The organism is Brevibacillus dissolubilis (assembly GCF_006170445.1).
Taxonomy (GTDB): Bacteria; Bacillota; Bacilli; order Brevibacillales; family Brevibacillaceae; genus Brevibacillus_B; species Brevibacillus_B dissolubilis.
Map to the genome: position 1 here is coordinate 402,300 of NZ_VCNA01000003.1, position 57,671 is coordinate 459,970.

Annotated in this window: 57 protein-coding genes, 1 riboswitch and 1 other annotated feature (1 of these 59 only partly in view); of the genes, 19 read left to right on the forward strand and 38 right to left on the reverse strand. The window is 51.8% G+C overall.

Going from position 1 to position 57,671, the window contains the following annotated elements; translation table 11 throughout:
• Positions 1–114: 114 nt before the first annotated feature.
• On the reverse strand, positions 115–1,284 hold the full coding sequence (locus FGI41_RS08010; protein WP_255298369.1) for an MDR family MFS transporter: 1,170 nt from the start codon (positions 1,282–1,284) through the stop codon (positions 115–117).
• A gap of 166 nt (positions 1,285–1,450) precedes the next feature.
• Here FGI41_RS08010 and FGI41_RS08015 point away from each other — a divergent pair, with 166 nt between their 5' ends.
• Positions 1,451–2,332 carry a LysR family transcriptional regulator gene (locus FGI41_RS08015; protein WP_139489434.1) on the forward strand — a complete coding sequence of 294 codons (882 nt, stop codon included), beginning with the start codon at positions 1,451–1,453 and terminating at the stop codon, positions 2,330–2,332.
• Here the strand turns inward: FGI41_RS08015 and FGI41_RS08020 are convergent.
• Positions 2,329–3,024: a phosphatase PAP2 family protein gene (locus FGI41_RS08020; RefSeq protein WP_139489435.1), complete on the reverse strand. Its 696-nt coding sequence runs from the start codon at positions 3,022–3,024 to the stop codon at positions 2,329–2,331. The genes FGI41_RS08015 and FGI41_RS08020 overlap by 4 nt on opposite strands.
• The gene (locus FGI41_RS08025; protein WP_139489436.1) at positions 3,021–3,479 is read right to left on the reverse strand and encodes a YaiI/YqxD family protein; all 459 of its coding nucleotides are present in this window, start codon (positions 3,477–3,479) and stop codon (positions 3,021–3,023) included. The genes FGI41_RS08020 and FGI41_RS08025 overlap by 4 nt, the downstream gene beginning before the upstream one ends.
• Positions 3,480–3,645: 166 nt before the next feature.
• On the opposite strand from FGI41_RS08025, the gene FGI41_RS08030 reads away from it, so the two are divergent.
• Positions 3,646–3,990 (forward strand): hypothetical protein, encoded by a 345-nt coding sequence (locus tag FGI41_RS08030; protein ID WP_139489437.1) that lies wholly within the window; start codon positions 3,646–3,648, stop codon positions 3,988–3,990.
• 81 nt (positions 3,991–4,071) lie between these two features.
• Here FGI41_RS08030 and FGI41_RS08035 read toward each other — a convergent pair whose 3' ends face one another.
• From FGI41_RS08035 to FGI41_RS08095, 13 genes are all read right to left on the reverse strand, one after another.
• On the reverse strand, positions 4,072–4,959 hold the full coding sequence (locus FGI41_RS08035; protein ID WP_139489438.1) for a nicotianamine synthase family protein: 888 nt from the start codon (positions 4,957–4,959) through the stop codon (positions 4,072–4,074).
• Positions 4,960–4,999: 40 nt separating this feature from the next.
• Complete coding sequence (locus FGI41_RS08040; protein WP_255298371.1) at positions 5,000–6,340, reverse strand: MATE family efflux transporter; 1,341 nt, start codon at positions 6,338–6,340, stop codon at positions 5,000–5,002.
• Between the two features lie 65 nt (positions 6,341–6,405).
• On the reverse strand, positions 6,406–7,191 hold the full coding sequence (locus FGI41_RS08045) for an ABC transporter ATP-binding protein (protein WP_438358011.1): 786 nt from the start codon (positions 7,189–7,191) through the stop codon (positions 6,406–6,408).
• Between the two features lie 132 nt (positions 7,192–7,323).
• Positions 7,324–8,385 (reverse strand): ABC transporter ATP-binding protein, encoded by a 1,062-nt coding sequence (locus FGI41_RS08050; protein ID WP_139489440.1) that lies wholly within the window; start codon positions 8,383–8,385, stop codon positions 7,324–7,326.
• A gap of 45 nt (positions 8,386–8,430) precedes the next feature.
• Entirely contained in the window at positions 8,431–9,183 is a 753-nt protein-coding gene (gene nikC / locus FGI41_RS08055) for a nickel transporter permease (protein ID WP_139489700.1), read from the reverse strand.
• 85 nt (positions 9,184–9,268) lie between these two features.
• The gene (gene nikB / locus FGI41_RS08060) at positions 9,269–10,198 is read right to left on the reverse strand and encodes a nickel ABC transporter permease (protein WP_438358012.1); all 930 of its coding nucleotides are present in this window, start codon (positions 10,196–10,198) and stop codon (positions 9,269–9,271) included.
• A 4-nt stretch (positions 10,199–10,202) separates the two neighbouring features.
• Positions 10,203–11,816, reverse strand: coding sequence for a nickel ABC transporter substrate-binding protein (gene nikA / locus FGI41_RS08065; RefSeq protein WP_139489442.1), 1,614 nt, complete (start codon positions 11,814–11,816; stop codon positions 10,203–10,205).
• Between the two features lie 192 nt (positions 11,817–12,008).
• Positions 12,009–13,397, reverse strand: a complete 1,389-nt coding sequence (locus FGI41_RS08070; RefSeq protein ID WP_139489443.1) for an MFS transporter — start codon at positions 13,395–13,397, stop codon at positions 12,009–12,011.
• An 83-nt stretch (positions 13,398–13,480) separates the two neighbouring features.
• Positions 13,481–13,873 (reverse strand): MarR family winged helix-turn-helix transcriptional regulator, encoded by a 393-nt coding sequence (locus FGI41_RS08075; protein ID WP_255298373.1) that lies wholly within the window; start codon positions 13,871–13,873, stop codon positions 13,481–13,483.
• A 212-nt stretch (positions 13,874–14,085) separates the two neighbouring features.
• A complete protein-coding gene (locus FGI41_RS08080; protein ID WP_176560180.1) occupies positions 14,086–15,057 on the reverse strand; it encodes a DMT family transporter in 972 nt (323 codons plus the stop codon).
• Entirely contained in the window at positions 15,050–15,721 is a 672-nt protein-coding gene (locus FGI41_RS08085; RefSeq protein WP_176560181.1) for a YczE/YyaS/YitT family protein, read from the reverse strand. The genes FGI41_RS08080 and FGI41_RS08085 overlap by 8 nt, the downstream gene beginning before the upstream one ends.
• Positions 15,718–15,948 carry a hypothetical protein gene (locus tag FGI41_RS08090; protein WP_139489446.1) on the reverse strand — a complete coding sequence of 77 codons (231 nt, stop codon included), beginning with the start codon at positions 15,946–15,948 and terminating at the stop codon, positions 15,718–15,720. The genes FGI41_RS08085 and FGI41_RS08090 overlap by 4 nt, the downstream gene beginning before the upstream one ends.
• Before the next feature lie 104 nt (positions 15,949–16,052).
• Positions 16,053–16,736 carry a YidC/Oxa1 family membrane protein insertase gene (locus FGI41_RS08095; RefSeq protein WP_139489447.1) on the reverse strand — a complete coding sequence of 228 codons (684 nt, stop codon included), beginning with the start codon at positions 16,734–16,736 and terminating at the stop codon, positions 16,053–16,055.
• 35 nt (positions 16,737–16,771) lie between these two features.
• Between FGI41_RS08095 and FGI41_RS08100 the strand changes: the two genes are divergently transcribed.
• A complete protein-coding gene (locus FGI41_RS08100) occupies positions 16,772–17,011 on the forward strand; it encodes a hypothetical protein (protein WP_139489448.1) in 240 nt (79 codons plus the stop codon).
• 110 nt (positions 17,012–17,121) lie between these two features.
• Here FGI41_RS08100 and rnz read toward each other — a convergent pair whose 3' ends face one another.
• The 3 genes from rnz to FGI41_RS08115 all read right to left on the reverse strand — a co-directional run bounded on the left by rnz (position 17,122) and on the right by FGI41_RS08115 (position 19,661).
• Positions 17,122–18,072 carry a ribonuclease Z gene (gene rnz, locus FGI41_RS08105; RefSeq protein ID WP_139489449.1) on the reverse strand — a complete coding sequence of 317 codons (951 nt, stop codon included), beginning with the start codon at positions 18,070–18,072 and terminating at the stop codon, positions 17,122–17,124.
• Between the two features lie 233 nt (positions 18,073–18,305).
• Positions 18,306–18,821, reverse strand: a complete 516-nt coding sequence (locus FGI41_RS08110) for a GNAT family N-acetyltransferase (RefSeq protein ID WP_139489450.1) — start codon at positions 18,819–18,821, stop codon at positions 18,306–18,308.
• 162 nt (positions 18,822–18,983) lie between these two features.
• Entirely contained in the window at positions 18,984–19,661 is a 678-nt protein-coding gene (locus FGI41_RS08115; RefSeq protein WP_139489451.1) for a hypothetical protein, read from the reverse strand.
• Between the two features lie 150 nt (positions 19,662–19,811).
• On the opposite strand from FGI41_RS08115, the gene FGI41_RS08120 reads away from it, so the two are divergent.
• From FGI41_RS08120 to FGI41_RS08130, 3 genes are read left to right on the forward strand one after another with little or no spacing between them, the layout of a single operon-like run.
• Complete coding sequence (locus FGI41_RS08120) at positions 19,812–20,807, forward strand: ABC transporter substrate-binding protein (RefSeq protein ID WP_139489452.1); 996 nt, start codon at positions 19,812–19,814, stop codon at positions 20,805–20,807.
• Positions 20,808–20,813: 6 nt separating this feature from the next.
• Positions 20,814–21,611 carry an ABC transporter ATP-binding protein gene (locus tag FGI41_RS08125; RefSeq protein ID WP_139489453.1) on the forward strand — a complete coding sequence of 266 codons (798 nt, stop codon included), beginning with the start codon at positions 20,814–20,816 and terminating at the stop codon, positions 21,609–21,611.
• Complete coding sequence (locus tag FGI41_RS08130) at positions 21,598–22,404, forward strand: ABC transporter permease (RefSeq protein WP_139489454.1); 807 nt, start codon at positions 21,598–21,600, stop codon at positions 22,402–22,404. Before FGI41_RS08125 ends, FGI41_RS08130 begins: the two co-directional genes overlap by 14 nt.
• Positions 22,405–22,490: 86 nt before the next feature.
• On the opposite strand, the gene FGI41_RS24830 is transcribed toward FGI41_RS08130, so the two are convergent.
• On the reverse strand, positions 22,491–23,399 hold the full coding sequence (locus tag FGI41_RS24830) for a CHAP domain-containing protein (RefSeq protein ID WP_176560182.1): 909 nt from the start codon (positions 23,397–23,399) through the stop codon (positions 22,491–22,493).
• Between the two features lie 19 nt (positions 23,400–23,418).
• Positions 23,419–24,309, reverse strand: a complete 891-nt coding sequence (locus FGI41_RS08140) for a CHAP domain-containing protein (protein WP_176560183.1) — start codon at positions 24,307–24,309, stop codon at positions 23,419–23,421.
• A 461-nt stretch (positions 24,310–24,770) separates the two neighbouring features.
• On the opposite strand from FGI41_RS08140, the gene FGI41_RS24835 reads away from it, so the two are divergent.
• Positions 24,771–25,016, forward strand: a complete 246-nt coding sequence (locus FGI41_RS24835; RefSeq protein ID WP_176560184.1) for a hypothetical protein — start codon at positions 24,771–24,773, stop codon at positions 25,014–25,016.
• A gap of 5 nt (positions 25,017–25,021) precedes the next feature.
• On the opposite strand, the gene FGI41_RS08150 is transcribed toward FGI41_RS24835, so the two are convergent.
• From FGI41_RS08150 to FGI41_RS08160, 3 genes are all read right to left on the reverse strand, one after another.
• On the reverse strand, positions 25,022–25,666 hold the full coding sequence (locus tag FGI41_RS08150; RefSeq protein ID WP_139489456.1) for a YHYH domain-containing protein: 645 nt from the start codon (positions 25,664–25,666) through the stop codon (positions 25,022–25,024).
• Positions 25,667–25,817: 151 nt separating this feature from the next.
• Positions 25,818–26,774 (reverse strand): tetratricopeptide repeat protein, encoded by a 957-nt coding sequence (locus tag FGI41_RS08155; RefSeq protein WP_139489457.1) that lies wholly within the window; start codon positions 26,772–26,774, stop codon positions 25,818–25,820.
• 111 nt (positions 26,775–26,885) lie between these two features.
• The gene (locus FGI41_RS08160) at positions 26,886–27,266 is read right to left on the reverse strand and encodes an ATPase (RefSeq protein WP_139489458.1); all 381 of its coding nucleotides are present in this window, start codon (positions 27,264–27,266) and stop codon (positions 26,886–26,888) included.
• A 118-nt stretch (positions 27,267–27,384) separates the two neighbouring features.
• Between FGI41_RS08160 and FGI41_RS08165 the strand changes: the two genes are divergently transcribed.
• Together FGI41_RS08165 and FGI41_RS08170 are read left to right on the forward strand one after the other, a co-directional pair.
• A complete protein-coding gene (locus FGI41_RS08165) occupies positions 27,385–27,816 on the forward strand; it encodes a DUF2621 domain-containing protein (RefSeq protein WP_139489459.1) in 432 nt (143 codons plus the stop codon).
• A gap of 62 nt (positions 27,817–27,878) precedes the next feature.
• Positions 27,879–28,196 (forward strand): hypothetical protein, encoded by a 318-nt coding sequence (locus tag FGI41_RS08170; protein WP_255298374.1) that lies wholly within the window; start codon positions 27,879–27,881, stop codon positions 28,194–28,196.
• A gap of 772 nt (positions 28,197–28,968) precedes the next feature.
• Here FGI41_RS08170 and FGI41_RS08175 read toward each other — a convergent pair.
• Positions 28,969–29,988 (reverse strand): phosphotransferase enzyme family protein, encoded by a 1,020-nt coding sequence (locus FGI41_RS08175; RefSeq protein WP_139489460.1) that lies wholly within the window; start codon positions 29,986–29,988, stop codon positions 28,969–28,971.
• Positions 29,989–30,217: 229 nt separating this feature from the next.
• Here FGI41_RS08175 and FGI41_RS08180 point away from each other — a divergent pair, with 229 nt between their 5' ends.
• Positions 30,218–32,893 (forward strand): glycogen debranching protein, encoded by a 2,676-nt coding sequence (locus tag FGI41_RS08180; RefSeq protein WP_139489461.1) that lies wholly within the window; start codon positions 30,218–30,220, stop codon positions 32,891–32,893.
• 735 nt (positions 32,894–33,628) lie between these two features.
• Here the strand turns inward: FGI41_RS08180 and FGI41_RS08185 are convergent.
• A complete protein-coding gene (locus tag FGI41_RS08185; protein WP_139489462.1) occupies positions 33,629–34,171 on the reverse strand; it encodes a DUF502 domain-containing protein in 543 nt (180 codons plus the stop codon).
• Positions 34,172–34,340: 169 nt separating this feature from the next.
• On the opposite strand from FGI41_RS08185, the gene FGI41_RS08190 reads away from it, so the two are divergent.
• Both FGI41_RS08190 and FGI41_RS08195 read left to right on the forward strand, forming a co-directional pair.
• Positions 34,341–35,189, forward strand: a complete 849-nt coding sequence (locus FGI41_RS08190) for a sulfurtransferase (RefSeq protein ID WP_139489707.1) — start codon at positions 34,341–34,343, stop codon at positions 35,187–35,189.
• Positions 35,190–35,240: 51 nt separating this feature from the next.
• A complete protein-coding gene (locus tag FGI41_RS08195) occupies positions 35,241–36,023 on the forward strand; it encodes a DUF817 domain-containing protein (protein ID WP_255298389.1) in 783 nt (260 codons plus the stop codon).
• A 6-nt stretch (positions 36,024–36,029) separates the two neighbouring features.
• On the opposite strand, the gene FGI41_RS08200 is transcribed toward FGI41_RS08195, so the two are convergent.
• From FGI41_RS08200 to FGI41_RS08210, 3 genes are all read right to left on the reverse strand, one after another.
• The gene (locus FGI41_RS08200; protein ID WP_139489464.1) at positions 36,030–37,226 is read right to left on the reverse strand and encodes an MFS transporter; all 1,197 of its coding nucleotides are present in this window, start codon (positions 37,224–37,226) and stop codon (positions 36,030–36,032) included.
• 100 nt (positions 37,227–37,326) lie between these two features.
• A complete protein-coding gene (locus tag FGI41_RS08205; RefSeq protein WP_139489465.1) occupies positions 37,327–38,334 on the reverse strand; it encodes an Rpn family recombination-promoting nuclease/putative transposase in 1,008 nt (335 codons plus the stop codon).
• Between the two features lie 284 nt (positions 38,335–38,618).
• Positions 38,619–40,226 (reverse strand): peptide chain release factor 3, encoded by a 1,608-nt coding sequence (locus FGI41_RS08210; RefSeq protein ID WP_139489466.1) that lies wholly within the window; start codon positions 40,224–40,226, stop codon positions 38,619–38,621.
• Positions 40,227–40,380: 154 nt separating this feature from the next.
• Here FGI41_RS08210 and FGI41_RS08215 point away from each other — a divergent pair, with 154 nt between their 5' ends.
• Both FGI41_RS08215 and FGI41_RS08220 read left to right on the forward strand, forming a co-directional pair.
• Positions 40,381–41,898, forward strand: coding sequence for a carboxypeptidase M32 (locus tag FGI41_RS08215; RefSeq protein ID WP_139489467.1), 1,518 nt, complete (start codon positions 40,381–40,383; stop codon positions 41,896–41,898).
• 100 nt (positions 41,899–41,998) lie between these two features.
• Complete coding sequence (locus FGI41_RS08220; protein WP_139489468.1) at positions 41,999–42,565, forward strand: mismatch-specific DNA-glycosylase; 567 nt, start codon at positions 41,999–42,001, stop codon at positions 42,563–42,565.
• A gap of 32 nt (positions 42,566–42,597) precedes the next feature.
• Here FGI41_RS08220 and FGI41_RS08225 read toward each other — a convergent pair whose 3' ends face one another.
• The 5 genes from FGI41_RS08225 to metH all read right to left on the reverse strand — a co-directional run bounded on the left by FGI41_RS08225 (position 42,598) and on the right by metH (position 50,226).
• Entirely contained in the window at positions 42,598–42,828 is a 231-nt protein-coding gene (locus FGI41_RS08225; RefSeq protein WP_139489469.1) for a hypothetical protein, read from the reverse strand.
• A 135-nt stretch (positions 42,829–42,963) separates the two neighbouring features.
• The gene (locus FGI41_RS08230; protein ID WP_139489470.1) at positions 42,964–44,139 is read right to left on the reverse strand and encodes a YpdA family putative bacillithiol disulfide reductase; all 1,176 of its coding nucleotides are present in this window, start codon (positions 44,137–44,139) and stop codon (positions 42,964–42,966) included.
• Positions 44,140–44,227: 88 nt separating this feature from the next.
• Complete coding sequence (locus tag FGI41_RS08235; RefSeq protein ID WP_139489471.1) at positions 44,228–44,755, reverse strand: hypothetical protein; 528 nt, start codon at positions 44,753–44,755, stop codon at positions 44,228–44,230.
• A gap of 108 nt (positions 44,756–44,863) precedes the next feature.
• Positions 44,864–46,738, reverse strand: coding sequence for a bifunctional homocysteine S-methyltransferase/methylenetetrahydrofolate reductase (locus tag FGI41_RS08240; RefSeq protein WP_139489472.1), 1,875 nt, complete (start codon positions 46,736–46,738; stop codon positions 44,864–44,866).
• Positions 46,739–46,764: 26 nt separating this feature from the next.
• The gene (gene metH / locus FGI41_RS08245; protein WP_139489473.1) at positions 46,765–50,226 is read right to left on the reverse strand and encodes a methionine synthase; all 3,462 of its coding nucleotides are present in this window, start codon (positions 50,224–50,226) and stop codon (positions 46,765–46,767) included.
• A 98-nt stretch (positions 50,227–50,324) separates the two neighbouring features.
• Positions 50,325–50,422, reverse strand: a riboswitch (SAM riboswitch).
• 187 nt (positions 50,423–50,609) lie between these two features.
• On the opposite strand from metH, the gene FGI41_RS08250 reads away from it, so the two are divergent.
• The 5 genes from FGI41_RS08250 (at position 50,610) to FGI41_RS08270 (ending at position 55,097) form a co-directional block, all read left to right on the forward strand.
• Positions 50,610–50,708, forward strand: coding sequence for a YjcZ family sporulation protein (locus tag FGI41_RS08250; RefSeq protein WP_139489474.1), 99 nt, complete (start codon positions 50,610–50,612; stop codon positions 50,706–50,708).
• Between the two features lie 193 nt (positions 50,709–50,901).
• On the forward strand, positions 50,902–51,378 hold the full coding sequence (locus FGI41_RS08255; RefSeq protein WP_139489475.1) for a hypothetical protein: 477 nt from the start codon (positions 50,902–50,904) through the stop codon (positions 51,376–51,378).
• 91 nt (positions 51,379–51,469) lie between these two features.
• Positions 51,470–51,797, forward strand: a binding site (T-box leader).
• Positions 51,798–51,894: 97 nt separating this feature from the next.
• A complete protein-coding gene (gene argS / locus FGI41_RS08260; RefSeq protein ID WP_139489476.1) occupies positions 51,895–53,610 on the forward strand; it encodes an arginine--tRNA ligase in 1,716 nt (571 codons plus the stop codon).
• A gap of 299 nt (positions 53,611–53,909) precedes the next feature.
• On the forward strand, positions 53,910–54,476 hold the full coding sequence (locus FGI41_RS08265) for a hypothetical protein (RefSeq protein WP_139489477.1): 567 nt from the start codon (positions 53,910–53,912) through the stop codon (positions 54,474–54,476).
• 3 nt (positions 54,477–54,479) lie between these two features.
• On the forward strand, positions 54,480–55,097 hold the full coding sequence (locus FGI41_RS08270) for a hypothetical protein (protein WP_139489478.1): 618 nt from the start codon (positions 54,480–54,482) through the stop codon (positions 55,095–55,097).
• A gap of 61 nt (positions 55,098–55,158) precedes the next feature.
• Here FGI41_RS08270 and FGI41_RS08275 read toward each other — a convergent pair whose 3' ends face one another.
• The 4 genes from FGI41_RS08275 to FGI41_RS08290 all read right to left on the reverse strand — a co-directional run.
• Positions 55,159–55,575, reverse strand: coding sequence for a hypothetical protein (locus FGI41_RS08275; RefSeq protein ID WP_139489479.1), 417 nt, complete (start codon positions 55,573–55,575; stop codon positions 55,159–55,161).
• A gap of 143 nt (positions 55,576–55,718) precedes the next feature.
• Complete coding sequence (locus FGI41_RS08280; protein WP_139489480.1) at positions 55,719–56,576, reverse strand: deoxyribonuclease IV; 858 nt, start codon at positions 56,574–56,576, stop codon at positions 55,719–55,721.
• Positions 56,577–56,581: 5 nt separating this feature from the next.
• Complete coding sequence (locus tag FGI41_RS25390; RefSeq protein WP_255298375.1) at positions 56,582–57,136, reverse strand: hypothetical protein; 555 nt, start codon at positions 57,134–57,136, stop codon at positions 56,582–56,584.
• A gap of 161 nt (positions 57,137–57,297) precedes the next feature.
• Positions 57,298–57,671 carry the 3' end of an aliphatic sulfonate ABC transporter substrate-binding protein gene (locus FGI41_RS08290; protein WP_139489481.1) on the reverse strand. Its footprint extends 631 nt past the window's final position, so the window shows 374 of its 1,005 coding nt (coding positions 632–1,005); the start codon falls outside the window, past its right edge — the gene reads right to left on this strand; the stop codon is at positions 57,298–57,300.

A 57,671-nucleotide genomic window follows, 5' to 3' on the forward strand; every position in this document is an offset into this window, starting at 1 on the left:
TAACCATCCCTCCCTTCTCCTCTTGACAACCTAAAAAGACCTCCCCAACTTCCTCGATCGGGAAGCCAGAGAGGCCATTGCATCATTTCTATATCAGAATCTGTATCCGAAACCCTACATCACCTTCGCCACAGCCGACACCTTCGCACTCCGCTCCATCCGGTACATCGCCCACGCGACGATCATCCCGATCAAGAGACAGAAGCCCCATGGAAGCCAAGACATGTGCAGTACCTGACCTTGGTCATACATCCAGCCGCCCAGCACCGTACCAATCGATCCGCCGATGGCTATCGAATAGCCGCTGAAGCCGAAGTATGCACCAATATGCTCCCTAGGCGCAAAACGCGGCACCATGTCTACCAGATACGGGTTGGAAATCATCGTCCCAAGCGAGAAGATGCACACATCGATCATAATCATCCAGAGCGTATTGGAGAATGAGAACAGAAACATGCCGATGCTCATCAGCAGTGTCCCGAAGCCGATCAGGGTAAAATGCTGGGTCTGACCCGCGAGCAGCTTGGTGATCTTCATCTGGAACAGGATGACCATCACGGATACAGTGGCAAGCACAATCCCGACTGCTGTTTTGCTGTCCAGCACATCTTCGACATACTTGGGAATGGCGAGGAAGATTTGCATATAGATATAGTAATAGCCGATCATAATTGCACAGAACATCAAGAAAGCACGATCCCGAAAGACGAGGTGAATGCCCTCGGTTACTTTTCCCGAGCGGTTGCCTGCTTCAATCGGCGGGATCCCGATCATTACGAAAAGGATACACACATAATACGCTGCACCTGCAAACAGCGACAGCCAATAGAAGTCAAACATCGCCAGTGCCGTGCCGATCAGCTGTGAGCCGACCATGCTGATATTGTTGAGCACACTGCGCATGGCAAAGACTTCTTTGCGTATGTCTTGGGGGGCCAGAATCGAATAGCAGGCAGCCATCGCCGGTTCAAACAACGAACCACCCAGACCCGAAAGGATTGCTGCGGCGAAGAACTGCCACGTCTCCGTACAAAAGGCAAAGGCACTAAAACCCGTCGCCCGTGCAAAAATACCGAGGATCATCGTCAGCTTGTAGCCGAAACGGTCAGCCACCATCCCGCCGATAAAAGCGATCCCCTGCTGGGAAAATTGCCGCACTCCAAGCATCAGCCCCGCCATCGCCAGCGTCCAGCCGTAGCTTCCGGTTACATGCAAGGTCAGATACGGGATCAGTGCGTAGAAGCCCATGTTCATCAACACGGAGAGCACTAACAGCCATTTCACCCCGGAAGGCATCCTTCGCAACAACTCCGTATTTTTCATTGTGATCACACTCTTTTCTGCAAACGTGATTTTTATTACACTCAGCTTACAGAAAGATATATAATTTGAGAAACGATGTTTTTTGCTAAGAGTAATCGAAAAAACAAATAAGAGGTAGAGACAAGCTATGGAGCTCGATCAGTTAAAAGCATTTCAGACGCTGGCCCAGACCAAGAACTTCACCAAAGCCGCTGAATCCCTGCATCTGGTGCAATCCACCGTCACGATGCGGATCAAGCAGCTGGAGGAAAAGGTCGGCAAACCCCTGTTCATCCGCAATAAACGCTCCGTCGAGATTACACAGGCGGGTCTCGCCCTTTTGCCGTATGCTGAGCGGATTTTGCAGCTGGTTCAGGAAGGCTTGCATGAGGTATCGTCGATGCAGCCGTATGAAGACAGACTGGCGATCGGGAGTGCCGGATCGCTCTGGACCTTTATCCTGGAGCCGGTGCTAAAAGAATTTTACCTGCGCTACCCCGATGTGGCGGTACGTACCTTTTCTGGACACTCGTGGGATGTGGTGCAGTATTTGCACGATCATCTTATTCAGATCGGCATTGTCTATATTCCCCCCACCCAGCCGAACTACGAGGTGATCCCCTTTTTCGAGGATGAGATTGTATTAGTCGGTGCGCCGGATCATCCGAGTACCCTGGCAGGATCAATCGATGTGCAACACCTTGCCAGTCTGCCGCTGATCTTCGTCAACTGGGGCAGGCCGTTCACTGACTGGATCTGGAATACACTGCCGCCTGGCTATGTGCCTCGCCTGCAGGTGGACGGAGTACAGGTGGCCATCGATCTGGTCAAGGAAGGCTTAGGGGTCACTCTGCTCACCCGCTCGATGGCCAAAGCGGAGTTGGCCGCAGGGACGCTTCGTGAAATCACCGTGAGCGGTACCGAAATCCCGAAGCGCTCTGCCTACATCGTCCTGCACCGGGACAAAAAAAACAGACCCAGCGTAGAAAAATGGCTGAGTCTGATGCGTGAATTCGGATATCAGTTTTAGTTAGGAAGCGGCGGGGTATCGACCTGCTGCTTTTTTGCTGGTTGAGCGGCGGACAGGCTCTGGTACGTATAAATCGTGATGAGCATCCACGCTGTCCCGACCAGATAGCCCGCAAGTACGTCACTCGGGTAATGCACACCCAGATAGACACGGCTAAAGCCCATCGAGAAGATGAACGGCAGGCTGATGATGAGTAGCGCTGCACGTCCGCCTGCCTGTTTGACCATAAGGCGCCACAGCAGATAGGTGATGAATCCATAAAATACAACGGCAAACATCGCATGTCCGCTTGGGAACGACATCGAGTCCGGAAGTTCAATCAGGTTGACTCCGCTTGGACGATGGCGGGCAAACCACTCCTTCAAAGCCTCATTCAACAACTCCCCAAGCCCCATTGTACCGAGCAATGTCCAGGTCTCCAACCGATAGCCCTTGATAAACAGCACAATCAGTAAGAGAATACCGCCCGGCAACAAAAATCCGCTGCCCCCAAGAAACGTGATCCCTGAAAGCAGGTCCGTCAGCCACGGAGCTTCAATAGACCGGGCGTAACCAAACAGTTCTGTGTCTAATGGTTTCGACTGCCCTGCCATCACCAGTTGAGCCATATAGGCAAAACCTCCTACACAGATCAAGGCCAGCCAAATCATCGGTGACATATACCATGTTGTTTTATTTGTGTTGGTAGTCATATGGTCTGCTCATCTCCCTTCTCCAATAACGAGCGAAGCGACCGCTCGAATTTTTCTTCATCCTCTGCTGTCCGTGCCGCCGGGCCTTTGGTTCGTCCCCCGCCGCGCCGGAAGCGGGCTTTTTCGTTGCGGACCTCCAGATCGAAGGTGATCCGCTCTTTGTCAAAAATTTTGCCGTGCGGTGTCAATGCACGTGCTCCTCTGCCCAGCACCAGTGCTCCCAACCCGATGTCCTGGGTCACCACGATATCGCCCGCCTTGGTGTCATTGGCGAGCCGGATGTCTACTGCCTGCGGAGAAGCATCGACGATGATGTGGTTGTCCCCGCGCAGCTGATGATTAAAGCTGGCATAGGTAATGTATTGCGTGTTAAACTCTTTTGCCAGTCTGGCAACGGTCTGTAAGGCTTGTCTGGGACAAGCATCGGCATCGACCAAAATCCATCGTCTACTCAAGTAATCACCCTGCATTCTTTTATGTACGAGGTATATCTATTCAGTTATATCACAGTTATGCCTGCTTTCACCACTGGATAGCCTAGGGATTTTATTTGATCGGTAAACGTTTCCATAATGTGCTGGTATCATCTGCTGTCTCTTCCTGTCAAGGCGCATACCTGATATGATAAAAAGGAGAGAGGAGTGGGTCTATTTGCGTTACGAATTTACTCTGGATGAACGGTTAGGCATACGGATTCCCCTGCTCCATCATGAGTGGGAAGAATATACAGGCGAAGAACGTTCCGCTATTCTTTTGGAGTGGGAAGAGATCCGCGCCAGAATTCCAGACCGGATCATTGCATTGGAAAAAGTGATTAATCATAGGCAGGCGGCTCTGTATGAAGAGGAAGACTTCATCCGCTCCTGTGAGTTGAATCAGGAGATTGCCGAGCTGGCCAGTACGATTAATGATCTGAATATTTGGTTCCGTGTCGAGCAGGATTACGATACGCGGGCACATCACTAGTTTTTAGGTTTATGGGGAAAATGGCAAGCGGCTGTATCTGACACAGGATCAGAGACAGCCGCTTGTTTTTATTGGGCGTGATTACAGGAGGTAGTATAGTGTCGAATTGATGATCCTGGTATCTGCCCAGGTACGCCCAATCAGGCGTGCCCCCAAGCTGTCCATCTCCCGTTCATCGACTGGCTCGTAGAGGAGCGTATGTACTCCGTCTGCGGAACGGACGGCAAGGATGGTCGGACGGGATGCATCGGCCCGCTTCCCTCGGGTACGCTGAATCTGCTCCACCACCTGCTGTTTGTCCGGGATCAGACTGGCGCAAAAGATCAGTGGATACGGCGCGTAATCCACCTGTTCACCCGATCGGTGCAGGTAGGTAATCTGCTCCTGTAGCCCGAGACGCTCGATCAGCGCACGGCCTGCCCCCACCGCCGCAGCGTCCACATCAATACAGACGACCGGTACTCCTGTCTGTTGATGCAGGATGATCGCGCTCAGCGGAAATGGCCCTGCCCCGACAAAAGCAACCGCCTCCCCCTGCGCTACCTCAAGTGGGGAAACCTTGACGGGATACCCCTCTACCTGCGGGCGGCAGGCAGCCAGACCTTCCAGCTCCACCTGCACCAGTGCCTCGTAGTTGTCCCAATAGAGAAAATCTCTCAAATGTTCCATATTTAATAGAAGATTCTCGCTGTATTCCTGTGCGTAGTAGAATTCCATCTCGGCTTCGGCGATGCTTAGTTTTGGCAAAAGGGTGGAGCGAAGCTGGCGGATACGCTCATCGGTCAGAATGTCCTGTTCCTCTTGGCTTGAATAGACAAGCGAGACTTGTGCCACCAGATCGGATAAGGCATGGTTGATCTTCGGATTGCGCGGAGACAGGTCTGTCTCTTGATGCAAGGTATGATGGGCATGGATTACCGCGTGTAACAGTCTCTCTTTTTGTTCTGTCTGGATCGTTTGATTACTCATGGGTCAGATCCTCCTCTACTCCCTGTTGGAGTTTTTTCTATCAAAGAGCGGTTCGGTTCAAGCGCGGCAGGTACACCCATAAAGCCAGCGACCGTGCCAGACTGAAAATGATGAAGGCCAGCCACAGTCCGTGATTGCTCCACGCCGGAACAAAGAGCCAAGCAACCAGCAGATAGCAGGCAAAGGAGATGATCATCGAATTGCGGATAGAGGCCGCTTCGGTCGCTCCGGAGAAGATTCCATTGAGCTGCAGGCCCCAGAAGGCGACCAGCGGGTAGAAGACCACCCAGATCAGATACTCGGACGCTTCCACCTGCACGTCATGGATGCTGGTGAACCACGTGATCAGTACGTCTCCCCACAGATAGGTGATCACGGTCAGCACGAGGGAAGCGGCAAATGCCCAGATGGCAGACAGCTGGATCGCCTGCTGGTAGAGCGGCTTATTTTTACTCCCAATCGCCCGCCCGACGAGGATGCTGCTGGCATTGGCAAAGCCGTCGAAGATATACGCCATGAGAAAATGTACCTGCAACAGCACCGCATTGGCAGCCAGCGTCACTTCGCCCATGGAAGCTCCTTGGGAGGTGAACAGCAGGAAGACGCCGAGCAGGCAGCAGGTGCGGATGAAGAGGTCGCGGTTCATTTTGAGCATGTTGACAAACGTCTCCGATGCCCATACCTGTGCCCAGCGCCATGTCACCTGCCGAAGATCAGGACGGCGCAAGACGAGCCACAGCCCAATCGCGGTCGCACTCATCTCGGACAAAAGGCTTGCCAGCGCGACCCCTGACACATCCATCGCGAAGCCACGGACGAACCCGATGCACAGAGCAATATTGATCAGATTCATCAAGATCTGCAGGTAGAGAGCCAGCCTCACCTGTGAGACCCCGATCAGCCAGCCGACCAGCGCGTAATTCATCAACAAAAACGGCGCCCCCCAGATCCGCACGTCAAAATACCGGACAGCATGCTCGCCCACCTCCTGTCCTGGCTGAATCAGCATGATCGCCGCCTGCTTGATCGGAACCTGCAAGGCGACGAACAGGAGTCCAAACCATAACGCAATGCCGACCGGTCTAAGCAGGGAGAGCAGCACTTCCGTCCGGTCTCCTGCACCATGCGCCTGAGCGGAAAAACCAGAGGTACTCACCCGAAGGAATCCGAACAGCCAGTACAGCGTGTTAAAAATCAAGGTACCAACCGCCACCCCGCCGATGTAGGCCGGATCAGGCAATTGCCCCACCACCGCTGTATCCACAGCACCGAGCAATGGTGTCGACAGTGTGGACAGGATCAGTGGAGTTGCCAGCACCAAATACTGTTGATGTGTGATGCCTGTCTGTTGCTGGGGCAGGCTGGATCGATCTGTTTTCATGTTGGTTGGTTCCCTTCTTTCGTCGTAATCGTAACCATTACGATTTGTAACACGTAAAAAAAGCGTCAAGCTGTCACAGCCTGCACCAGCTGTTGTGTATACGGATGACGTTCGGCTGCCAGAAGCTGATCCGCATCGAACTGCTCGACCAGTTGTCCCTCTTTCATCACAAGAATCCGGTTGCTCATGAAACGGACGGCTGCGATGTCGTGGGAAATGAACAGATAGGACATGCCGAGCTGTTCCTGCAGGTCTTTGAGCAGATTGAGAATCTGTGCTTGGACCGAGACATCGAGACTGGCTGTCGGCTCGTCGCAGATCAACAGGTCTGGCTGCAGGCTGATGCCCCGTGCGATGGCGACCCGTTGCTTTTGTCCGCCGCTCAGTTGGTGAGGCTTGCGGTTTAGCCATTCCGGCGGCAGACCCACCATGGACAGCAGACGCTCGGCCATCTCACGCGGAGAGTGGCGGATATCGCGGAGAAAGACCGGTGTTACCTGTGGATAATTGTTCAACGGCTCCATCACGGATTGATAGATCGACAGGCGCGGATTGAGCGCGGCAGCCGGGTCTTGAAAGACAATCTGCACGTGTCGTCTCCACTGCCGCAAAGCTTCCCCCTTGAGCTTGTGCAGGGGCTGACCAAGCAGCATCATCTCCCCTTCATCTGGCTGATCGAGTCTTAGAAGTAAGCGGGCCAGCGTGCTTTTTCCACTTCCGCTCTGGCCGACGACACCCAGACACTCGCCCGTCCCGATCTGAAAAGAAACTCCAGATAACGCCTGTACGTGCTTGTTGTATCGCATGCTCAGGTTGGATACCGTGAGCAGATGGTTGGTTTGGGCGGTCATCATTTTTCCCTCCTTTCCTGTGGTGTTGCTCATGTGGTGTGCATGGTACTTGGCACTTCTCAACGTGCAACCGCGCAGATGCTCATACGTGCCATACCCTCGCGTAAGTACCGTACCGTGCCGTGCCTTGGGTCAACTCGTGCGGGTTATTTCTGCCGCTCCCAAGTCGCCCTGCGCCTCCCCGATCAAGTGGCAACGCGCAGTATGACCATCACTCACCATCATTTCAGGCACGGCTTCGCTGTCGCATCGGGCAATCCTCACCGGACAACGCAAGGCAAATGGACAACCACATGCAGATACCGCACCAGGCTCACCCGGAATGCTCTGCAGTCGGGCCGGTACATCCGCCAAATCCATCCGGGACTGAAGCAAAAATCGCGTGTACGGATGACGCGCTTCCCTTACTAATACATCGGTCGGGCCGCTCTCGACGATCTCTCCACCATACATCACCGCGATCCGGTCTGCCCGCTTGATCACATGATGCAGATCGTGCGAGATGAACAGCACCGCACACTTGGTCTTGTGGCGCAGAGAGTCGATCAGCTGCAGGATCGTCTCACCAGTCAAGGTATCCAGCGCTGTCGTTGGTTCGTCTGCGATCAGCAAGTCAGGCTCCAGCATCAAGGCTGCCGCGATCGCCACCCGTTGCTGCTGACCGCCGCTGAGTTGAAACAGATAGCTGTCCATGACACGCTCGGCCGCAAGCTCCACCTGCTCCAGCGCCTGCGTGGCGAGCACTCTGGCGGTCGTTTTGTTCCAGCCCATGTGACGGCGAATCATCTCGATCAGCTGCTTGCCAATTTTGATAAAAGGGGTGAAGCTGCCCGCGTAGTCTTGGAATACGACGGAGATCTCCTTGCCCAGCATCGCCCTCCGTTCAGGACTGGTGAGGGTGGCTGTGTCCCTACCTTGGAAAAGGATTCGTCCACCGCTCATAGACAGAGGCGCAGGCAAAAGTCCGGTGACCGCTGATGCCGTGACACTTTTCCCGCTGCCGCTCTCACCGATCAGGGCCACCATCTCGCCTGGCTGGATCGTCAGGTTGAGATTACGGACGAGCCGCTTGCCTGAGCTGTCAGCACGGGTGTGAATACTCAGGTCATCGATCTGTAAGACAGGAGGAATGTTCCGTTCGGCTGGGGTGGTTTTCGTGCCCGTACTGGTTCTCTCGCTCTTTCTCTTGTTCATGCCCATCTTCCCACTCGTAAGCATCCCATCAAAGCCCATCTCTCCCTACCACTCCCCTCTGGCATCCAACCTGTCACGCAGTCCATCCCCAAGCAGATTGCAACCCAGCACGACCAGAAAAATTGCCACTCCCGGATAAATCATCAGGACTGGATGGGTCTGAAACATCATTTTGGCATCGTTGAGCATCGCGCCCCACTCCGGCATCGGCGGCTGTGCGCCCAATCCGAGATAAGAGAGTGCCGAAATCATCAGAATGATCTTGCCCATGTCCAAGGCAGCCAGCACCAGCACCTCTGGCAGAGCCTGCGGCAACAGATGGCGGAAGATGGTCTTTACGCCCGGAGTGCCTGCCACACGCGCGGCTAGGACGTATGCTTTGCCTTTTTCCGTCATCACCGTGCCACGTACCACGCGGGCATAGCCGATCCACTTGACCAGCACGATGGCGATCACCACATGGGTCACATCCGGCCCCAAGATCCCCGCGATACTGATCGCAATGATAAAATCGGGAAAGGCGACCAGAGCATCCACGACCCGCATCACAGCCGCGTCAACCACACCGCCCACATAGCCGGACAATAGCCCAAGCGGCACACCGATCAGAAGCGCGGCACTGATTGCGACCAGTGTCAATCCCAGTGTAATTTTCGCTCCCGCCACTAATCTCGCCAGTACATCACGGCCAAAATGATCTGTCCCCAGCCAATGCGTCGCATCCGCTGTCTGGAGCCTTTTTCCCATGTCGACCGCAAGCGGGTCATGCGGGATCAGATACGGCCCAAGCAGTGTCATCACCGCCAGCAGCAGCCATACACCCAAGCCGATCCATACCGCATATCGATTTATGAAACCTGCCAATCTATGTCCCTCCCTTCACTCAACTCCTCCACCGAAGACGCGGGTCCAGCATCCGCACAGTCAGGTCGACGCCCAGATTGATCAGCACGACCAGCATCCCCGTGCACAGCACATAGCCTTGGATGACCGGATAATCGCGCTGGATGATTGCATCTACGACCATTTTTCCAAGCCCTGGCCAAGCGAACAGCATCTCTACCACGACCGAGCCGCCCAACAGACTTCCCAGGCTCATCCCAAACATCGTCACCACCGGCAACACGCCTTCCCGCAAGGCATGAACGATAATCACCCTCACTTCACCAAGCCCCCTCGCACGGGCTGCACGCACATACGGTTCTGCCAGACTTTTGATCAAGCCGGATCTCAGCAGCCGGGTATAGACGCCAGCCATCGCGATCCCCAGCGTCACCGACGGCAGGATCAGGTGCATCAGCCCCCCGTTCCCCATCGACGGCAACAGTCGCCATTGGTAGGCAAACCAGTAGATCAGCACCAACCCCAGCCAGAAGCTTGGCAATGACACCCCAATCAGCGAAAAGAGTCTGCTGAGCTGATCTACCCAGCGGTTCTGATATACCGCCGACAAGATGCCAAGCGGTACCGCGATCAACAGCATCACCGTCAGACCGCCAAGCGTGACCGTCATCGTCGCACCCAGCTTGCTCTCGATCAGATCGGCAACAGGCCGGTGCGTGATATAGGACTCACCCAGATCCAACCGCACCACTCGCCAAAACCACTCCGTATACTGCACGACCAGCGGCTGATCCAATCCGAGGCTTTGACGTACCGCCTCCTGTTCTGCTTGTGTAACTGCCACATCGTCAATATTGAGGATGGTTTTCACCGGATCACCCGGAGCCAGCTTCATCAGAACAAAGGTTGCGAACGTCAGGAATAATCCGACCACTATCATCTGCAACAGACGGGAGCCAATCAATCCCAGCATCCTATTTCACATCCATCGTATTCGTCAAAAGATAGTACTCCTCCAGCCCCGGCTTCCAGTTGATCACTCGCTGATTGACGCCGATTCCCATGTTCGGGTGTACGATAAACGACTGTGGCAGCTGTGTCTGGATCACCTCAACCGCCTGTCGGGCCAGCTCATCCCGCTTTGCAAGGTCTACGGTGATATTGAGCTGTTCGATCAGACGGGTCAGCTCTGGCAGATTGGCTTTGCCATAAGTAAGTGCTCCCTCCGGCATATACGCACTGTTGAGGAAGTACCCAGCATCCCCGCGCGGTGCAGTCAGACTGCTGTAGAGCGCAAGATCCCAGTCCGTTTTTTCCGCGAGATATTCATCCGGATTCTCCACCATCTGAATCTCGATGCCGATTCCCGCTTTTGCCGCCTCGGCTTGGATCAGTTGGGCGATCAGCGGCAGTTCAGGTCGGCCTTGATAGGTTACCAGTTTCAGCGTGAGCGGCTGGCCGCCTTTTGTGAGCTTTCCTGTTGCACCGCTATCCGCTGTCCAGCCTGCCATAGCGAGCAGCCCCTTTGCTTTTGCCGGATCATACACAGCCCCCTCGCTCTGCGGATGAAACGAAAACTGCGGATGAAACGGCCCCACAGCCACAGTCGCATGACCCTGCATGATGTTCTGCACGATACTGTTGCGGTCGATCAGCGCATCAACCGCTTGGCGCACCCTGAGGTCTTGCAGATGGGGCTGTTGCATGTTGTAGATCAGAAAATGGTTCCGCAGTGATGAGACGGATTCCACCTTGACCGACGGCTGGCTCTGTACGACACTCAGGCTCTCGTACGGCAGGTGATACACGATATCCGCCTCTTCTGACTGCAAGGCGAGCAGACGTGCATTCGCATCCGAATTGAACTTGAAGGTCGCTTCCGCAAGCTTCGCCGCACCGTTCCAGTAGCCGTCGTAACGTTTCAACTGCACCTCTGCATCAGGTGTAAAAGCCTTTACGGCAAAAGGCCCTGTCCCCACTGGCGCATCACTTACCGCTGCCTGTGCCTTGACGTTGATCACCGCGGCGAATGGATAGACCAGCTCGGATGGGAACACCGGATTTGGCTCCTTCGTCTGCACAATCAGCGTCTGCCCGTCGGCTTGGATCGACTCCACTTTGAGTGCGGCGGCCAGTGATTTGCTCTGGGCAATCCCCCGCTCCAACGATGCCTTGACCGCTGCCGCATCCAGCTTGCTCCCATCATGGAATGTCACCTGATCCCGAATCGTGAACACCCAGGTCTTCGCATCGGTCTGCTCCCACTTGGTCGCAAGCCAAGGCTGCAGGCCCAGCTTCTCGTCCAGCTTGACCAGTGTCTCGGTGACCCCGGCGCGGATGGAGATAAATTTTTTGTCCGAGGCCGGGTCCAGACTGCTTGCCGCAAAGTTAAACAGCAGTGTGAGCGATTTCGCGCCTGCGCCTGTTTCTTCGGCAGACTCGCCTGCCCCAGATGATTGCCCAAAGCCCTGACCATCAGATGCCTGCGGGCCGCTCGATTGTGCCGCACACCCGGCCAAGAGCATGAACAGCATGGAGATCATCACGGTCCACTGCCCCAGACGAAGTGCAGGATGATTCTTTGACATGGATACACCACCTTTTCCAAATTCAATAAACCGTAATGATTACGATTTACTTTAGAAATTTATTACAGAAGGTTTCGCCTTGTCAAGAAAAAAAACACCTCTTCAGGTCACAATCGCCCCTGAAGAGGTGTATAAACGCTTGGTAATCCTATGTTTTTTACCCGTACGAAATGTCCGTTCTGTCTATCGTCCCTATGCCTTGGACGGCTGCTTGCCTTTTGCCGAAGCCGAGCCGAATTGCACCCGGTACAGAGCAGCGACGATCAGCACCATGAACGCCAGCACCACAAAAATATTGCTGTAGATAAACACGTTCGGATTGCTCGGCACTGGGTTGAGGTGGAAGCTCGGTGCGTGGTAGTCCAGCATTTTACCGATCAGCGTGGTAGAAGTCGCACCAGCGATGAAGTTGAGCATCGAGAAGAGTCCCATCCCGACCCCAGTCTGCTCTCTGGTCAACTGACGGGAAATCGTGTTAGACAGCGCGATCTGCATGAAAGTCAGCCCCACCGAACCCAAGACCAAGAACACCATGATCAGATACGGCGACATCCCGACAAACGTAGAAAGCAGGATAAACCCGACAAAAATAAAAGTCGCTGACATATAGATCAGGAATGGATTCCCTTTTTCATCGGCCAATCGTCCACCCTGGCGTCCCAGGATTGCAGCCGCAACCGCACCTGGGAACATAATCAACCCAATCGTAGCCGGAGGCAGCTGGTTCACCTTCGCAAGAAATTGCGGTGTAATGAACGGCAAACCAAAGCTCACGGATGTCGCAAGGAAAGCTACAATCAGACCTACCGTGTAGCTTTTATTTTTAAACAGAGCGGGTTGGATGAACGGCTCATCTGCTGTACGAATCCGCCAGATGAACAGGATCAAGAGTACTGCACCGACCGCTCCTAAGACCAGATTCCCCTGCGTAATCGCGAGCAACAGGATCGATACCGTACCGGCCAGCAAGCCACCGCCGAGATAGTCGATTTTGGTGTCGGCTCCTTTATCATCGTCTAAGTATTTACGGAAAAACGGCAGCGTAATCAGCGGAAGTACGGACAGGAAAAACAGAAAACGCCAGCTCGCCACACTCGTCACCACACCGGATACAATCGGCCCAAGCGCCGCGCCCAATGCCAAGCCAATCGCGGTCGTACCGAGCGCTCTCCCCCGTGTCTCCGGTGGGAAATAGCGTATCGGGATGATCATCGCCGTCGCCGGAATGACCGATGCACCTGCCGCCTGCAGGACCCGACCCAGGATAATCATCCAATACTCGGTCGCCATCAATCCGACAATCGAACCGAGCGCGAAGAAAATCAGACCAAATGTCAATAGATCCTTCAGACGGTATTTGTCCGCGAGCTTCCCGAATGTGACCGAGCCGATCGCATACAGGATCATGTACCCGGTGAGAATCCAGCTTACTTTGGACGGGGTTAGATTAAATTCTGCGCTGATGACCGGCAGCACCACGTTGAACATGCTGGCATTCATCACCGAAAAGACCAGCGTGACAGCGAGGACTCGCAGTAATTTTTCCCCGTTTGGTTTTGGTTGATTGGATTTCGTCTCCACTTCTTACCCTCTTTTCTATATCGTTATGGTTCATTGAAAGTTGATTATTTAGTTTGAATTCGAAGTATTATGCCAGAGTGGTGCTATTCATAAGCTTTCAATACTTTTCGCAGCAAGACCCCAAGGATCACCCTCTCCTCTTGGCTTAATACTTCTTCAAACCGATTCTTCACCTGTCCGACCGCATTGTCTATAGTCTGGGCCATATTGAATCCTTCGTCCGTCAAAAAGACCTGCTTGATCCTCGCGTCCTCGACGTGCTGCTGCCGATAGACCCAGCCCTTCTTGACCATACCGTTGATCAAGCTGGTGACACTAGATTTCTCAATATGTAATAAGTGCTCCAAATCCGTGTGTGTCATCCCAGGCTTATTGATCAGTAATTGCAGTGTGATGGACTGTTGGTTGGTGATACCCAAGGGACGCAGGGACGCTTCTATCTCACGGCTTACGGCAACCGAGACCCGCTTGATCAAATTGGGTATCTCATCACCCCTCTCCCAGGGAAACCTGGCTCTTTGCTCTTGTTCATTCTCGTTCTGACTCATCTGGATGTTCCCTTTCTCCGAATTACTTAGAATTCAAACTAAAATCCATTTTATCATCGTTTTTCATCGTGTCAATGTTGTTTTCTGCAAGATGAAAAAGATCACCTCCACCTGACGCAGAGATGATCACTTGCTCTTGCCTATATCTTTTCCTGTTGGATTTCTTGTATGCGGGTGGTCGGTTGATTCGGCGATGGGGCGGATTCTCCCTGCTTCTTCAAGCGGGCCAACAGCATGTTCCCCTGTCTGACGAGGAAGACGCCGCCCAGGATCAGGGCCGCTCCAAGCCATTGCCAGCCGTTCATTTTCTCATCAATCCACAGCATCGCCACGACGATCGCTGCGGCCGGAACCAGATACATATAGGGCATCACCCGAGATGAGCCGAGCTTTTCCATTCCATAGTTCCACGCTACCAGCGAATAGGCCGTGACCGGATAGGCCGCAAACAGGATCGATCCCCACGCCGCACCCGGCAGCTCTGACCATGATACCTGCAGCCAATCCGCCCCGCTGTAGATCCCAAGGAACACCGACCCGAAGATCGAGGTGTAGAGGGTAAGCTTAACTGCTGAATACTTCTGGGACAAACGGGTCGTCGTGAAAGGATAGAGTCCGAACAACAGGCTCGCCACCCCTGCGATGATATCCCCCCACATCGAATCGAGTGAAAAAGTCAGCCCCTGCTCACCCATGCCTTTGATCAGCACAACGCCCAGTACGCACAGGAGTGAACCGGCCAGAAGCGGGAGGGTCACCCGTTCCTTGCGCGCCATCACGCTGCCAAGCACGGTGAAGAGCGGCGACATCGCAATCAGCAGGGATGCATTGGACGCACTCGTATAGCGCAAGGACGCTACGAACAGAGTCTGATACAGCGCAATGCCTACTAAGGACGCCAGCAAAAAAGCCGGGATATCCTGCTTGTCGATGCCAAGCTGCTTTTCCTTGTACCAGACCAAGAGAGCCAACACCGGGATCACCAGCAAGAACCTTGTCAGTGTGAAGACCTCTGCCGACAGCGACGCCATCCCGAACTTGGCAATCGTATAATTGGCACCCCAGATGAGCACAACAGCCAGCAGCATGAGGTCGACGGTGGATTTACGCATGGACCTGCTCCTCCACGTTGGCACGGCCATATGGTTTACGCATCACATTTTCCCAGAATGGAATCGTGCGCTGGATCAATGGCCCAGTCAGCACCGCGACCAGGAGCGTCCCGACCGATACCGGCCCGCCCATCAAATATCCGGCGACCAGTACAACCACCTCGATGGTCACACGCACACGCTGGATACTAAGTCCCAGTCGCTCGTGTAACGCAAGCATCAGGGAGTCACGCGGCCCTGCTCCAAGCCGTGGCGAGATATACATCCCAATCCCGACAGAGAGGATCAACAGACCCGCCGTAAACAGCAAAACCGCCTGCCAGATCCCCTCAGCATGCGGAACAAAGTCCAACCACATAAACCAGTCAAAAAACTCCCCGAAGAAATACATATTGAGAAGCATCCCAAGCGTCGGTCTGATCTTGGCTAGCACCCATGTCAACAGAATCACAGCAGAACCGACGATCTGTGACCATGTCCCGATGGTTAAGCCAAAGGTTTTCCATAGACCGATATGAAAGGTATCCCACGGAGTCACCCCTATATCAGCCTGCACGGTCAACACACAGCCGAACGCCATGACCGCAAGCCCCAGCATGAACATAAAATAACGGATAAAGAGAGCGACAGGATTGGACGGGCGTCTTAGGTTTCCTTCTTTCATCGCTTTGTCCACCCAGCGACGATCTCATAAAAGATTTTTTCTTTTTTGAAATACGCCATGGTTCCTGGCTTCTCCCAATAGACACCCAGGTCTTGTAGCTGATCAGGTGCAAGCTTCACTTGGCGTTGACGTCCGTTTTCATCTTGGTACTCTACGACCAGAATCACGTCTTCCTCCCGGCAATAGTCGGCGACTTCTTCTGGTGCGGCAAATGTGATGCGTTTCACTTGTTTTCACCTCTACGTACTTTTTTAATAATCCTACATTACAGCAACACAATCGCATTTACCACAAAAAAATTCCCCCGGAAAACATTTCCGAGGGATCAGGATTAGGCTTCGACCGGCAGATTGAGTCGGCGGTTGAGTACGGTTTTGCCCATTTTGGTGCGGTAAAAGGCACGTTCGAGCAGCACGTACGCAGAACCTGTCGTCCAGTACAAGGCAAGTGCGACCGGTGCTTTCCACAACAGCATGGTGAACATCCCTACCATGACGACCGACATGGTGATCCGTGTACCGAATGGGGCTTGCTGTGAATTCTCATTGGTCAAAGGAATCATGTTGGTGGCAAATGTAAGCGCACCAGCAAGCACTGGCAGTAAGTGCCATGCATCCGCTTCGGCAAAGGTGCTCACCCACGGGATCAGGATCGAAGACATCGCCGACCCGTGGCTTTGGAACAGAAAATACATCGCGGTAAAGATCGGCATCTGGACAAGTGCTGTCGTGAACATCGACATCGGTTTGACGCCATAGGACTTGTAGAGTGCAACCATCTCCGGCATCATTTTTTCCGGGTCTTTGGCGTACTTCTCCTGCAGTTTTTTCATATGGGGCTGCATCTTGCCTTGGCGGATCATCTGGCGGGCGGTGCGCAGATTGAGCGGTGACATGAGCAGCCGGACGAGGATGGTCAAAAGGATAATCGCGAGTCCCCAGTCATGCCCCATCTGGTAAAAGAAGGTGAGCAGTGGGTTAAGAATCGCTTCGATCGGTTGTGTAATAAATGACATAATGTTGTCCTCCTTGTATGTGAGTGTGTACGGGCTTGGATATACAAGGAGTGGTCTGCATCTTCATCAGATGCGCCGTCACCTGCTGCTGGCTGTTTGCGGCGGTAAAACAGGGGTCGCTTGTCGCGTACCGAGATGGTGACGGCGACTCGGCTCTCCTGATCCTGTCCGGCATCTCCCACATCTGTGACGAGGCGCGGGGCATAGCGGTGCAGCAGCATGAGGCATCCGACGAAAAGACCGGAGATCCCGAGGGTCATCAGCAAGGGACTTAGTTCCAGACCGATATCGAGCGTGAATTCCACGTGGCTCACCCCCTTTCTTTATTTATCTTGTTTGGTGTGTGTGAACAGGAACAGGTACTTCGTTTATGTAGAGGATGCGGTTATTCTGTATCTCGTGTGCGCTTGATTTCATACTGCAAAAAGTCATGCGCCAAATGCGTCTCTGGGAACACGCTCTGCGCTTCTGCGAGCAGATCATCCATGGTGATGCGGTCATCCATGTTCTCATAGCGCGGGCTGAAGTGGGTCAGGAACAGTGCCTTGGCGTTGGCTTCCTTCGCCACGTTGGCAGCCTGCCATGCGGTCGAGTGTCCGGCGCGTTCGGCCAGTTCGACGTGTTCGTGGACATAGGTTGCTTCGTGGATGATCACATCTGCGTCCTGTGCCAGTGCGACGAACTCAGGGACGGGCACGGTATCACCGCTGTAGGCGAATTTGAGGCCTGGTTGCGGCGGACCGACAAAATCGGTGCCGTGGACGATGCGGCCATCTGGTAGCTCGACTATCTCCCCGCGCTTGAGTCTAGCATACAGAGGGCCTGCAGGAACACCCTCACTTTTTGCCAGATCGACGCGGAATACGCCGGGACGCGGCTTTTCGGTGACGGAATAGCTATAAGCAGGTATACGATGGGAGACGGGCGCGGTTTCAACAATTAGGTCGTCATCTTCGTAGATGATGCCGGGCTCGACCGTCTTGATCGTCAATTCGTATTGCAGATGGACGGGGCTGATCTCCATGATCGCCTTGACGTACTTCTCCAGTCCGGGCGGGCCGTACAGTGTAAGCGGGCCGGTATGTTCACTGCCACGCAGGGAGCGGCTGCCCAAGAGTCCCATGAGACCGTAGAGATGGTCGCCGTGCAGATGGGTAATGAAGATTTTTTCTAAGCTATTTAGGTTAAGCGATGAGCGGATGATCTGGTGCTGGGTCCCCTCTCCGCAGTCGAACAGCCACCATTTGCCTTTTTGGATGAAGGTGAGGCCGATTGCGCTGACATTGCGCTTGGATGAGGGGGCGCCTGAACCCGTGCCGAGGAAGGTGATAAGCATGGGGTGGGTCACTCCTTTGGTGTTGTGGCATGGTTGTTGGATATTTTTCCTATCATAGCATAACGCTTGTGTGGTTGGACAGGAGGGTACGGAGTAGGAAAAAATTTTTGCGTGGTGGTACTCATGGTGTCTGGAGCAACCAACATATCAATGACACCACTTAAAAGAAGACAAGCGATGCCAGCTCCTAGTACTTTTGACGGTATTCACATCCGTCTATCATATTCGGACGGTTACGCTGTAGGCCGGGACATATAGATAAGCTTGCCCAGCCGCTCATGCTCGCTGCGCTCGTAGACGGTGAAGCCGCATGTTTCATAAAAAGCGACGACACGCTCGTTCTGTTCGAGGACAGCGAGGTGCAGGGCCGGGTAGCCGTTCGTGTGATACCAACCAAGAAGTGTTTGCAAGAATTCGCGGGCATAGCCGTGGCCTTGTTTGTCGGCATGCAGCATGATCAGTCCCAGCCACGGATTGTTGTCGCGCGGGTTGTTGAGGATGAATTGACCTGTGCCGATGACGGCGGGGTTGTTTTTTTCGCGGATGATGATGTTATAGCCGTTGTGGTCGGAGGTTTCGAGGAAGTCGCGTTCTACCTCGGCGAGGGTGACGGTGGGTTTGCCCTCGGAGACTTGCATGTAAAAGGGATTGGAGTTGTAGACGTCGACGAGGGCGGGCAAGTCAGCGGGGGTGCAGCTGGTGTAGGTGAGGCGGGTGCTATGGGTTGGGAAAGGGGTTGGGGTTGGCATAGGGGCGGGTCTCCTTTAAGAAAAAATGGGTTGTGGAAATTGTCCATTCAAAACCAATTTGATGATTAACTAATTAGATGATAATCTAATCTATATATTCCTACAACCCTTTTCTCCATCTTTCTTACTTCCTAGGGAGTTTCATATCCAGCCAAGCATTGATCACTTACTCCCTCCGAGCAGCTCCATGAACCACGACACCGCCTTACTCCCCCCACTCGGCGGCTTCTCATAGCTAAACCGCTTCAGCTCCTCCGCATACTTCACCAGCTCCCCATTCACCCGCTTCATATCCGTGATCACTTCCTCATAATGCGGATACTTGCGCTGGATTTCCTGCGGGGTCAAGCCCTTATTGGCCGGGTCTTGCAGCGCTTCCTCATACCACATCCGGTACTTTGCCTGCCATTTATTCAGATGAGGACGCAAGCCTTGGTTTAAGACCTCCAAGGAGAGATTGACGATCTTTTGTGCGTTGTCATTGCCGGCCAGATCCTGTGCGGGCATCTCCAGCAGGTACTCACGGGTTGATTTGAACAGCTCATACCACGAATCGTACACACCTGTGATGAGATCGTCCTCCTCGTTGATCGGAATCGCTGCTTTTCGGGTGGACAGTTGCACATACAGCTTCCACGCGATATCTAGCTCTTTACCCGACAGAGCAGAACGGTCAATCTCAAAGGAACCGATCCCAAATGGTGCCGAGACCGTGATTTTTCCCGGATTGTACGATTGAAAAAGATGAATGATCAGACAGATGATGCCGATGAAGATGAAACCAAAGCCTATGACCAACAAATCAAGCGGCCCCCTCTTTTGCGTAAGTTGTGCTTGCATAACAATACCTCCAGCGCTTGCATGGTTTCTTCATTATATGACAAGCCCTCACGATTTGGCAGGAGGTTGTGTCTAGGCATTCACCCTTTTTTGTGTCTGGGCATACGATGCAACATAACCACGACGCAAAACACCTGGGAGGGGTATCCGATGAAGAAGTTTCTCTCTCCGGTTCTGGCTGTGAGCTTGGGGCTGTTGGTCATCTTGACCGGCTGCACGTCTGCTTCTGATGATAAGATTCGCATCGGCGAAGTGACCCGTTCGCTGTTCTACGCGCCGCAGTATGTGGCGATTGAAAAAGGCTTTTTTGCAGAAGAAGGCCTGAATGTGGAGCTTATCACCACATGGGGCGGCGACAAAACCATGACCGCGCTGCTCTCCGACGGGATCGATGTCGCGCTGGTCGGATCGGAAACCAGTATTTATGTAGACCAGCAAGGCTCTGCCGACCCAGTCGTCAATTTTGCCCAACTCACCCAGACAGACGGGACGTTTCTTGTTTCACGCAAAAAGATCGACAACTTTACATGGGATCAGCTGAGGGGAAGCACGTTCCTTGGCCAGCGCAAAGGCGGTATGCCACAGATGGTCGGTGAATTCGTGCTCTCGACAAAAGGCATCAAGCCACACCAAGACCTCAAGCTGATCCAAAACATCGACTACGCCAACATCGCCTCCGCCTTCTCATCCGGTACGGGCGAATATGTGCAGCTGTTTGAGCCAACCGCTTCTCAGTTCGAGCGGGATGGTCTGGGATATGTCGTCGCTTCGTTCGGAAAGGAAAGCGGCACCGTCCCCTACACCGTCTTCATGGCAAAGCAAAGCTACATCAACGGCCACCAAGAAGCGGTGCAAAAATTCACCAACGCGATCCACAAAGGGCAGGAGTGGGTAGCCTCCCACTCGCCCAAGGAGACGGCAGATGTGATCGCGCCCTATTTCAACGATATTGATGCAGACATCTTGGAAAGCTCGGTCAAGCGCTATCTGGAGCAAGGCTCTTACGCCGCTGACCCAATCCTCGATGAAGCCGAATGGAACAATCTCAAAGCGATCATGACGGCAGCAGGCGAGCTGAAGGGCTCTGCCGACTACGCCAAACTGGTCAACACTACCTTTGCCCAAAAAGCGAAGGAAGGGAGGTAACGTCACATGACCACTCTTCCTCCGACCACTGCCAAGATCGAACTGAGACATGTGACCCATCTCTATGTGACGCCGCGTCAAGCGTTCATGGCCGTCAAAGGGATCGACTTGCGGGTTGAGGAAGGTGAATTCATCTGCCTGGTCGGTCCGAGCGGCTGCGGCAAGACGACGCTTCTCTCCCTGATCGCGGGGCTGGAGAAGCCGACTGCGGGCAAAATCTTCATCGATGGCGTCGAAATCAAGGGCCCGAGCCGCCAAGTGGGCTACATGCTTCAGCAGGATTATCTGTTCAACTGGCGCACGATTGAGGAAAATGTGATGCTCGGTCTCGACATCCAGCACATCCGCAGCAAAGAGACGGAAGAATATGCGCTGCATCTGCTTGAGGAGATGGAATTAATTAACTTCCGCCACTCCTACCCGCATCAGCTCTCCGGCGGTATGCGCCAGCGCGTCGCCCTCGTCCGTACGCTGACCTGCCAGCCTGATATCCTGCTGTTGGATGAACCATTCTCCGCGCTGGATTACCAGACTAAGCTCAAGCTGGAGGATCTGATCATCGAAACCCTGCGCCGCCACAAAAAAACAGCCATCCTCGTCACCCATGATCTCAACGAAGCCGTCGCGATGGGCGACCGTGTCTTCGTCCTCGACCGCAATCCGGGGCGTATCCGCAAAGAAGTGATGATCCCACCCCATATCCGCGAGCCTCTGCCCTTTTATGCCCGGAATGAAGAAGGCTTCACCACCCTGTTCAACCAAGTCTGGAAAGAGATGGAGGCGAGTTCACATGGAACGGACTGACGTGGAACGCATACACCAAGCCTACCTGCGTGAGCAACGACGGCAAAAATGGCTGGTCACGACCACACAGCTCGCCCTCCTCATCCTCTTCCTCGGTGCTTGGGAATGGGCGGCCCGCGCTGGTACGATTAATGTATTGCTCTTTAGCTATCCGAGTAAAATCTGGGCCATGTTCGTCGAAAAAATCAGCGACATGAGCCTCTTCCCCCACATCGGTGTCACCCTCGCCGAGACCGTGATTGCCTTTCTGCTCAGCACCCTGCTTGGTGTCCTGATCGCTGCGGTGATCTGGTGGTCTCCTTTTCTCTCACGGGTGCTCGACCCCTATCTCGTCGTTCTCAACAGCATGCCAAAAGTGGCGCTCGGCCCGCTGTTCATCGTCGGTCTCGGGCCGGGATTGCTCTCGATCATCGCTACCACCTGTGCGGTCTCGGTGATTATCACGACGATTGTGATCTACACCAGCTTCAAAGAAGTCAACGATAACTACATCAAAGTGATCAAGACGCTTGGCGGCAACCGTTGGCAGGTATTCACCATGGTCATCCTGCCCGCCACCATCCCAGCCATGCTCTCTTCGCTCAAGGTGAATGTCGGCCTCTCATGGGTCGGGGTGATCGTCGGCGAATTCCTCGTCGCGCAGAACGGCTTGGGGTACCTGATCATCTATGGCTTCCAGGTGTTCAACTTTACCCTGGTTATGGTCTCACTGCTCATTGTTGCCATTGTCGCAACGCTGATGTATCAAGGCGTTGCCTACCTGGAGCGGCAGCTGACCAGCCAGTTTAAATAGATTGCAACACGAAAAAAGTCACGCCCGGTTGATGGGTCGTGACTTTTTTCTCATATAAAGCGGATCGGTGATGATCCTCTGTCATTCTACGGACAGGTCGGTGCTACTTGTCCATCCGACCCCGTATAGACATACGCATCAGACACATACCCGCTGCCGATGTTGTCCCACAGGGTGGTCGTACCATAAGTGCCGGTCACGCTCTCTCCGCGCTTTTGGCACTTGATCGTGACGCTCGCACCGTCTGCCACAGATCCTACGATGCTATAAGACGTACCCGGTCCAGAACGCACATTGAGCGAGATTCCGCTCGTGTTGACCGTTCCCTTGATCCCGGTTGCCCCACTGTCTTTGATATGGATAAAGTTCTCCACCGAAGAGGCCAAAATCGTCCGCTTCCCATACACATGGGTGCCGCCCTTGTTGTACTCCTCGACCGTAATCGTGGATTTGTCAGCAGATACACTCTGCACGTAGGCGACATGTCCGTACGTACCGCTGTTCCATTGTGCGACAGAACCAACCGCCGGAATCTTGTCCACCGTATAGCCGATCAAGCGGGCATTATCATCCCAGTTGTTGGCATTGCCCCAGTGACCAGACTTCCCATTCGGCCCCGCCATATAGTTGGAAAAGCTCACCTTCTGGTCGTTGTTCATCCGCCAAGCCACGAAAGAGACGCACTCGCGTTTGTAGAACAGCCATGGGTCGGCTTGGTTCCAGCTGTCGTTTTTGTACGGATAGTCGTCCGTGCCAACCGTGTCGACATCGACCAAGCCTTGTACATCTACCCCAAAGCTCTCGCCTTGGACAGAGAAGCTGTGATCAGCTGCCAGCCCTTGTGATGCCGTAGCGGACTGCTGACTCACTGCCGATCCAAGATCAATTGCTTGCGTCTGTGCCACCGGATTGTTCCCTGTCATCGCAAAAGACGGTACCGACACCGCGGACACCAGCAGTACGGCTGAAGTCATCGTAAGCAGTTGTTTTTTCACCGAGAGACATCCCCCTATCTTATTGGCAGGTAGGTGCTACTTGTCCATTTGAACCTGTTTCTACATAAGCATCAGATACATATCCGTTACCGACATAGTCCCACAGATCGGTTGTAGCCAAAGATCCGGTGATCATCTGCCCGCGTTTTTGGCAGGTGATTCTGACCGTGGAGCCATCCGCTACGGTACCGACAACCGCATAGGCCGTGCTTGGGCCGGAGCGTACGTTCAGCGCGATTCCGTTGGAGCGGACGGTTCCGTATACTGCTGTGCCAAGGTCTTTGACGTGGATGAAGTTTTCCACGGAGGAGGTGTAGATCGTGCGTCTGTTATAGTTATGGTTGTAGTTATAATTGTACTCCTCGATCGTGATTGTGGATCTGTCAGCAGATACGCTCTGTACATAGGCCACGTGACCATAACCGCCGCTGTTCCATTGTGCAATCGCACCTACGGCTGGGGTTTTATTCACGGCATAGCCGATATTGCGGGCATTATCATCCCACTGATTGGCATTGCCCCAGTGACCTTGCAAGCCATTTGGACCTGTCATGTAGTTGTGGAAGTTCACTTTGTTGTCGTTGTTCATCCGCCAAGCGACAAAAGAAACACACTCCCGTTTGTAGAACAGCCATGGGTCTGCTACCGTCCAGCTGTCGTATTTATACGGATAGTCGTCGATGCCGAGTGTATCTGTCTCGACAGTTCCCTTCACTTCGATGCCGAACGTTTCTGTTTGTGTGCGGTAGCTATGATCTGCTGAGCCGTCTTGTCCAACAGAGTTTACCTGCTGTTCACTGCTTTGGCTCTGCGTGCTCTCAAGCTGATTGTTCGTAGCTGCAAAAGACGGGACTGCCAGGATCGAAGCCATCATCGCGGTCGTAGCCAGAGTGGCAAAAATCTTTTTCATAATCATGCACTCCTTTTCTAAATATTGTAATAACTTTACTTACTAACATAATAACCGAACACTAATGTAATGTAAATAAAGATAATAACAAAAATTTAAAAATGTGAATCTTTATCAAATTATATCCAAATGAACATCGATATCACCCAACTCTGTTATATGAATCCGAATCCTGACAGCAGCCCTCATCTCCACTGATTGTACCTAGTTCCCCCTCACTTCTGCGGATCAAAAATGGATTCGTCCCTACATACGTTTGTACCTGTCAACCCCCACTGTGTTTGCATGTAATAATACAAACCTTAAAGTGAGGTGAATATGAAACATGTATTTCGATCCGTATCAGAGAGGCCGTTGTATCATCTGCTTCCAAGATTGTGATTGGGATTGGGACCCTATTCGCCGCCGTTATGTCCCTCGTTGCCGTAGAAGATGCCGTCCGGACCCAAGATGTTTCCTACGTGACTTGCGCCGCCGTCGGGACCACCGTGATGGCAGGGACCGTGACCATGATCGGGGTCGCCGTGGTGGCTGGGACCGTGACCATGATCGGGACCGCCGTGATGGCTGGGATCGCGGCCGTCGCTGGTAACCAAGTGCTTGACGGTAATTCCCCTTCTACCATTTTCAACAACGATATACACGAGCTTTTTCCACGACAAAAACGAGCCTTCGACTGCAAAGGCTCGTTTTTTCATTCTGACTAATCAGATTAACGTACAACCGTTTTACTGATGAAACCGACTAATACTTTCCCATTGGCGTCCGTGCTGGAACCGTAGAAGAAGTTGCCGGCATGACCCGCAACGTTAACCTGCGTTCCCTTCAGTGCGTATCCTCTTGATTTGCTTCCGGTTGCTGCTGTATTGAAGAAGTAGCCTTTGTCAGACTGAACCGTTACAACTTGCGGTTTGCTTACGGTGTAAGAAGTAAGAACCGTCTTTGGTACGTATCCATATTGCGTGTTGTAAAAGTCTGGATACCCACCCTGATCGACTACAACTGCACCATACCAGAGGCTTCCAGATACGTAAGATGGATCTGTCGACGGGTAACTAAATACGTTGGCATTGTCTACAGCCACAATTGTCTTTTTTACAACGGTCGGAGCAACTGGTTTTTTCGGGGCTGGAGCGGCAGGTGCTGGTTTGGTTTGAGTATGCCCGCCTGAACCACCTGACGAAGAGCCGCCGCCGTTGTGATCATGATATTCGCCATACGAGAGTCCCCAGCTGTCACAATTGGTTCGACAGGTATGACCGCCATTGCTATCAGTACGGCCAGGATGAGCAGAAACAGAAGCGAGTGATGCCAGCACAAGAGCGCCGGTGATGAGTGCAGATACATGCTTTTTCAAAAGAATTCCCTCCGAAATAAAAATTGGATAATCATTCCACTTTATTTATTTTTACATTACAGTGAAAAATCCTTTTTTATCCGAAATAAAAAAACCGCCCAAAGGACGGTCTTTTGGATGTTGGTTCTGTTTCGGCAAGCATCCAATCAGCTTACCAGATTTTCCACCAAGGCTTTTTATCGCCGCCAGCAGTCTGTTCGCTGCCAGTGGTCTGCACTTGTGCGGATGGCTCTTCGAAGAGCTCTTGTGGGAGCTTGGAGATGAAGTCTTCGATCAGCGGACGGAATTGGTCTTGGGCGTTTTCCTGCAGTTCTTTGAGCACCTGCAGCGCTTTGTCCTTCTGGTCGGTTTGGAAAAGGGCGTTGATATAGTTGAAGCCAGTGTATGGCACGATAAACGTCGGTTTGTAATACTCCTCCGCGATTTGGATCAGTTGGTATGGGTACCCCGCCTGACCGAGTTCACCCGTGACGTTCATCACCAGCTCCTCGTGTCCATTGACGCGGTCAAGTGCACGCTTGTACATATTCATGCCGGTCAGAAGGTCTCCCTCGCGCAGAGAGATTTGCGCCATGACGAATAGTGGACGCCATGCCTGCTCGTGCTGGGCCAGCTCCTCCAAGCGCTCGAACAGCTCTTCTTTTTTACCCAGCTGCATGAAGGAAGCAACGATCCAGTTGACACCGTTTTCTTCATTCGGGTCAATCAAAAGGCCTCTTTTGAGGAATTCGGCGGCTTGTTCTTCTTGCCCTTCATGTGCATAGAGACGGGCGAGATTGATATAAGCCGGAGCGGATTCAGGGTAGATTTCGATTACGCGCTCCAACAGAGTTTTCGCTTGGTCAAATTCTCCTGCTTGAAGATGTACGATGGAACGGAACACCAATGCCGGTTCAATCGGTCCCCACAGCTCAACCAGACGGTCAGCAGCTTTGCTTGCCTCTTCGGTGAACTGATCTTGCAGCAGACGCATGGCAAATTGGCGCAGCTCTTCTTTATCATCCCACAACAGTTCTAAATTTTTAGGGAGGATTTTTTCGCGGAATTCGTCGCGGGACATTTGAACCGTTTGTCCATCTTCATTATGGAATTCAATAAATTCTGACATGTGAGTGGCCACCTTCCGTTTCTCTGTATAGTACTAGTATTCGTCCCTTTTAGCCAAATTCCTTCAAAAAAAACGATTTCTCTGCGAGTCGCATCGAAATCGTCAAAAATGTTAGATCCACGCCTTTATATTCACCTTGCGAATAAAGTCTTCCATCGATTCTTTCTGAGGTTCGGCCTGCTCCTGCGCCTCTTCCTCTTCTTCGATGCCCATCAACTGACGGAACAGTGCTTCATTGCGGGTCAACAGGGCAAAATCCAGCAACGCCTCGCGGGAGATGCGCTCCGCCTCCTGCTCCATCAACTGCTCCTCTAAAGCAATATCTGCTTCCACGATCGGAAAATGTCTATCCATCTTAGGAACCCGAATCACCCATTCAAACACGGTATCTGGATTCCGATCACGCCCTATGATATAAGCATGCTCACCAATCGGCAAGGATTGCTCAAAGGAGTCGGCCACGATGATCACACGCTGTCCTAATTTGAACATAATGTGTCGACCTCCTTTCCTCTTTTTATCATACTGTCTTATATCCTTGTTGGAAAGTCCAAAATCGGCTAAACTGCATAGTAGAGCATGAGTTTGGATAAAGAGGTGCTGTATTACGATGATTACCGGATGGTTTTCTTGGTTTATTCTATTCTGGATGATGGTATTGGTCGGCTTGTTTGCGATCGGTGGATACTTCATGTTCCGCAAATTCCTCAAGTCGATGCCCAAGCAGGACGGCAAGTCAGATCTTGACTGGCAGGACTACTACATCGACCAGACACGTGAGATGTGGACAGATGAAAAATTGGTGTTCCTCAATGAACTGGTAGAACCGGTGCCAGAGCTGTTCCGCCCTGTCGCCCGCCGAACGATCGCAGGTAAGATCGGTCAGCTTGCCCTGGAGGAAAAAGCTCCCATGATCACGGACGAGTTGATCATCAGGGGGTATATTCTGGCGACACCTAAGCGTGACCATAAATTCCTGATCAGTCATCTGACGAGCAAGCAAATTGATTTTTCACCCTATGAAAAATACCTAAATGCCTGAAACTTTTTCGGGAGCCGCTCGTATACCTTAATCAGATACACAAAAAGGAGTCTGATGACAAAATGAAAATACTTGGATTCTTAGTCTTGTTGGGCCTGTTCATGATGGGGGCTTTCCTGCTGGTCGTACTCAAGGTGGTCGGCAAAGGCGCGAAGTTCCTCGGTGGTCACAAAGGCAGCCATTCCCATTTCAAAAAATATTCCAGCAGCGATATTTCCTTCTTCGGCCATAACAACCACCGCCAAAACTCTTACAAAAAATACTCCAGCAGCGACATTACCTTCCTCGGTCGCAGCAATCATGGCGGACACCAGCAATATGGACATGGTCATTATCATAATAAGAAGCATTCCAGCTTTAGCGGTTTTTTCAGCAGCTAAGAGTTGGGGCGTTGCGTTGGGATCTGACTCGTAGTCAGGGTTTTGGGAGCAAAGAATGAAGGCTCAGCGTAAAAGGTATGGAGATAAAGCTTCCGCGAAAAAACTTCAGAGTACTCTGTTGAGAGGCTGTCGGTTCTTGTACCGGCAGTCTTTTGATTTTTTGGGGGATTGCTGATGGAGGGGTTCGGATTTTAACCGGGGAGCGATAGGGAGTGATATCTGTTTTCCAGTCGCCTTTCCCTCTTCTACGAAGAGGCCGGTATCCTTACAAACAGATATCACTCCCTATCGCTGGGGGTTAAACGAAGCCTGATCAGCATGTAGGGGAGGAGATAGGAAAAGAATGCAGGGTGAGAGAGTGCGGAACGCTGGCGCGGGGTTTTGGCGGGGGTGGTTTGTTGGTAGCTTTGAATCTCGGTCTTAGGGTCTTGGTGTTATGTTTTTAGCTTTGGAGTTTTAGCTCCTTGCTTCTAGCTTTGTACTTGGCTTAAGGCTTAGGGCTTCTACCTTTAGTACCTTGCTGCTGCGTTACTCCTTTCCGAACTCTGGTGCTCTCCACTCTTTTCATTCCTGTTATTCCTATTTTTCCCATAACTCCTATTCTTGCTTTTGCTCCCACTCCCTTTTCCTCTCATTGACTGCATTCCACTTTATCCCCTCATTATCCCGTTCTACTTATTCTCCCTGTTCTACGGTATTTCAGCACTGTTTTATCGACTCGTTACTAGTTGCAAGAGCCGCTTTTCATTCACCTTGCCCTACTCAGTACAGTTCAGCACGGTTCAATAGATTCCGTTACTAGTTGTAAGAGTTGCTCTTTGTTCTCCTGCAGCCAGTTATTCATCCGCAGAAAGCGGGTGAGTTGGGTTTCGGTTGTCTCTTGCGTGTCCAGTCCTGCGAGTTGGCGGCCGAGGTAGTGGATGAAGCTGACGATACGGCGGTTTTTCATGCAGAGGGGAATGGCTGTGATCTCTGCTGGTGTAAGGCGGGCGGTGGAACCGTAGCCTTGGAGAAATGGGGATAGTTGTTGTTGCCACGGGCTCCCTGCTTCTTTTAAAAGGGTGGTGAGAAAACAAGCCAGTTCCATGATGCGGACGTCGGGAGCGGTGAACTCGAAATCAAGGATGCCGCTGACCTGATTTTGTTGGTGGTTCACAAGCAGGTTGGTCTCCACGAAATCGGCATGGATGAGTTGGCAAGGTAGATGTTGAATGATTTGGGAAGACGATGTTTCGAAGGCACGGACTTCGTCAAGGAGTGTCTGAAGTGCGTCTTCCAGATGTGCCCACTCAGGTTGATGCGGCAGTTGGAACAAGGTATCGCGGGTCACGAGTGGGTGGACTTCATACAGATGGGCATAGGAAGCATAGACTGGATGGGGGATTGCTTGGATGGTCGCCATCGCGGTCAGCAGTTCACCCATGGCGGCTCCGATGCTGTGTAGCTGTACCGGGTTGTCCAGACGGCAGCGTGTTCCTTCAATATAGGTAAACAGAGCCACAATCCGGCCATCTGGGAGTGTGAGGTAGGTCTGTCCCGTCTGTGTGGGAATCGGCTTGGGCGTCTGAAAAGACATTTCCATCTGCGCCAATTGCTTGAGAACGTTGTGTTCGTAGGCGACGATCGTGGGGTTTTGATGGTTTTGATAGATTCTCATGATGTGTAGCTGACCATCAATCAGCAGGCATCGGGTCATATTATTGACCCCACTCCCGATTTCCTGCAATTGCCCAACAGCTTCTTCAGGGAGATATGGAAAATAGTGTTGCAGAATTTGTCGCATCATTTCCATTTTCACGATCTATCCTTTCTTTTTAAAAAAGTAAAACATGATTGACGTTGTTCCTTTATGGGCGATATAATTTGGCTAATGTGATGCAAACGTTTTCATTATTGGAAACGTTTCTATTTAAAAGAATGTTGCAAGCGTTTACACCGAGTGAAAAAAGGTGGTGAGAGTTCAGGTTTACGTACTTTTTTGTTCTTGTTTATCAAAAAAATAACTAAATGAGGTGAAAGCCATGAGAAATCGTTTGCCCTTCCAGAAAAGAGGCTCGTTCCTGCTCGCCTTTGCCCTGCTCTTGACCACGGCTCTCTTCACGTCCCCTGCCGTGACTTTTGCAGATACGGTGTCGATCCTAGAGCCTGCTACGGGCTGGAATGCCAACAACACGCTCAACGTACGCGCTGATGTCGCGGGTACAACCGTCTCCAAAGTGGAGGTCTATTATGCCACAGGCACCAATACTTATCCAACTACACCACTTGCGTCTCAGAACGCGATCAGTGGCCGCACGGATTACTTTTTCTCGCTGAATCTGGGCAGTCAAACGGATACAACCAGCGGCAAGATCAAGGTTGTATCAAAAAATGCCAGCAACGTGGTGACCGCCTCCGCCGAAGTGACAGGTCTGGTTAAAACGAACCTCAGTACCGCTCTGACCGGTCTTAAGGACGGTGCAACCATACTGAAGGACAGCAGCGGCAACACGATCGGAACGCGTTTTGTGCTCTGGTCCAAAAATGCGACCAAAGCTCAGGTCTGGCTCTTTGGCTCAAGCGACAGTGGTACCAAAACCCCGACAAAAGTCGTCGAGCTGATCAAACAAGGCTCCCTCGTCAATGACGGCTACTATTGGGTAGCAGACGTGAAAAATGACGGCACTACGGTCTATGGTCAAGGTCTTCACTACGGCTACCGTGTATGGGGGGCGAACTGGCCATACAACAGCGAATGGCGCCCTGGTACAGAGAACGGCTTCGTCGCTGACGTAGATGCTTCCGGTAACCGTTACAACCCGAACAAGCTGCTCGTCGATCCATATGCCCGCACGTTGAGCAAAGACCCGGACTTGTCCAACGGCATTTTCCGATCTGGTATCGGTAACCGTGGTCTCGACTCTGCCGGTGCAGCACCAAAAGGCATTGTCTACGATCCAAGCTCCTATGCATGGGGAACTGATGCCCGTCTGAAAAAACCGATGAGCGAAACGATTTTCTATGAAATGCATGTCCGTGGCTTTACACAGGATGCAAGCTCCGGTGTCGCCAATCCAGGTACGTACAAGGGCGTTACGCAAAAAGTAAGCCACCTCAACGATCTGGGTGTTACTGCGATTGAACTTTTGCCTGTGCATGAGTTCTCCAATGACGCTCCGAGCATCGATGGAAACAACTTCTGGGGTTACATGACGCTTAACTATTTTGCTCCTGACCGTCGTTACTCTTCTGATAAGACTGCGCTTGGCCCGATCACCGATTTTAAAAACATGGTGAAATCGCTTCACACCAATGGTAAAGAGGTCATCCTCGACGTAGTCTACAACCACACGGGGGAAGGCGGAATTCTCAACAATGACCCGAATCAATCCGTAATCCTCAGCTGGCGTGGGATCGACAACCAAGTCTACTATTCTCTGTCCAGTGATAAAAAATCGTTTAAAGATAACACCGGCTGCGGTGCGAACTTCAACGTGGCCCATCCAAAAGTAACTCAACATGTCATCGACTCCCTCCGTTACTGGACCGATGAGATGCATGTGGATGGCTTCCGTTTTGACCTGGCATCTGTACTAGGTAACACGATGCAGGTGGGCGGTTTCTACTATGATAAAAACTCTACTCTGCTGAACCGAATTTATAAAGAATTCCCAGACAGCAAGCTGGTTGCAGAACCATGGGCAATCGACGACAATACCTATCAAATTGGGAACTTCCCTGGCTCCTACGATGCTGGCTTCGCCAACGTATGGAGCGAATGGCTCGATAAATACCGCAACACTCTGCGCAAAACGGTTCGTGGCGATGACGGTCAAATTCCTGATCTCGCAACCCGTATCGCAGGCTCCAGTGACATGTATGGCGATGATGGCCGCCGTCCGTTCAATGCTGTCAACTTTATTACGGCACACGATGGCTTTACCCTAAATGACCTCGTCAGCTATAACAACAAAGTAAACAACCAAGCCTATCCATACGGCCCGTCCGATGGTGGTACAGACGACAACATGAGCTGGGATTCTGGCGGCGATGAAACCCTGCGCCGTACGCAAATCCGCAACTTCGCCACCCACCTGCTGCTCAACGCAGGCACTCCTATGATCCTCGGCGGTGACGAAATGCGCCGTACACAAAAAGGTAACAACAATACGTACAATCTCGACACCATCGCCAACTACTACAACTGGAACGACCGCAACACTCATGCTACTATCTACAATTTCTTCAAAGGCGTGATCAAGCTGCGTAAAGATCACCCTGTCTTCAAACGGACCGCTTTCTTCACAGGCACAGATAAAGATGGTGACAGCATCCCAGATATTCAATGGCATGGGACCACCTATAAATCACCGGATTGGAGCACTACCAGCCACACGCTGGCATGGCGTCTCGACGGTGGTACAGCCGAGACCAAAGCAGCTACTGCTGACAATGATTTTTATATCATCGCCAACCACTACTGGGGACAGCTGACCTTCCAACTGCCGCCGAATACGCCGGGCAAAAAGTGGTATCGTGTACTTGATACCGCTGCATGGGCGGAAACCGCTCTGACCAGCAATATTGAAGCGCCTGGTACAGAGGATCAAATCTCTGACGGTACGTGGACCAATACGGCTGCGGCTACTTTTGCAGGTAACAGCAGTTACACGTATGGGGCACATCCGAGAACGATGGTTGTGTTTATTGAGAAGTAGGAGTTTTACAAAAGGTAATGCTAGGCACACTCGGGGGTTTCCGGGTGTGTTTTTTCTTGCGCCTTGTTTAGAGAAGGTAGAGCCGGCGGCTTGCAATCTGCTCGCCTTCTTTAAAATCTGCAAGGATGTTGGGGGTGTCCGTTACACCAAAAGAACAGGCTGAGGGTGGGGCAAAAGGGTTCAAGGAAGTTTATTCGTACGAAGGGGTTGCCCCTTGGTAGATTCGAAGAAGTAGGACGCCTGTTCTTTTGGTGTAACTGGGTTGATTTTAAAAGAGGCTCGCGGATTGCAAGCCGCCGTCTCTACCTGCGTAACTTTGGTGGAAAAAATGGGTGGAAAATCGAGGGGGATGCTAGATTGCTTAGAAAGTGATTTCTCAAAGTCTATGAATCTTACAATAAAACCGTTAACGTTCTTGGAGATTTATTATTTTTTATCGTTGGTTTTTTATCTTTAATCTTTTCATTTTCTCCACCACACTCGGTTGGGAGAGCTAGTGGCTTGCAAGCCGTGAGCCTCTTTTAAAACCCAGCTTAGCGGAGCAAAAAGAACGGTCGTATTGGCTTCTTCGAATCCACCAAGGGGCAACCCCTTCGTATGATTAAGCTTCTTCGAACCGTTTTGCCCCAGGCTTTAGACCGTTCTTTTTGCGAAGCGGACAGCCTTTACACCCCTTGTGGGTTTTAAAGAAGGCAAGCGGATTGCAAGACACCAGCTCTCCCCTACCGCCCAACCCTACTTTCCTGATACGCCACCCGATACGAGGAACGCCATTACGTCTGCGCTGTCCACATCAAGTATTTCTACCTGCTCACGGGGAAACAGCAGCAGATTACCAGCAAAGTTGTAGGATTGTGGAAAATAAACGGCCACATGATCCTCCATCCCCCATGCTTCCATCGTCTCTCGGGTAATGAAGCCGACTGCTTTTCCGTGTCCATCTACGGTAAGACGAACCAGCACGGGTTTGTCGAAGCTTTTCTTTTCTCCGACGAAGGCGCCGATCAGGTCTTTTACGGAAGTGTAGAGCAATTTGATGAAGGGAAGGCGTCCAAAGATTCCGTCGATCAGCCGAAGCAGGCTTCTCGTAATCACATTGGATGCCAGCATACCGACCAAGATAATCGCTAGGATCGTAACAAGGAAACCTAATCCCGGTATGGGCAGGCGCAGCAAGCCGTCAACGGTTACAAAGACGTAGTACAAAATATAGACGGTCGCCGCCAATGGAACGACAAAGAGTAAGCCTTCGAAAAAGTATTTGAGAATACGTTTCATAGATCAATCGTTCTCCTTTTTACTATAATCAGCATGTATTCGTATTCGCCTCTTGCGTCCTTTCTACCTTTTTTCTGCTTGGGTCTTGTCAGCCGTGGTAGAGACGAACCTTCCTGCTTCTGATATGATAAGGATAGCTAGAAGATATTTCCTAGGAAAGAGGGATATGATGACATCATCTCGTAATCTCGTCTCAATGGATTGGCTTGCTTCGCATTTAGACGATCCTAATGTGGCTGTGATTGATTGCCGTTTTACCTTGGGGCATCAGGGTAATGGCCTGAATCAATATATGGAGAGCCATATTCCGGGCGCACTCTATTTCGATTTGGAGCAGGATTTGTCCGCTCCGATTGGAGAACACGGTGGACGCCATCCCCTGCCTTCCGTTGATTCGCTTGCCTCGCTTTTCTCCCATGCTGGTATTGATGAAAATGTAACGGTAGTCGCTTACGATGATCAAGATTTGGCGATGGCCGCGCATCTGTGGTGGCTGCTCCGTTATCTGGGTCATGAGAAGGTTGTCGTGCTCGACGGCAGTTTTCAATCTTGGCGAGAGCAGGGGCTGCCTGTTTCAGAAGAAATTGTGAAACGCCCAGCTCGTACCTTTGTCCCGCGTGTGCAGGCGGATATGCTGGTCAATGTGGAGGATGTGCAAAACCGTTCCGAAAATACCGCACTGCTTGATTCCCGTGCCGGCGAACGTTATCGCGGTGAAGTGGAGCCGCTCGATCCAAAAGCAGGACATATCCCAGGTGCCCTCAACTATTTCTTCAAGGAAAACTTGAATGAAGACGGCAAACTGCGCCCAAGCGAACAACTGAAGGAGCGTTTTGCCCCCGTTCAAGACAAAGAGGTCATCGTCTACTGCGGCTCAGGCGTAACCGCGTGTGTCAACGTATTAGCCTTGCACGAAGCCGGCCGTACAGATACCAAACTATATGCAGGCAGCTGGAGCGACTGGTGCAGTTACGATTTACCAGTGGCAACCGGTGACGAAAAAGCCGAAAATAAATAGTGAGATTCGATTCCCTTGACCCTATGATCGGAGGTTTTTCCCGTTAGACGGCTGATCCTGTTTTTCCTGCATTTTGGCTACCAAGAAGCGATGTCGTGCTTGTTTCCCGTGTTTATCTTTTTATCACTGGGTCTCTCTAAGCTGATCATCATCCCAGGTCTGCCCCGCTATGACCTGTTGCTCCTTCTGTGTCTCGGGATGCAGGTCTTCATGGTCAAAAGCGGGTTGGAGACACGGGACGAGCTGAAGGTCATCACAGTGTTTCACCTGATTGGTCTTTTGCTTGAACTGTTTAAAACGCACATGGGCTCTTGGAGTTATCCTGAGGATGCCTACTCCAAGCTCTGGGGAGTCCCCCTCTACAGCGGGTTCATGTATGCAAGCGTGGCCAGCTATCTGTGTCAGGCATGGCGCAGACTGGGGATTACCCTGATCGGCTGGCCCCGTGCCATCTGGACCGTACCATTGGGGATGGCGATCTATTTTAACTTCTTTACCCATCACTATATCTGGGATATACGTTGGTGGCTGATCCTGGCCGTATTTATCCTCTTCTGGCGAACACGGCTTACGTTCATCGTGAACCGCGAAACCTACGGCATGCCGCTGAATCTTGGATTTTTTCTCGTCGGCTTCTTTATCTATCTGGCAGAAAATATCGCGACATTCCTTGGCGCTTGGCAATATCCTGACCAGTCGGCAGGCTGGCAGCTGGTTCATTTCTCCAAGCTCAGCTCATGGTATCTGCTGATCATCGTCAGTTTCATCATCGTCGCACAATTGAAGCACGTCAAAGCAAACCAGGGCTTCCGCCCGCCTGCCTCATTCCGCTAACTGTTCTTAGCGGGTGACAGGGCGAGTCGCCTTGGTTTTTTTGTCTTGAAACATCAAGCAGAAGGCACTCGTCGCCATCAGAATACAGAACGCGAAGAAAAAGGAGCTGTGTACGTTATCATTGGCACCGGCAATAATCGGGCTGATAATCGCCCCTACTGATAAAACTCCGGAAAACAGGCTGAATGCCGTCCCATACATGTCTCGCGGAATTTTTTGCAGCAAGACCGTCGTCATCGCCGGGAACAAGATTCCGAAGCTCATACCGATGAAAAACATCAAGATGTACAGCGAGATGCCCATATTAATCGCCAAGGCGTAAATGACCAATCCAAGCTGAAACAGCCCGATGGAACAGCGGATGACCGGCGAGACCCGATTCAGCCAGAACTGACTGAGCACAACGAGTGACCCGATGCCCATCGCACTGAACACAAGACCCGTAACAGACGGATCAAGATTCTCCTGCTGGATCAAAAGAGGAATTTCGTACATCGCGGTTCCCTGCGCATACATAACGGCGAAGCCAGTCAGCAAGGCCGGATAAAGCGCTGGCATGGTAAAAATCAGACGGAACACATCGAGAACCGCCACCCGTTTCCCTTCTTTTGGCGGATTGGACTCAGATGACGCCCCCCGTGCCATCTGATAACGCTCCCTTGGCAAGGCAATCATGGCAAACAGTCCCGTCAAGATCAACAGGCCCCCGAGGATGACAAATGAGTATGCATACCCCCACTCTGCTGCCAAAAAGCCCCCCGCTGCCGGAGAGATGATCGAAGCACTGGTCAGCACGATCCCTTTTTTGGCCATCACCTTCCCCTGCTCTTCCTCCGTCCGTCCAAGTTGACCCAACAACGCAGAGGCTGCCGGCCCAACGAAAGCCATCACATATCCGTATGTCAGGCGCAATCCCAGCAACTCCTTGGAGGTATTCACCAGTCCATGGGCTACCAACAGTCCTCCTGCAATCATCAATCCGATCGCAATAAAATTCTTTTTGCTGTAGCGGTCCAAAAACGGTCCTGCTGTCATGTTGCCGATCAGATTGGTGATCGAATACGCCCCAAGCAATATGCCCATCATCATTGCCGATGTCCCCAGCTCCTTAAGATAAGGGCTTAACAGCGGCATCTGTGCGTGCATATCAAAGGACGCCAAAAACAAAATGATAAACAACAGCCACCCGTACTGCTTCGACACACCTTCCACTCCTCTCGCTTCCGCTCTGTCTGCTTCAATATATGTGGACAGGGACAAAAAAAGATTCCCGGTTTTTTCCCGGAAATCAGTGGTGGCAGAATCATTTGGTGTCATCGGGGAGTTGTTTTTGAAGTTGTGTGATCTCTTCTGGGGATAGTCCGGTGACTTCTGAGATTAAGGGGATGTCAGTGCCTTTAGCGAGCATGGTCAGGGCAATTTTTCGCATCGATGCAGCGGCTCCTTCTGCGATCCCTCTCTCTATTCCTTCTGCCAGTCCCCTTTCCATGCCTTGTTCCAGTCCTCGTTCCAAACCTCTTTCTAAACCCTGCTCCAAACCTTGCTCCAAACCTCTTTCCAAACCTTGTTCCATTCCGCGTTCCATCCCGCGATTAAACCCTTCTTCCTCAGCACCACTCACCCTGGAAATCTCATCACGCAGCGCCTTTTCCCTCATCTCAGACCGGATCCGCTCGATTTTGTCATGGCTTAAGTATTCCAGCACATCAAACGCTTTTTTAATGGTGGGGTCTGTCATCGCTAGCTCCTCCCGTATCTCGTCATGCTCGGCCGCTAAAAACTGCAGCCACTTGACCAGCATACTGTCATCTGTGACCGAAGCTGATCTAAGCTTCTTCAATTCCAAAAAATGAATCTCCAAGTCGTCTGTTAAGAGAGTTCCGCTGGTATCCTCGCAGACGTGAAACACACTGTGGTATGACTCGCTCTTCAGGCAGTTGAAATCAACGATATTGATCGTAATGGTCTTTTTCAGTTTCTTGTAATTATCCCGTTGTTGCAGCTGCCCCTCATACATTTTGGCCCAGTAATAGAGGGTTCGTTTTTCAATATTGTACGGATTGAACAATTGGATTTCAATGTTGATGTGAACACCGTCAGCGGTCAGCACTCGTACGTCAAGGACGGATTGCTTGTCGCCCAGCATGTCTGGTTCCAGATGGGGATTCAGCAGGACAATCTCTGTGATCTGGCGGTCGTCCGGGAGCTGGAGGATGGCATTTAAGAGGGACAGCAGGATGTCTTTATTCTCCTCTGCTCCAAAAATCCGTTTGAAAACAAAATCTACTTTCGGGTTCATCAGCTTGGTCATAGGGCATGTACCTCTTCTCTTTTATCTCTTGAGAGGTATTGTAGAACAGAGGCTTAGGACAAAAAAAGCAAATTTCCCTGCAGTGTACGAAAGGGCGTCTACTCATTCATCCTACCACTGGTTAAACCAAAACGTGCTCTATCAAAACCCATAAATAACCTGCGAAACAATCAAGGATACCGTTAACAAAACAAAATAAAATAAAAAAGCCCTTCCCCCGAAAGGAAAGAGCTTTCCATACAATCAAACCAACTCGATTGAAAATAACGAATCAATCGCTACACTTACGCCTGTGGATTCTTTTTCAATCCAAGTGAACTGTCGTGGAACTGAAGCTTCGGATATTTCTCCTGTGCCATACGGAGCTGGTACTCACTCTCAAACAGCATGACAGGACGTCCGTAGCGGTCAGAAACGGTCTGGTTACGGGAGGATACCGCTTTGAGCGCTTCCTCGTCACCGTCAATCCAGCGGGCGATCTGATAGCTCATGCGCGTAAGGTTGATATCGACACCATACTCGGCTTTGAGACGATACTCAAGCACCTCGAACTGGAGCACACCAACTACACCAAGGATCAGTTCATCCCATGGATGGGTCTTGAACAGCTGTACAGTACCTTCCTCGGTCAGCTGCATGATTCCTTTTTGGAACTGCTTGTGCTTCATCGCGTCCTTCACCGTTACCTTAGAGAAGAACTCAGGCGAGAAGTGTGGCATCTCTTCAAACTCGAACTGTTCACCGACGACCAGCGTATCCCCAATCTGGAAAATACCTGGGTCGAACAGACCGATGACGTCACCTGCGTATGAGGTTTCGACGATTTCACGATCCTGTGCCATGAACTGCATCGGCTGGGCCAGCTTGATGTCTTTGCCCATACGCACATGCTTGACGCTCATCCCGCGCTCAAAACGGCCGGAACAGATGCGCAGGAATGCCACGCGGTCACGGTGAGCCGGGTTCATGTTGGCTTGAATTTTGAAAATAAAGCCGGAGAACGGACGACCGGTCGGCTCGATCAATCCTGCCGTACTTTTCTTCGGTGACGGCGGTGGAGCCATCTGCAGGAAGTTCTCGAGGAACGTCTGTACGCCGAAGTTGTTGATCGCAGAACCGAAGAAGACTGGAGTCAACTCCCCTTTGGCGATCAGCTCTGGGTTGAACTCGTCACCTGCTACGTCCAAGAGAGAAATCTCATCCTTGAGCTGGTCAGCCAAGACATCGCCTACACGCTCACGGATCAAACCGTCTTCTGCACTCTCCACTTCGAAGAACTTGATTTCTTGATGCTGGGAGTCGTTCTGGTACAGCTCCACACGGGATTGGGTACGGTCGAATACACCGCAGAAGTGTTGACCCATCCCAATCGGCCAGTTCATTGGATAGGAACGGATCCCGAGGACGTTTTCCAGTTCTTCCAGCAGGTCGAACGGATCTTTCCCGTGACGGTCCAGCTTGTTGACAAAGGTAAAGATCGGAATGCCGCGCATCCTGCAGACTTTGAACAGCTTTTTGGTCTGTGCCTCGACCCCTTTAGCTACGTCGATGATCATCACGGCCGCATCCGCTGCGGTCAGGGTACGGTAGGTATCCTCCGAGAAGTCTTCGTGGCCTGGGGTGTCCAAGATGTTGATATGGTGACCCATGTATTCAAAGTCCATCGCACTGGAGGTTACGGAGATTCCGCGTTTTTTCTCGATCTCCATCCAGTCAGATGTTGCGTGCTTGGAATTCTTACGTCCCTTGACGGTTCCCGCTTCACGGATGGCACCGCCGTAGTACAAGAGCTTTTCAGTCATGGTCGTTTTACCCGCGTCCGGGTGGGAAATGATGGCGAACGTGCGTCGCTTCAGGATCTCATTATCCCAACTGCTGTCGTATTTGCTCATGCTTTCATTCTCCTAAGTAAAATCGGGGTTACACCCTGGTCTTCTAACGATTATACCTACAATCAGCGGAAAACTCCATATGATGTTTTTTTCAAATCAAATAGGATATAATGGGAGAACCGAAAATTTTGCAGGAAATGATTGGAGGTTCACCATGTCTTCTACATTTGAAAAGCAGGTCAAAGGCTTTCATGACTTGTCAAAACGCACTTTCAGCTACATTCATGCACTTAATGTACTGCACTGGGATCTGCGCACAGCAGCTCCACGCAAAGGGATGGACCCGCGCTCTGAGATGATCGGCGTCCTGTCCGGCGAGCATTTCAAATTAAGCACCTCAAGCGAGATGGGTGAATACCTGCAAGCGCTGAGCGAACCGGCTACATACGAACAACTCGATCCTGTTACCAAAAAACTGGTGGAGCTGACGAAAAAAGATTTTGAGCGCAGCAAGCGCGTCCCACCAGACCGCTACCAAGAATTCGTGGTGCTCACCTCCCAAGCCGAAACCGTCTGGGAAGAAGCCCGCGCCAACAACGACTTCAAAATGTTCCAGCCTTATCTGGAAAAAATCATCGCGATGACACTGGAATTCATCGACTACTGGGGTGTCAAGACCTCCAAGTATGATACCCTGCTCGACCAATACGAGCCAGGCATGACAACTGACGTCCTCGACGGTATGTTCAAGGTGTTGCGTGACAAATCTGTACCGTTGCTCAAAGCGTTGGTGGAATCCGGCAACCGTCCTGACACCAGCTTCCTCCAGCAGCCTTTTGATGTGGCTCAGCAGGAAGCGTTTAGCCGTTTTGTCGTGGAGCGCATCGGCTTTGATTTCCAAGCTGGCGTCCTTGCCAAAAGCACCCATCCATTCTGCACCAGCTTTGGTCCAAATGACGTCCGCATGACCACGCGCTACGATGAAAATGATATCCGCGACTCTTTCTTCAGCACCATCCACGAGACAGGTCACGCGATCTATGAGCAAAATATCAACCCAGAGCTGTTCGGCACACTGCTGTGCGACGGTACGTCCATGGGGATTCACGAGTCCCAGTCCCGTTTCATCGAGAACATCCTGGGCAGAAGCCTGCCGTTCTGGCAGCATTTCTACGGGGATCTGCAAAACCATTTCCCAACCCAATTCAAGGATGTCAGCCTTGAGCAGTTTTACCGTGCGATCAACATCTCTGAGCCATCCCTAATCCGTACAGACGCCGACGAGCTGACCTACAACCTGCACATCATGGTACGCTACGAGATCGAAAAAGGTCTCATCAGCCAAGAGTTGAATGTAGCCGACCTGCCAGGCATCTGGAATGAAAAATACAAAGAGTACCTCGGCATTGACGTACCAAACGACAAAATGGGCGTTCTCCAAGACGTACACTGGGCTGGCGGCAGCATCGGCTATTTCCCTACTTATTCACTGGGTAATGTCTATGCCGCACAGTTCACCAACACGCTCAAAAAAGAAATCACCAACTACGATGAGCTGGTTTCCCGCGGTGAATTCGCGCCAATCATCAAGTGGTACAACGAAAAAATCCACCAATACGGCAAGCTAAAAGACCCGAGCGAACTCGTTGTCGAGATCACCGGCGAGCAGGCGAATGCACAATATCTGGTGGAGTATCTGGAGCAAAAATTCAAGAGCGTATACGGTCTGTAGGCCTGTCTCGCTGTTGAATCTGATTGAACACCAAAAGACCTTCCTATCGCTTATGTACAAGGGCGATGGTGAAGGTCTTTTTTACCAAGGGGGTATACCTGTGGAAGATTTTTCAGATAAATGGCTTCCCACCTACATCCGGCACGGCCTAACCGTCCTCTTCTGCGGCATTAATCCGGGACGGGTCTCTGCCACCAAGGGATTTCACTATGCCAATCCCGCCAATCTGTTCTGGCGCGGGCTGTATGAGGGCGGGCTGACACCGGTGCAGCTGAAGCCAGAGGAGACAATGCACCTGCTTGACTGCAACTATGGCATTACCGACCTTGTAGCGAAGCCGACACATGGGTCAGGCGATCTTGGCAAAAACGATTTTGCCGAAGGCACGGCGAATTTTGTCCAGATGGTCCAGACGTATCGTCCACGGGTGATTTGCTTTAATGGAGTGACCGCGTTTCGTCATGCGACAGGGCGGCATAAGGAAAAAGTGAGTGTCGGCTTGCAGGACGGGCTGTTTTTTGGCAATGACGAATGGGACGGGGCTTATGTGTTCCTCGTCCCCTCTACCAGTGGAGCGAATGCCAATTTTACGCGGGAAGAGCGACTGCGGCTGTTCGGTGTGCTAAGTGAGTGGCTTCGGGAAAAGGGCTGGCATCCGCTCGCGTAACTGACAACGTAGCGTGCAGCTTAGATTGTAAATCAGACCCCGCCACCACCACCATCGGGTCCGCCGCCGAACTGACCATTGCGGTAATTCGATACGTGAAAATGGGCTTCAGCTGCAGCCGTATCTGGAGTCGCGTCTCCTCTGTGTGATTCGGGATGTTCATATGAGGTGGACATCCTTTTTCGTTTGGCAACGACATCGTAGATATAGCCAAATAGTAAAACTCCACCGAGACCGCCTACCCATAGCATCCAAATCGACATGGTACAGCCCCCTTCGCTGTTTTCCTATGCAAAAAAGCCAAGTACCGGTTCATATATGTGACGAGCCAAACATGCAAAAGGTTTGCTTTTTGCGTATCCCGAACCGCTATTGATCAAACGCAAAGATACGGGAGATCAGGTTGGTGTTGCTTCGGGTTTTGCTTCGAGTTTTGCCGCGATCTCCTTCGCGATCAGTTCCCCGTGAAAACGGCCATTCTCAATAAAAATCTCATTGGCATGACGACTAGAGACGATCACACCGGCTACATACAGGTTGGGAATATTAGTTTCCATAGTATCTGGGTTGGTCACAGGTGCTCCGGTCTCATCATCCAGCTGGGCGTCCATGGATGCGAGCAGCGTGCGGTCGGGTCGGTAACCGATCAGGGCGAGTACGAAGTCGTTGGGCAGTTCAGTCAGGACATGGGTAGCTTCATTCGGCTGAGTGTCTTTTCTGACATCATCGGTTGGATCGAGCGTACCAGCCGCATCGTCCTCTGGCTGTTTTGTTTCTACTATAATATGCTGTTCGTGAATTTCACGCACCACGCTATTGTACATGATACGAATATCTCCTTTTTCCGCAGCACTCTCAAACAGGGGGCGTGTCCAAGCTTTAACGCGCGGAGAGAGGGCTTCACTTCGGCAGATCACCGTCACCTCTGCCCCTGTACGCATCAGGTCTAGTGCGGAGTCGACGGCGGAGTTGCTGCTGCCGATGATCGCCACCTTTAATCCGGCATACGGGTGGGCTTCTTTGTAGTAAGCAGAGACCTTTGGCAGATCTTCGCCTGACACACCAAGCTTGTTAGGCTGGTCAAAATAGCCTGTTGCGATGATCAGATGAGCAGAGGTGTAGGTGTGGTTCTTGCCGAAGCGGTCAGTGGTATGGACGGTGAAGTTGGTCTGCGGACTGTGTGGCACGTTTGCAAAAGACAGGCCGCCCGCCTGTTCTCCCGTAAGCGCGTGGTCGGCAGCTCCCGCCGAGTTGAGCCCTTCCGCATTCATACGCTCCACAGACGTAACCGTCTCATACGTATGAATCCGCAGCCCACTGCGTTCGGCTACCAGACGGTAATACGTCAATGCCTCCAGCCGTGTCGGCTTTTCGTTGGGCGTCACAAACGGCACTCCCCCGATCTCCAAGCGTTCCGGAGTACTGTGGAAAATCATGTAGGTCGGGTAGTTATAGACAGCGTTGACGAGCGTTCCTTTTTCAATAATAAGTGGGTCGATGCCACGTTTTTTCAGTTCGACAGCGGCAGACAGACCGCAGGGGCCTGCACCGATAATGATCACTTGTTCGTTCATAGCAGCAGATGTCCTTTCCTCGCTTATGCTTTCTTTTTATTATACCCGAATAAAAAGTAAGTGGGGTTCTATTTGAATGAGAGAAAGCCTATTGGAATCTAAAAACAGGATTATAACCACTCCTACACCAACGCAAATACAACGATGCCCCATCTTTCCCGTTATTCGGCAACTTGAGGGCTGCACTTCCCTCCATACACTCCGACACTGGCTCTTTATCGTCGATGACAAAAGTCAAGAACCAGGTGGTACCGAGGCGAAACGGCATGATGATCTCGCCATCTGCCACTTCACGTCCTTGCTTATCCCGCATGGTGAAATGGACAGTTCCCTTGCCTAAGCGTTGGGCCGTGATGTATTGATAATAGTAATTCGGCTCGTAGTTATTCTGTATCAAGTCCGTCCCCTTGATGGTTTGACTGCTTAGTATCCCATCGTATTGAAAAGTAAGCATGCTTACATCAAAGGGAGCATCGGTGTTGTTCTCAAACGAAATCCTAATGGCGCCTTCATTAGTCATGAGGAACGGCACAATCACAGCCACGAATAACACAAAACCGATCAGAGCGCTTACAATGCCTTTTTTCTGCGGATCTGGAAACAGGATTCTTCTCATCGCTTGTCTCCCCTTAGCTTATTCCCTCCTTTTACCATATGTTTATGAGAGGAAAAAAGCGCTCCACTGTCGCGGAGACAGGAGCGCTTTTTTCCGTTTCTATCAAACCTACAAAGCCTTACTCTCATTTACCAAAGCTGGAACCTTGGATTTCTCCATCACATACTTGGTCAACTCTACCGTCATTCCATAATAGTCAAACGGTGTGATCAGATAGATCCCGTTGAAGTATTTCAGAGTGACATCGATCAGTTCCTTCGCCATCTCGTTACCGACGCGGCGGGCTTCCTCACCTTGGACTTCTTTCATACGCTCACGGGCTTTGTCAGACAGCTTGATGCCTGGTACCTCGTTGTGGAGGAACTCGGCGTTGCGGGAGCTGGTGAGCGGCATGATGCCGATGAAGATGGGAATGTCGATGTGCTTGGTCGCTTCATAGATTTTGATGATCGTCTCGGCATCGTAGACAGGCTGGGTCATGATGTAATCAGCGCCTGCCTCTACTTTTTTCTCCAGACGGGCCACGGCGGCGTCCATGTGGCGGACGTGCGGGTTAAAAGCAGCCCCGACGACGAAGCGGGATTTTTGCTTGAGCTGGCGGCCTGAGAAGGAGATGCCTTCATTGAGCTGCTTGATCATGCGGATCAGGTCAAAGGAGCTGACATCAAAGACAGAGCTTGCTCCCGGCAGATCACCGAAACGGGATGGGTCGCCGGTGATGACCAGCACTTGGTCGATCCCGAGTGCATGCAGGCCCATCAGGTGGGATTGCTGACCGATCAGGTTACGGTCACGGCAGGCGATGTGCAGGAGCGGGTCGATGTTGTAGTGTTGCTTCATCAATGCACCCAGTGCCATGTTGCTCATACGGACATTGGCAAGTGAGTTGTCAGCAAGGGTAACCGCGTCAGCCCCGGCGGTATGCAGTTCACAACAGCCGCGAAGGAAGTGCTCGGCATCCAAGTCTTTTGGCGGGTCGAACTCAACGATGATGGTCGGGCGTTCCTTGACCAGCTCCACAATGCTAGGCTGGTGGCGCGGCTGAACGGTGTAAATCCCTGCTCCCTCTTCCTGTGGCTGGGTCACTGTCGGATTGACGCGCTCGACAGGTGGCAGGTCGCCCAACTTATCTACCATGGCACGGATGTGGCCTGGTGTCGTCCCACAACAGCCACCGATGATGCGGACGCCTTGTTCACGCAGACGCAGGGCGCTCTCGCCGAAGTATTCCGGGCTTGATTTGTAGGCCAGCTCCCCGTCTACGGAGCCAAGACGCCCTGCGTTTGGGAATGCAGAAATATAGAGATCGTCTGGGACGATGGTCGATTCAAAAGAACGCAGCACCTCGGCAGGACCGAGACGGCAGTTGAGGCCGACGATGTCTGTACCTGCCTGTTTGAGCTGGGCAAAGGCATCAGTCAGGCTGTAACCGTCACGGGTGCTGCCCACTTCAAGCAGGGCCAGCTGGGAGATGATCGGCAGGTCGGTCAAGCCGCGCACCACATCGACAGCAAGGAGCAGCTCGTCGAGGTCGAGGAAGGTCTCCAGCAGGATGCCATCGACTCCGGCATGCAAGAGAGCCATCGCCTGCTGCTCGAACTGATCGGCGTACTCGTGAATTTGCTGATTGCGGACGCGTCCGGCGATGATCGAACCCATCGCACCGACGACGAATGCATCGTCACGGGCCGCTTCGCGGGCGATCTGCACGGCTGCCATGTTGATCTTGGTCACCTTGCTCTCCAGACCGTAGCGGGACAGGCTGTCACGGTTGGCGCTGAACGTGTTGGTCTCAAGCATCCGTGCTCCTGCGTTGTAGTAAGCGGTGTGGACTTCGCGTACCAGCCCTGGATTGGTCAGGCAAAGCTCCTCGTAGCTCACACCAACGGGTACGCCCCGCTGGTAGAGCTGTGTCGCCATCGCGCCATCGCCGACAAGGATATGTTCTTTGAGATATTCTCTTAGATTTTTACGGTTCGTCATATGGTTTCTCTTCCTCTCCCTGTTCCCTATACTTCTACTTCGAGAGCTGGCGTCGCATTAAAGTAGCGTGCTTCTGGGTGGGCAAAGACCATCGCGGTAACAGATGCTTCCGGGTCCATCATGAAGCCATCTGTCAACTGTACGCCGATATCCTCTGGTTTCATGAGACGGAACAGTTTTTCCTGATCTTCCAGGTTCGGACATGCAGGATAGCCGAAAGAGACACGAATCCCTTGGTAACGGGCGCCGAAACGCTCCAGCATGGTCATCTCCGGTGCATCCGGGAAGCCCCATACATCGCGCATCACGTGGTGGAGACGCTCTGCGAAGGCTTCGGCGAGCTCCAGTGCCACCGCCTGTAGGACGTGGGAGCGCAGATAATCGCCTTTTTCCTTCCATTCTTGAGCCATCTCACGCACACCTGCACCTGCTGTAACAGAGATGAAACCGACATAATCCATCTCACCGCTCTCCACCGGACGCAGGAAGTCTGCGAGGCAGAGGAACGGCTCTTGCGGCTGACGCGGGAAGGTGAAGCGCTCCAGCACTTGAGTAGTATCTTGTGGATGATAGATGATGATGTCATCGCCCTCGGACTGTGCCGGGAAGAAGCGGTACATCCCTTGTGGCTTGATCAGTTCTTTGTCACGTGCTTCGGTCAGCAGCTCTTCGACGATGCTGTAGAGCTCGGTTGTTTTGGCATCGCCTTCTGCCAGCAGTTTGTCTACGTTGCCGCGTACACCAAGGTGTTTACCGAGGAGCATACGGAGGTTGACATATGGCTGCAGGTGAGCGATTGGATAGTCACGCAGGACATGGCGCTCGGTGTCTGGCGGCAGATAGACAGGTGTAGTGGTACTTGTTGTCGAGCGTCTTTTCTCCACAGGTGCTGCTGGTGCCGCTTGGACAGCTTCTGCGTTGCCTGCTTTGTAGTTCTCAACTGTTTCTCTGGTCTCGGCTGCGAGTACTTCGCGATCTTTCGGGTTGCTCAGCTTGTTGGCGATATCTAGACCATCCATCGCATCCTTGGCGTAGAGGACGAGGCCATCGTACTCCGGTGCGATGCGGGTATGGGTAAATTTGCGGGTGAGCGCGGCACCGCCGACGAGGATCGGCACATCAATGCCTGCTTCTTTTAAATCTTGAGCTGTGGTGATCATCTGTTGGGCGGATTTTACCAAGAGACCGGAGAGACCGATCATGTCCGGCTTTGTCTCGCGGGCGGCTTGGATCAATTGCTCTGGTGGTACCTTGATCCCGAGGTTGACGATCTCGTAGCCGTTGTTGCCTAGAATGATCTCTACCAAGTTTTTCCCGATGTCATGCACGTCGCCTTTTACGGTGGCGAGCAGGATCTTGCCTTTGGAGGCGGAGTCGGATTTTTCCATGAACGGCTCAAGGAACGCTACAGACGCTTTCATGACCTCGGCACTTTGCAATACCTCGGCGACGATCAGCTGGTTGCCGTTGAACAGGCGGCCTACCTCTTCCATCCCGGCCATCAGTGGGCCGTTGATGATATCGAGCGGAACGTATTTTTCCAGTGCCAGCTGCAGGTCTGGGATCAGGCCGTCTTTGGAGCCTTCTACTACATAGCTTGCGAGACGTTCTTCCAATGTCAGGTTGGAGACCTCTTTTACTTCTACCTTTTTCTTCACACGATAGAAGTCAGTGAAGGTAGCGAGTGTCTCATCATTGGTGCGGAACAGCAGGTCTTCTGCCAGCTTGCGCTCATCCTCTGGAATCGAAGCGTAGCGCTCCAGCTTCTCGGTGTTGACGATCGCATAGTCAAGCCCTGCCAATGTACAGTGGTAGATGAATACAGCGTTAAGCACTTCGCGTCCTGCGGCAGGCAGACCGAATGATACATTACTTACCCCAAGGATCTGCTTGCACTCTGGGAAATGCTCGTTGATCAGGCGGATCCCCTCTACCGTCTCCAATGCGGAGCCGATGTACTGCTCATCCCCTGTACCAACCGGGAAGACAAGCGGGTCAAAAATGATATCCTCCGGCTTCAAGCCAAAATCATTCACAAGGATCTCGTAGGAACGCTTCGCTACCGCCAGCTTGCGCTCACGCGATACCGCCATGCCCTGTTCATCGATGGTACCGACGACCACAGCTGCACCGTATTTATGAATCAATGGGACGATCTCTTCAAAACGCTCCAGACCATCCTCTAAGTTAATCGAGTTGATGATGGCTTTCCCTTGGGAATATTTGAGGCCCAGCTCGATGACTTTCTTATCGGTAGAGTCGATCATGAGTGGAGCTTTTACTTTTTTCACGACGAATTGCAGGAACTGCTCCATGTCAGCCAGCTCATCGCGGTCCGGGTCAGCAAGACACACGTCGATAACATGTGCGCCTTTACGCACTTGGGCACGGGCGATGTCAGAGGCTTCCTCGTATTGGCCTGCGGCGATCATCTCACGGAATTTCTTGGAACCGATGACATTGGTACGCTCACCGACGAGCAGTGGACGGTTTTCTTTTTCGATATACAGCACCTCAATGCCGGATACTGCTGGCAGGTGTGGCTTGGTTTCGGTGCGTGGCTTGTAGTCTTTTAAGGTCTCGGCCAGGGCACGGATGTGGTCTGGTGTGGTCCCGCAGCAGCCGCCTGCGATGTTGATCCAGCCACGCTCAGCAAAAGCAGCCACCTTGGTCGCAAGGCTTTGTGGAGATTCATGGTATTGTCCGTTTTCATCCGGCAGACCCGCGTTCGGGTAACAGCTGATGCCACATTGCGCGATCTCTGCGAGGGAACGGATATGGTCGCGCATGAATTCAGGGCCGGTCGCACAGTTCAGACCCACGGTAATCGGGTTCAAGTGTTCAATGGAGATATAAAAAGCCTCAATATTCTGACCAGCTAACGTGGTGCCCATTGGCTCAATCGTCCCGGAGATCATCACCGGGATTTCATATCCAAGCTCTTCGAAGGCCTGACGAATCCCGATGCCGCCTGCTTTGACATTGAGCGTATCTTGCGAAGTTTCTAACAAAAGAAGATCGACGCCGCCCTCCATCAAGCCTTTTGCCTGACGGTAGTAAGAGTTCACCAACTGCTCAAAAGTCACGCCGCCCGTCAATGCCAGCGTCTTGGTGGTTGGCCCCATCGAACCTGCCACATAGCGCGGCCATTCTGGTGTGGAGTACTTGTCCGCCGCTTCCTTCGCGATTTTGGCTGCCGCGATGTTGATTTCCATGTCTTTTTCGGAAATGTCGTATTCAGCAAGTACAATATCAGTCGCCCCGAACGTATTCGTCTCGATGATATCAGCACCCGCTTCAAAATAGGTCTCATGAATGCCAAGAATCACATCTGGACGAGTCAGTACCAGCATCTCGTTGCAGCCTTCCAGGTCTTCTCCGCCGAAGTCTTCTGCGGTCAGATCCGCCTGTTGCAGCATCGTCCCCATTGCACCGTCTAAAATTAAGATTTTTCGGGCGAGTTGCTCTTGAAGTGTTGGTTTACTCATTCCTACTCCTCATTCCTGTCTAAGATAAAATAAAAAAATCCTCTCTCGAAAAATCGAGCAGAGGATGACATAACGATTCAAACATGTTTTAGTCCCCTCTCTCATCTCTCAAGCGTACTGCTTTGCTGGAATTGGCACCTGATTGTCGGTTGCCGAGGCTTCGTAGGGCCAGTCCCTCCGCCTCTCTTGATAAGAGAATTACTAATATTTGACTATCTGTAATATTAACATCATCATCAATCTTCGTCAACATCTCATTTTTTTCCAGTTGTATAGTCGAATCGTGACAGCCGCCCATTTTTGTCAGCCTCTGGGCGAATGCCCAAACCAAAGCGGGCATTGGCGTATAGACTGAAGCATAACCCAAAAGGAGGAGTTACATTATGAGTACATCATTCTTTGGCGGCGGTTTTGGTGATTGCTTCGCGTTGATTCTGGTTCTGTTCATCCTCTTGGTCATCGTAGGTGCAGCAGAAGACTAAACCGAATGACATCGCTCGTAACGAGCTGGGTAAAAGGAGGGGCTGATGCCTCTCCTTTTTTCTCTGCGGACGGCTTGTCCCAGACCGGCAAGATAATCGTGGGTCCGCTCCGCCCGCTGCCCGTTGCACCCACTCTGTTGTCACTCTTCTCCCCATCTGCTACGATAAAACCATGAAAGGAGCGATACCCCTCATGCAAGAGCACGACCAACTTCCCACCAAAAGCGAGTTCCTCTCCACTCTGGAGACCGTGAAGGAACTTTCCCAAAATGAATTTGACATCTACTCCGTCGTGAAGGAAAAGGCGACCGGGCAGCATTACCTGCGCTATCATTTTATTCATTATAATCTCTCCGAGGGTGGCCACCGTGACGCCTACGACTACTTCCTGCCGCTTGATTCCGACGACGTGCTGTCGATCGTGCTGGGCGATGCACCGTACCAGTACCCGGAGCATTGGCAGAAGGTCTACCTGCGCACCGGTCATGACGAGCGTCTGGTTTATTTTGACCCGACGGAGAACTTCGACATCGAAGGGGATGCCGAAGAGGAGCAGGCGATCCTCGAAGCGCTGGCCCGCTACAAGCAGGATTTTGCTGCAGCAGAGGATAAGGATGCCTTCACCAAGGAGTTTTTTGCGAAGCTTGAGCAGCTGCGTAAGCGCGGTTAACAATAAGGCTTGCCCCACAAGATAAAATTGGGGATTCACGGAAGGATAAAGTTGCAAACTCCCCGCTTGATCGCTATAATATGACAGTAATATGTAATCGCTGATGAGGAGAGTATGCATACAGCTAAATCGCCTAAGCGAGCCGGGGATGGTGGAAGCCCGGTGCGGAGCCGTTGCAGAAGCGCACCTCGGAGATGCAGGTCTGAACGCTTTTTTCCCTCCCCTGTACAATGTCGATATAGACGTACTGTACAGACAGGTCAAAAAATGCTGTGTAGGACTTGACGGGTCTGCCCGATATAGCAGCTTGAGTCGGTTTCCATCCTGTGCCTGCCTGTCTTGTCTGTAGACATGCCGCACAGAAGCAATGGGGACAAAAAGAGTGGCACCGCGGGAGATATCAACCTCTCGTCTCTTCCTTGGTACAGGTCAATGCGATCTGCGCCGTCGGAAGAGATGAGAGGTTTTTTGATGTTCTACTGGATGTTCTGATGAAGAGAAAGGATGATTACGCACATGAGCTACAAACAACTCGTCGCTGAAAAAATCAACAGCGCCCTGACCCAACTGGGTGTCGAAGACTTCTCCACCGAAAAAGTACTGGATATGCTGGAAACCCCGCCAAACCCAAAAATGGGTGACGTCGCGTTCCCTTGCTTCCAATTGGCAAAAGCCCTGCGCAAAGCGCCGCCGATGATCTCCCAAGAGCTGGCTGGTCACATCCAAGATCCGCTTTTTAAAGAAGTACAGGTAGCAGGTCCATACCTCAACTTCTTCTTCAACCAGCATGCCGTGACCCACAACGTGATCCAAACCGTAATCAGCCAAGGCTCTGCCTACGGTGATACCAACATCGGCCAAGGCCGTAACGTGCCGATCGACCTCTCCTCCCCGAACATCGCGAAGCCGTTCTCCATGGGCCACCTGCGCTCCACTGTCATCGGGAATGCGACAGCCAACATCCTGAGCAAGCACGGCTACCAACCAATCCGCATCAACCACCTCGGTGACTGGGGCACCCAGTTCGGTAAGCTGATCGTGGCGTACAAAAAATGGGGCGATGAAGAAGCGGTCAAAGCAGAGCCGATCAAGGAGCTGCTCACCCTCTACATCAAGTTCCACGAAGAAGCCGAGCATGACAAATCCCTTGAGGATCAAGGCCGCGAGTGGTTCAAAAAGCTCGAAGACGGTGACGAGGAAGCCAAGCACCTGTGGCAATGGTTCCGTGACGAATCCCTGCAAGAGTTTATGAAAATCTACGACCTGCTCGGCGTATCCTTCGACTCCACCGCAGGCGAAGCCTTCTATAATGATAAAATGGACCGCATCGTTGACCTGCTCGAGCAAAAAGGTCTCCTGACCGAATCCGAAGGCGCGATGGTCGTCTCCCTCGAGGAATACGACATGCCTCCTTGCCTGATCAAAAAACGCGACGGCGCTACCCTCTATGCCACCCGTGACCTGGCAGCTGCGCTCTATCGTCATGAAGAGTTCGATTTTGCCAAAGCTCTCTACTGCGTAGGCGGCGAGCAGCGTCTGCACTTCCAGCAAGTGTTCAAGGTGCTGGAGAAAATGGGCTACGACTGGGCGAAAAACATGCACCACATCCCATTTGGCATGATGCTCAAGGACGGCAAAAAGATGTCCACCCGTAAAGGGAAAGTGGTTCTGCTTGAGGAAGTTCTGGCCCAAGCGATCCACGATGTCAAACAGGTTATTGAAGAGAAAAATCCAACACTTGCTGACAAAGACGCTGTCTCTCGTCAAGTAGGTGTCGGCGCGGTAATTTTCCACGATCTCAAGCACTTCCGCCTCAATGATATCAACTTCTCTTGGGAAGAGATGCTGACCTTCGAAGGCGAGACCGGGCCGTATGTGCAATATACCCATGCTCGTGCCTGCTCCCTCTTGAAGCGCGGCGGCTATGTGCCGGGCGGCGAGATCAACATCGTAGAAGGTGCACTCGAGGGCGACGAATCCTGGGCGGTTGTAACCGAGCTTCTGCGCTTCCCAGAGGTGCTGGAGCGTGCATTGGAGGACTTCGACCCGTCACAGGTGGCGCGTTATGTGATTCTGTTGGCGCAGACATTTAACAAGTTCTATGCGCATGTACGTATCGTCGCTGAGGATGAAGCGGTGAAAGAGTCCCGCCTGCATCTGGTCGCTGCGGTGATTGAAGTGTTGAAAGAGGGTCTGCGACTGTTAGGGTTGCAGGCGCCGGAAGAGATGTAGGAGTGGATTAATCACTATTGAAATTTCTTTCGTTATAAGCTATTAGCAAAAGAGGTTCATGTTCACCTGATCTTTTTAAGGGTCAGGGAAACGTGAACCTCTTTTTTATGTAGAACATCAGTAAAGTCTATGCCTGATTGTTTTTTCAAGACACGCATATACAGAATTTTAGTTTACAAATTTTATAACAAGAAATAAATATTCCATTAATTGTATTGACTAAACATTTTGGGAGTTGTATATTCATTTTCGTTTTTAACAAATTTTAGGAAGATTCATTAAGTGAGACGCTTCAGCTATTGAAAGTAATTGTAATTCCAACATTATTATTTGGTTTTGGACAGATTGTCAATGGTGCTGACCTCTATTCTGGCGGTTATCCCTCATCGGTAGTGAGCAGTTTAAAATATGTTATTTCCGGTGCCCCAAATAGCACATATTCTACTATGATGAAAACAGGTGCAAATAGTTGGAACGGTGTTAGTTCAAAAGTTTATGTTTCTAATAATAATACTGGAGCCAAAATGAGTGTTATTTGTAACACAACTTCCTATAACACGGATGGAGTGGTTGGCCGAATGTACCCTTACTACTACGATACGTTCGGTAACGCTAAATATGATTCAACATATGTTAATATATGGGATGTGACCGATGTATATGGATATGAATTAGTAATGGAAGAGGAATTCGGAGATAACAATTATTTCCATCAATCCACATATGCCCATGAAGTTGGTCATGCGTTAAGTCTAAATCATCCTGCTTCTGGATCAGCAATTATGAGACAAGGGTGGGATGGGGTTCAGTATACAGTCCCTCAAACACTCGATAAAACAAATTTGAAGACGAAGTGGGGATATTAATTTATGAATGTTCGTTCTAAATCATTGATATTCACAGGACTTTCCCTAGTCGTACTGCTCGGGGCTTCTCTTACAATCGGCTCAACCAGTTCGAAGCAAAGCATTCATGAGCCAATCCAAAAAGCTGTTGTTCAAGGTACACATATCACTTACAGTACTGTAGAAGAATTAGAAAATCGGGCCGATCTAGTTGTTATAGGTAGCCCCGTAAAAAAATTCGAGGAAGAGACCGCTGTTGTTACGTATAACCAAGCAGGTCGATTTGAAGATTTCTATACACCTTCTGAGATCAAGATTAATGAAATCCTAAAAGGTACACATTCCGAGAAGATTATTTTTGTAAATCAGAATGCAGCCATTACAACTAATTTGGATGGAAAAGAAAAAATCATGCTAATTGATGAAGGCTATTCAGTCATGGAAAAAGGGAAGCAATACTTGCTCTTCCTTCGAAAAGTGAACGGCGAAAAATTTTCAGTAATTGCCGTAAATCAGGGGAAATATAACATAGACGGAACCGACGATGGTGAGAAGGAAGAAGCGAAGCATGATGAGTCGTATGCGAAACTACGAGAAAAGGTAAAGAGCAAATATAAGGATAAATTCAAATCCCCCTATTAAAAACAGGAACCACCATGTTCTCCTCGGGAACACGGTGGTTTTTACTGTTTCTTACCTTGCCTTACTCCTCGTCCATCTCAACCACTTTCTTCTTCTCCACAGCAAACCATGCCTTGTTCAGCAGCTCCACGAGCTTTTTCGGGAATGATTGCGAGGCTTGGACTTCGTTGCCGATGCCGTCTACTCCACGGTAGAGAAGGGCGGTGTCATCGTTTGGATCAGACATCGTCTCGATGACCATATCTCCGATTTTGCCGGCTACCTTCCATTCGGTAATCATCAGCTGATACTCGTCTGGAGCCAGCTCGATGTAATCGTCGGAGCCTTCAAACTCGATGACAGCATAGCCGTCTGGTTCGATGTCTGCTTCGTAGAGATTGCCGTTCGCTTTTTCGAAGAGTTGGATTTCGTCTGGGTTGTTGAGGTTTTCTTTGATTTGGTCGTAATTGTGGATCGTTACTTTAATGGTACGTTTCATAGGGTATCGCCTCGGACAGTTAGTTTTGGCGTGTCTGGCACGCGTATATGTATCTTATGCATTCTACCATGTTTGGGCGAGGTGTTTCCACTCCAGGTGTGGCGAAAGGTTGGCGGTTGGCAGATCAACTTCTACTCCCCTGCCTATTGTGCGACCAGCTCTTCTGTCAGCTCCTTGAGATACCGAATCTCCTCTGGGTGCCCATACGCTGCCGTTGCAGGGGTCTCCAGCACGAGTGGTAAGTCACGATCGCGTATCTCAAGCGAAAAAAGCATCTCACGAAACGCCTTCTCCCCAATCTCCCCTCTGCCGATCTGGGCATGCCTGTCGCGGTAAGATTGGGTCGGGTACATGGAGTCATTTAGATGGATGGCGCGCAGGTGCTCCAGATAGCCGAGCTCACGCGCCTTGGTCATGACGTCGGGCCAGTTGTTGCCGTTCCAGATGCCGCTGGCGAAGGCGTGGCAGGTGTCGAGGCAGAAGCCGACTTTTTGCGGGTGCTTGATCAGCTTGTGGATCTGGACCAGCTCCTCAAGTGTTGTCCCCATGCGATTGCCTTGGCCTGCGTTGTTTTCAAGCAGGATGAGGCTTTGTCCCTGCCATTGCTCCAGAATTTCGTTGAGGGTCTTGATCATGAGCTGGTAGCCGTACAGCGGGTCGGTCTCCCTGCCTTTGTACTGGCCGAAGTGGACGACCACCCCGACCGATCCGCAGGCATCTGTGATGGCGAGGTCATTTAGAACAGAAGCGATCGTGACAGCGCGCAGCTCAGGCTCTTCGGTACACAGGTTGGTCGGGTATGGGGTGTGGGCGATGGAGATGAGGCCGTGCTCCTCACAAAAGCGGCGGCAAGCCTCGGCGCTCCGCTGGTCGAAGGCTTTGACCGTCAGGCTGCGCGGGTTTTTCGGGAAATATTGAAAAGCCGAGGCTCCGTGTGCCAAAGCGGTCTCTGCGGCACCGAGATAGCCTTCGCGGATCGATGCGTGGAAGCCGAATCTCATCCGGGCTACTCCTCCAAGCGCATGATCGTATAGGAATCGCGGACCTCGGTCATATTGCCATTCTGCTCAGCCATCTCCAGCTTGGCTAGGATATCTTGCAGGACACTGGCGAAAATCAGGGTGAGTTCCCCTGTGTTCATCGGTTTTTGACTGTAGCGGGCGATCATTTGGTAGCCGATCCGTTTAAATTTCTCGGCGTCCTGCACCTCCAACGTATCACAGAGATCATGGATCAGAGAGGCGAGGACGGTGTTGGCTTGTTCGTAGATGTCTGCTCCTGCAGCGGTAGTGTTGGTGGTTCCGTCAGCGGTTGGGGTTGGGGTTGCTGCATAGCTCATACCGTGTCCTTCTGTTGGATTCGCTTGTCCACCAGAGATCACGACGGTGCCGCCTGTTGCCGGACGATAGTCTTGTGGTGTCGCAGCATGAACGTCCGTTGCAGTCGTGCTCTGACCCTCATATGCAGGAGCCGCCACAGCGTTGTTCATACCGGCATCTGCTCCTGTGCCCTCTAGTGGTACATTGGTGCCGTGGGTTGAATCGTTCAGTGGGTCTGCCATTGGAAATCCTCCCCTTTCCATATCGTTACTGGTAGGGTGGGATTAAAGCGGTTCTTCTATGCTAAAAAAATAGCCAACTCATGCAAAAAACATCCGATCTCCTCTGCACACACTCGTCTGCGTACATCGGGTCGGATGCTCTTGCGTAAAAGGTTCCGTCTTTATTTTTTTAATACCTCTTGCAGGTAGGACAGGTTCACGAAACCGTCGATGTTGTCGGATTGTGTGTAGCCTGCCTCTTTGCTGATCGCTGCCATCTCTTTGAGCACGTCTTCGTTGACTTCATAGGTGGCTTCGCTTCGTTCCATCGCGGCTTTGATGTCATTTTCATTGAGCTCTTTGCCGGTCAGGTCTTTGAGATGCTTGATCATGAGCTTGCGCGCTTCTTCCGGGTTCTCACGGATGAACTCGATGGAGCGGACATGTGCTTTGAGCAGCTTTTTGGTCAGCTCCGGGTTGGTTTCGGTGAAGGCTTTGGTTCCGAGTACGACGGTGTTGGTGGAGTCTTTGCCCCATGCGAACTGATCCCAGTTGA

Coding starts and splice junctions, on each gene's coding strand:
- FGI41_RS08190 (WP_139489707.1), top strand. CDS start 34,341: ATGACATCATCTCGTAATCTCGTCTCAATGGATTGGCTTGCTTCGCAT.
- FGI41_RS08165 (WP_139489459.1), top strand. CDS start 27,385: ATGATTACCGGATGGTTTTCTTGGTTTATTCTATTCTGGATGATGGTA.
- argS (WP_139489476.1), top strand. CDS start 51,895: ATGAGCTACAAACAACTCGTCGCTGAAAAAATCAACAGCGCCCTGACC.
- FGI41_RS08230 (WP_139489470.1), bottom strand. CDS start 44,139: ATGAACGAACAAGTGATCATTATCGGTGCAGGCCCCTGCGGTCTGTCT.
- FGI41_RS08155 (WP_139489457.1), bottom strand. CDS start 26,774: ATGTCAGAATTTATTGAATTCCATAATGAAGATGGACAAACGGTTCAA.
- FGI41_RS08205 (WP_139489465.1), bottom strand. CDS start 38,334: ATGACCAAGCTGATGAACCCGAAAGTAGATTTTGTTTTCAAACGGATT.
- FGI41_RS08130 (WP_139489454.1), top strand. CDS start 21,598: ATGGAACGGACTGACGTGGAACGCATACACCAAGCCTACCTGCGTGAG.
- FGI41_RS08255 (WP_139489475.1), top strand. CDS start 50,902: ATGCAAGAGCACGACCAACTTCCCACCAAAAGCGAGTTCCTCTCCACT.
- nikC (WP_139489700.1), bottom strand. CDS start 9,183: ATGACACTGCTTGGGCCGTATCTGATCCCGCATGACCCGCTTGCGGTC.
- FGI41_RS08275 (WP_139489479.1), bottom strand. CDS start 55,575: ATGAAACGTACCATTAAAGTAACGATCCACAATTACGACCAAATCAAA.
- FGI41_RS08040 (WP_255298371.1), bottom strand. CDS start 6,340: ATGAAAACAGATCGATCCAGCCTGCCCCAGCAACAGACAGGCATCACA.
- FGI41_RS08125 (WP_139489453.1), top strand. CDS start 20,814: ATGACCACTCTTCCTCCGACCACTGCCAAGATCGAACTGAGACATGTG.
- metH (WP_139489473.1), bottom strand. CDS start 50,226: ATGAGTAAACCAACACTTCAAGAGCAACTCGCCCGAAAAATCTTAATT.
- FGI41_RS08030 (WP_139489437.1), top strand. CDS start 3,646: ATGATAAAAAGGAGAGAGGAGTGGGTCTATTTGCGTTACGAATTTACT.
- FGI41_RS08110 (WP_139489450.1), bottom strand. CDS start 18,821: ATGCCAACCCCAACCCCTTTCCCAACCCATAGCACCCGCCTCACCTAC.
- FGI41_RS08170 (WP_255298374.1), top strand. CDS start 27,879: ATGAAAATACTTGGATTCTTAGTCTTGTTGGGCCTGTTCATGATGGGG.
- FGI41_RS08175 (WP_139489460.1), bottom strand. CDS start 29,988: ATGGAAATGATGCGACAAATTCTGCAACACTATTTTCCATATCTCCCT.
- FGI41_RS08160 (WP_139489458.1), bottom strand. CDS start 27,266: ATGTTCAAATTAGGACAGCGTGTGATCATCGTGGCCGACTCCTTTGAG.
- FGI41_RS08250 (WP_139489474.1), top strand. CDS start 50,610: ATGAGTACATCATTCTTTGGCGGCGGTTTTGGTGATTGCTTCGCGTTG.
- rnz (WP_139489449.1), bottom strand. CDS start 18,072: ATGCTTATCACCTTCCTCGGCACGGGTTCAGGCGCCCCCTCATCCAAG.
- FGI41_RS08235 (WP_139489471.1), bottom strand. CDS start 44,755: ATGAGAAGAATCCTGTTTCCAGATCCGCAGAAAAAAGGCATTGTAAGC.
- FGI41_RS08185 (WP_139489462.1), bottom strand. CDS start 34,171: ATGAAACGTATTCTCAAATACTTTTTCGAAGGCTTACTCTTTGTCGTT.
- FGI41_RS08045 (WP_438358011.1), bottom strand. CDS start 7,191: ATGACCGCCCAAACCAACCATCTGCTCACGGTATCCAACCTGAGCATG.
- FGI41_RS08140 (WP_176560183.1), bottom strand. CDS start 24,309: ATGAAAAAGATTTTTGCCACTCTGGCTACGACCGCGATGATGGCTTCG.
- FGI41_RS08215 (WP_139489467.1), top strand. CDS start 40,381: ATGTCTTCTACATTTGAAAAGCAGGTCAAAGGCTTTCATGACTTGTCA.
- FGI41_RS08180 (WP_139489461.1), top strand. CDS start 30,218: ATGAGAAATCGTTTGCCCTTCCAGAAAAGAGGCTCGTTCCTGCTCGCC.
- FGI41_RS08270 (WP_139489478.1), top strand. CDS start 54,480: ATGAATGTTCGTTCTAAATCATTGATATTCACAGGACTTTCCCTAGTC.
- FGI41_RS08095 (WP_139489447.1), bottom strand. CDS start 16,736: ATGTCATTTATTACACAACCGATCGAAGCGATTCTTAACCCACTGCTC.
- FGI41_RS08120 (WP_139489452.1), top strand. CDS start 19,812: ATGAAGAAGTTTCTCTCTCCGGTTCTGGCTGTGAGCTTGGGGCTGTTG.
- FGI41_RS08115 (WP_139489451.1), bottom strand. CDS start 19,661: ATGCAAGCACAACTTACGCAAAAGAGGGGGCCGCTTGATTTGTTGGTC.
- FGI41_RS08210 (WP_139489466.1), bottom strand. CDS start 40,226: ATGAGCAAATACGACAGCAGTTGGGATAATGAGATCCTGAAGCGACGC.
- nikA (WP_139489442.1), bottom strand. CDS start 11,816: ATGTCAAAGAATCATCCTGCACTTCGTCTGGGGCAGTGGACCGTGATG.
- FGI41_RS08080 (WP_176560180.1), bottom strand. CDS start 15,057: ATGCGTAAATCCACCGTCGACCTCATGCTGCTGGCTGTTGTGCTCATC.
- FGI41_RS08280 (WP_139489480.1), bottom strand. CDS start 56,576: ATGAGATTCGGCTTCCACGCATCGATCCGCGAAGGCTATCTCGGTGCC.
- FGI41_RS08035 (WP_139489438.1), bottom strand. CDS start 4,959: ATGAGTAATCAAACGATCCAGACAGAACAAAAAGAGAGACTGTTACAC.
- FGI41_RS08020 (WP_139489435.1), bottom strand. CDS start 3,024: ATGACTACCAACACAAATAAAACAACATGGTATATGTCACCGATGATT.
- FGI41_RS08050 (WP_139489440.1), bottom strand. CDS start 8,385: ATGAACAAGAGAAAGAGCGAGAGAACCAGTACGGGCACGAAAACCACC.
- FGI41_RS25390 (WP_255298375.1), bottom strand. CDS start 57,136: ATGGCAGACCCACTGAACGATTCAACCCACGGCACCAATGTACCACTA.
- FGI41_RS08015 (WP_139489434.1), top strand. CDS start 1,451: ATGGAGCTCGATCAGTTAAAAGCATTTCAGACGCTGGCCCAGACCAAG.
- FGI41_RS08085 (WP_176560181.1), bottom strand. CDS start 15,721: ATGAAAGAAGGAAACCTAAGACGCCCGTCCAATCCTGTCGCTCTCTTT.
- FGI41_RS08240 (WP_139489472.1), bottom strand. CDS start 46,738: ATGACGAACCGTAAAAATCTAAGAGAATATCTCAAAGAACATATCCTT.
- FGI41_RS08225 (WP_139489469.1), bottom strand. CDS start 42,828: ATGTCGATTTGGATGCTATGGGTAGGCGGTCTCGGTGGAGTTTTACTA.